This is a genomic window from Oceanispirochaeta sp. M1 (genome assembly GCF_003346715.1).
Classification (GTDB): domain Bacteria; phylum Spirochaetota; class Spirochaetia; order DSM-2461; family DSM-2461; genus Oceanispirochaeta.
Genome location: NZ_QQPQ01000002.1, coordinates 57,672 through 115,342, shown reverse-complemented (window position 1 = coordinate 115,342; position 57,671 = coordinate 57,672). Strand labels below are relative to the sequence as shown.

Genomic DNA, 57,671 nt, shown 5'->3' with positions numbered 1-57,671 from the left:
AGTAAAGAAGACTATGCCATTCTCCCGGGAGAAAATGGTAATGCCTATCTTCCTGATGAAAAAAAGTATGAATTGAATGATCAGAACATATCCCTGTTTCTTGAAAAATCCCTGGCAGCCGTAATAAAAAAACTTTCGGATCAGGGTAAAAAAGAGATCAGAGTAGCCTGGTTAAGTGACGGTCCTTATGGAATTGTGATAAAGGACTAAATGTTATACATTGATGTAATGCCACGGAATCTCTTTAAACAAAAAGATCTAATCTCCCAGGAATTATTATCATATCTCCTTTTTGAAACTCCCAGAACCGAGGACGGTAAACTGCCTTCGGCTTCTGTTTTTGCTGAGAAGTTTAAGGTCTCCATTGTGACAATCAGGGAAATTCTCAAGTCCATGGAGGCTGTGGGTATTCTTACAATGCATCACGGCAGAGGAATCTTTCTGAATCACAGTGACACTATTTTTCAGGAGATGTTAGAAACCCGTATTCTGATCGAGAGTCATTGCGCCGGTCTTGCAGCAGTTAAAATCACAGAGAAGGGGGCAGACTTTCTGAAAGAATATGCCTCTCTTCTTAAAGAAGCTTCGGTTGAAGGGAATATGAACTTATACACCGATGCAGATTTCCTTTTTCATATGAAAATTGCAGAGATCAGTAATAATCTTGTGCTGGAGAGAACTCTGCGAAATATCAGGATCTTTCTCTATGTTCAGCAGAAAAAGACCAACCAGAAACTTCTTGAATCCAGAGAAAAATCTGTATTAGAGCATCAGGAAATCCTAAGCTGTATTCTCAGTGGAGATGCGGCTGCCGCCGAAGCTGCCATGCGTCGTCACCTTGAGATTACAAGGGCACTCTGGAAATAAATCATGTCACAGAAATGTTATAAATGTTTCCGCCCTCTCACAACCTGTTTCTGCCCTCATATCCATCCTGTTGATACGGGTGTAAAGTTTGTAATTCTTATGCACCCCCGGGAAGCCTATAAGCAAAAAACAGGCACAGGCCGTTTGACCTCTCTCAGTCTTATTGATTCTGAGATAATTATAGCTACACAGTTTGATGATAATAAACGGTATAAAGAGCTCCTTGCTTCTGATGACTATTATCCAATGGTTCTCTATCCAGGTGCCGAGGCTATGAATGCGGCAGAGTGTGATTTCTCTCTCAAAGGGAAGGGGCGGAAACTGCTTGTTTTTCTTGTGGATGCCACCTGGATAATGGCCCGAAAGATGGTTTATAAAACACCATCTCTTCAGACCTTACCGCGCCTCTCATTTACGGCTGCCTATACTTCACAATTTCATATCAAGAGGCAGCCTGCCGAATATTGTCTCTCTACAATTGAATCCACCTACTATCTGATTAAGGAATTGCAGGATGCCGGCCTCAGTAAACCCGGAGTTTCGGTTCAGGGCCTGATGGATGTGTTCGCTTTGATGAACAAAATTCAGTTGGATCATAAAAAGAACAGGTCTATTTAATATCCACTTTTCAAACAGCTCATTTAATCTATAAAATATTAGCAATTGCCAATATAGGAAATCTGGAATACAATGGAATATGCATGTTGTCCAAAACAAGATCGATTGATTGTTTATTTTCCAGAGGAGTGTACAAATGAAGGTTCGTTTAACTCAAATTGGCAATTCTATGAGTTTTCAGATACCACAGGCCGCAATGGAGCATTGTGTAAATCATGATGAATGTGAAATGGAAATTAACTCAGATTCAATAACTTTGCGACCTGTAAAAAAAATGGAATCTCATTTAATAAGTAATGATTCTTCCAGTGTGAATGATATTGTGATTAGAGAACTGTTTGAATCTGTTAATTTTTCTATGTGAAGTCATTAATTAAAAAAGGGCTGTACCCGATATTCAGTACAGCCCCTGTTATTGAAGTTTTAAACTTTAATGATTAACGTTTGGCTCCAGACATTGCTTCGTTCAGCAGTGTATAGAAGGGATCAAGTCCGATTGTTGCACCGGAGATTGCGTCGGGCTGACTTACGTCCTGAGACATAATAACTTTGCCTTCAACAGCGTTGGACTGCTCAAACCAGGGAGCGATAGCGCCGGCTTTTTCAACCATTCCATACTCTCCGTCTATAGAAGCCTGAGCTTTGTTTTTTCCGCCGCCTTCAGCAAGGGCATCCCAGCTTACAGAGACGATATAACCGGAAGTTACAGTTACATCAACAAAGTATTTGTATCCATGGTCGAATGCAGCCTGTTCAGCATGGTATGTTCCATCTTTATAAGGACCATATCCCACAGGACCGGCAGCAAGTGCTTCTTTTACCAGACTTACAAAGGGTTTAACCTTGATTGTTGCACCGGAAACGGCGTCTGTATGTCCATCAGCGTCTGACAGGGTAATCGCATTGATATCCTGCTTTTTGATCAGCATCTTTTCAACAGCTTCAGCCTGCTTCCACCAGGGAGCGATGGCGTTACCATGGGCAACCATTCCATATTTATCAGCTCTGGACATTTCATCTTTGGTAATTCCACCATTGATATTAGAACCGTTCCAGGCTACTTCTTTGATCTTTCCGCGTTTAACCACGAGAGTTACATTGTATTTCCATCCGGATCCGGGGAACTCAGTTTCCTGGGCAAAATATACGCCGTCAGCTGGTTTTTCGGCGAATACCGAAGTTGTTGCAATCAGAATCATGGAAAAAATAACTAGTGCTTTCTTCATATAGGGTCTCCTTCGTTGACTGTTTTTATTAACTCAGTCACGTTTTAAAATAAGGATTGAATTATCACTCAATCTAATTAATAGTATTTTACCCTACATTCAAATACGTATCAATAAATAAATATTGAATTATATAGTAAAAATGTAATTAACCAGTTCTGAAACAGAAATTGTATCCGCTTATCTGATTTCTCCCTTGTTCCAGGTTCCACTGCGCTCTTCGCCTGACTGTGCGGGAATATCCAGGATCAGTCCGGGATGGATCAGGTGGGGATTGTTCTCATCAACCAGTTTATCCTTGTTGGCTTCATATAGTTTTTTCCACATCCATGGATCGGAGTAAATAAAGTCATAGCCTGCGATGTTCCACAGGCAGTCTTCTTTACCACTGGGAAGATCTCGTACCACATATCGTGAGGGGAGGGGACCACCACCTTCTCTGGGCATATAGACAATGGCTGAAAGTAAATCGATTCCCTTTAAGGAAGTCTCGTAACTGTCCTCATAACTCTCGCCTCTGAATTCCTGGTATGCCTGTTCGTACAGTTTCTTACCCTCTGCATACTCATCAGGGAAATTTACTGCACCGTTTATATTGGCAGCCGAGTTCAGACTCTTCTCAAATCTTCTCAAGGCACTGTTGGCCTTGTAACGATTCAGCATCATAGCAATCCATTGATCTGATAGGGCTGCATATTCCTGAGACTCTTCTGCAAGGCTTTTTGCTTCCAGATAATCACCTTCATCAAAGGCAATCTCACTCTGTCTTTTTAATTCCAATGATTTTCTGTAATCAGGATTATCTTTGAGGCTCTGGGCAAACACTGAGCTTCCCAAAACTATTAATGTAATAAAGAGGAGAGTCCTTTTAAAATTCATTACTGGTCTCCTTCGGAAGCTTCTTTCTGAGCTTCTTCGGCATTCTTTTCTACATTGGCAATTGCTTCATCCGCAGCCTTCATGGCGGCAAGAGCTTCCTGTTTCTTCTGTTCGGCTTTTTTAGCGGCGCTGCTGTAGCTTTTTTCAGCACTGTTATACTCTTCTACGGCTGCTTCAAAGTCATTACCCGCCATATAGGATTCTGCAGAGGCCATATACTCTTCACCTTCTTCGAAAATCTCTTTAGCAGCTTTAGGGGCTTTAGCTTCAACGGCTTTCTCTCTGGTTGTTTCTGCTGAGGCTTTGGCCGCCGCGGCTGATTCTGAAGTGGCAGCCGGTTTTTCTACGGGGGCAGGGGTGGGTTCTTCCACAGGAGCTTCCGGTGCGGATGCACAGGACATGGGAAGAATTAAAAGGGCTATGAATGCTGCAGGGTAAAGCAACTTTTTGATTTTAGAGTTCATTTTGTCTCCTTGCTGACAAGATTCCATTCTTGCAGCTTTATTTATAGTAAACAGCGAAGATCGTATATAGTTTCGATGTTTACCAACTTAAACCTTTATAAACAGGTTTCCGGTTTTAACCTTCTACCAGTAATATAAATAATTTTTACCAGAATATAACTACTTATATGAGGAAAAACAAAGGTACATTGATGATTTGTTCATGAACTTACTGTGAACTTCACTTGTTAAATCCTTTTTTATGAAATAAAATAATCTATACAATGAAACCAAAAAGAATGGGAAATGAAAGAAAATGATAAATTTAAAACCTGAGCAGCAGTTATCTCTCCTTAATAAGGGCCTAAAAGAGGAACATCTATCCGCCCTTAAATCCTTCACAGAAGATAAGAAACTGATGTCCCTTCTCCCCCGGGAGTCGGAAGAAGTCAATAATCATGTACACACAGCCTATTCTTTCAGTCCTTATTCTCCTGCGGCAACTGTATGGTTTGCCCGTAAAGCCGGATTAAAAGCCGTGGGCAGCATGGATCACGACAGTATCTCTGCGGCGAAGGAAACTCTTGAAGCCGGAAAAATACTGGGAATGGCAACGACCGTGGGATTTGAACTGCGGGTCAACTTTACAGGAACAGCTCTGGAAGGCCGAAAATTTAATAATCCGGACTCAAGCAATATAGTCTATATGACAATCCATGGTGTTCCCGAATCCAGGATCAAGGAAGCTGAAGATTTCTTAAAACCTCTGCAGGATAAGAGAAATCAGAGAAACAGAATACAATGTGAAAAGCTGAACGCCCTGATAGCTCCTTTTGGACTGGAACCCCTTGATTTTGAAGACGATATTGCATCTCTGTCTGAATGGAAAGACGGCGGCAGCATCACTGAGAGGCATATCCTTTATGGATTCTCAATCGCCCTTGTAAAGAAATTCGGAAAGGGAGCAGCCCTTGTTGATTTCCTGGAAAATACCATGGATATATCCTTAAAGGGTAAGATTAGGGAAATTCTGATGGATGAAGGAAACCCTCATTATCTTTATGACCTGCTTGGTATTCTCAAAGGCAATTATCTACCCAGCTTCTTTGTTCAACCTGATGAAGAGGAGTGTCTCTCTGTTTATGATGTAGTTAGTTTTGCAAATAAGATTGGAGGGATTCCCAGTTATGCCTATCTGGGAGATGTGGGAGAAAGCCCTACAGGAGATAAGAAGGCGGAGAAGTTTGAGGATGAATTCCTTGATGAACTGATACCGGAATTGAAGAAGATTGGTTTTAAAGCCATTACCTATATGCCTCCCCGTAATACTCTTGAGCAGCTTCTGCGGGTACAGAAATTCTGCAGTAAGTATGAACTGATGGAAATAAGCGGTGTGGATATTAATTCCTCCAGGCAGAGTTTTAACTGCCCTGAGATTCTACAGCCTGAGTTCTCCCATCTTATCACTGCTACATGGGCTCTTATTGCTCATGAGAAGCTGACTTCTATTAATGAAAAGTGGAGTCTCTTTCATAAGGATAATCCTCTGTCATCCCTGAGTCTCAATGAGCGTATCAGCCGATATGCAGAGTGGGGTGAGAATATGGATCGTTTTCATCCGGAGAAGATTGCCGAACTGGCTGATTTTTCCTAGGCGAATATTTTTGCAATGGGAATGCGCTTCTGTCCTATGAAGGGCTTTCCCTCTTCACATTCAAGAAAATCCTGGTTCAAAGACTTGAGCCGGGTATTCCACTCTTCCATATTAAGGACATCTTCGGGATCAAAGAGATCTTCCATAGTCTCTTCGGTAACTTCTGTAAAGTTCAGGTCGCACCAGCTGATCTGCCATTCAGGTTCATCCTGGTTTGACCGCTGACCTTCAAGGTTATATTCTTCGATCATATAAAGAAGAGGCAGACCGTGGGTCCGGCAGATCAGAGGGCGGAAGGGATAGAGCAGGCAACTGTCATTTACAAGCATTGAGCATCGTCCAGGATCGTTCTTTTCGGGAATATGGACGGGGGCTTCATTCTCTCTTGCCTGGTTTAATGCATACCATTCCAGGGGAAGAACTGAGAGGTCAGTACAGCAGTCGGCGCATCCTTTTCTGCATACCATATATTCATCATACAGCTTATTAAGTCTGTCAGCCTCACCGCTGACTTCCGTCAGCAGTTCGCGGTAAAGAGCTATAATTTTATCTGTATTCAAGAAGCCTCCCTAATCTTTCAGATCAAAGAGACTCCTTATGATCTTGAGATTTTCTCCATTCATTATATCAGAGCCTGAAGCTTCGTACATGCTGTTAATTCTATCCTGATAAAAATCTCGTACCTTATATCGGACAAGTTTCATTGTAGAGTTGATCAGCTGCTCTTTTTCAGAAAATGCCTCTTCTATTACAGCAAAGGTTCCGGGGACCCACTGAGAGGGAATGGTTGAATTGTTTTTAAAGCTGTAAAAAGATTCTTTGATGATTTTCAATACTTCTGTGGCTGTGGAGGCTTTACCGGACTTTATCAGTTTATTGACTTCAGCTTCATCAAGGGTTATCAGAGCAGAAGTAAACTTCATCTGTTCATTGTAGGCCATAATCTGATTTATATATGGGCAGTTATTGAGGATCGCCTCTTCAATGGTTTCGGGGGAGTACTTCTCTCCGTCCGCTGCAATCAGAAGGGCCTTGGCTCTTCCGGTAATTACAAGAAAGTCATCATCATCCAAATAACCCAGGTCTCCGGTCCACAGCCATCCATCCCTGAGGACTTCGCTGCTTGCTTCCACATTTTTATAATAACCCTTCATTACATTTTCACCGCGGATTACCAATTCCCCGGGGACTCCAGGTTCAGCTTCGTTTTCATCATCTTTCATTATTCTTGTTTCAATTGAAGGAAGGACGACTCCGGATGTTCCGAACTTATGTCTCGTTGGAATATTTGAACAGATAACAGGAGTTGCTTCTGTCAGTCCGTATCCCTGATATATGGGAGCTCCGATGGCATTGAAAAATTCCTGCTGTGAAACTTCAAGAAGGGCCCCTCCACCTACACAGAACTGAAGATCACCACCGAAAATACTAAGCACCTTTGGGAAAACCAGTTTCTGTGCCAGGAAGTAATCGAATCCATAGCGGAGGCGGATTGGGAAAGATGCCTTACGGAATCCATCTCTGTGAATCTTTATTCCCGCTGTAACCCCTCTGGTAAAGATGCCGTTGATAAAATTCCCCTTGGCAGCAACACCTGCCTGGATTTTTTTCATAAAGTTTCCAGAAAGTGCCGGTACAGTGAGCAGGAAGTAGGGTTTGGATTCAACCAGGTTGCCGGGAATGTTTCGCAGAATTGCCATTCCGCCGCCCCTGGCATCAACAAAATACAGTGCCAGACCGCGTCTTAATCCAACATAGATACCCACAGTATGGGCAAAGGAGTGATCCAGAGGCAGGATTATAAGAGTTTTTTCCCTTTCAGGAATATAAAATGATTTTACAGCATCGGCGCTGTTGGAATAGTAATTAAGGTGGGTAAGCATTATACCCTTGGGGTTTCCTGTTGTTCCTGATGTATAGCTGATGGTGATAACATCATCTTCTTTGATATCTTCTAGTCTTTTACCAAGCTCCGTAGATACAGCCTCATCGCTGTTTTTACCTTCTGCAATAAAATCTTTATAAAGGATTAAGTCTTTTCCAGGAGTCATACCGGCTTTTTCCGCTCTCTCCATAACATCACCGCCAAAATTACTTAGAACGATGACCAGTGATTTATTGTCCAATGAATCCTGAATATTGAGAATCTTTTCCAGTGAGTTTTCAGATACTATAATTACTGAGGATTCAGAATGATTGAGCCGGAAAGGGATTTCTTCTTGAAGAAGTTTGATGGATAGGGGAACAGCTATACATTGAGCCTTGAGAATACCAAATTCTGAAATGACCCAGTTTCTTCTTCCTTCTGACAGGATGGCAATCTTGTCCTCTTTTTTGATACCCCTTGCGATAAGGGCTTTGGCAAAGAGAGCAGACTCTTCTTCTACGGTTTTAAAAGTTTTAGGAACCCAACCGCTATCTTCTTTCTGTACAACATAGGGATCATTTTGATATTTTACTGCTGCTTCGGACAGCATGTTAATTACGGTTCTCATTTTCGGGCTCCTGTATTATGCGTTATTGACATATTAACAGATAGTGTCTGTATGTCAATAAAGGCAGATCAGGCTTCTTTCAGTACCCTGTAGATTTCCATTAAGGGGAAGAATCCTTTTCATTCTTTTTCTAAGCTGTTTTTATTGAAACTGTTTTTTTACAATTGATTTAAAAAGCTTTGTGAAATATAATCGAAGGCAATACGAAAGCTAAAAGATAGATAAAGGAAAGCAATGTGAATAAGATCAGTATAGCAGCTGCCTGTATAAGGGGACTCAGCTTTGATGGAGAAAAAGGGAAGATCATTTCCTACTTTCCCGAGGCTTATATAGGGAAAGGTGATATTCTTCAGCTTCCTGTTTTACCGGATGAAGAAGATAAAATTATTGATCAGATCAAAGCTGCCTGGTCAGGTCAAAAGATTATTACTCTGGCAGATGGCGGATCATTTATTATTGCAGACTCCTATGATGAGGCACAGTCAGTTTTTGCCGGCAGTCTTTCAGCAGTTCAGAGTGAAAAAAAATCTGAAGGGTTTGTTCCGGCAGTTGCCGACAAGGTTGCCCTGGTCACTGGCGGAGCTCAGGGATTCGGAGAGGGTATGGTGCGCCAGCTATCTGCTGCGGGAGCCTATGTCTTCATCGCAGACATGAATATAGACGGCGCCGAAGCACTTGCCGTCAAGCTGAACAAAGAACAGGGTTCCACCCGGGCATTTGCCTTGAAAGTTAATGTAACAGATGAAGAATCTGTAGAATCCATGATGGATCAGGTTGCCCTTACTACAGGTGGAGTTGATATCTTTATCAGCAATGCGGGAGTGCTCAAGGCGGGAAGTGTTAAGGAAATGGCACTCAAGGATTTTCAATTTGTCACAGACGTTGATTATACAGGTTTCTTTATCTGTACGAAATTCGCCTCCAGGCTGATGGCTGTGCAGAATGCCCCCAGCGGGATGTATTTCAGTGACATCATCGGAATCAGTTCCAAGTCTGGTCTTGAAGGTTCTAATAAGAATGGTGCCTATGCTGGAGCCAAGTTCGGAAGTCTTGGTCTGACTCAGAGTTTTGCACTTGAGCTGGTCACAGACAATATCAAGGTCAATTCAATCTGTCCCGGTAACTTCCTGGATGGACCTCTCTGGTCAGATCCCGATAGAGGACTCTTTGTTCAGTATCTGAACACTGGGAAGGTTCCGGGAGCCAAGACTCTGGCGGATGTACGTAAGTTTTATGAAGACAAGGTTCCCATGAAAAGGGGATGTGAGACTAAGGATGTGGTGAAAGCCATCTATTATATTGTGGATCAGAAGTATGAAACCGGTCAGGCCATTCCCGTTACCGGCGGCCAGGTAATGCTTAACTGATTCGGAAAGAAAAAGAACTATATCACAGGAGAAAACTATGAAAACTAAAGCAGTAAGACTATATGGTAAGAATGATTTGAGATTGGAGGAGTTTGAACTTCCCCAGATTAAGGACGACGAGATTCTGGCGACTGTTATTTCTGACAGTATCTGTATGTCATCATATAAAGCGGCGTCTCAGGGGGCGGATCATAAGAGAGTTCCCGATGATGTGGATCAGAATCCCATTATTATCGGCCATGAATTCTGCGGTGAAATCCTGGAAGTGGGTTCCAAGTGGAGTAAACAGTTCAAGGCCGGGCAGAAGTTTTCAATTCAGCCTGCTCTGAATTACAAGGGTTCTCTGGATGCTCCCGGTTATTCTTTCCAGCATATCGGTGGAGATGCCACACAGGTTATTATTCCCAACGAAGTTATGGAGATGAACTGTCTTCTTCCTTATGAGGGAGAAGCATATTTCATGGGATCACTGAGTGAACCTGTATCCTGTATCGTTGGAACCTATCATGCCATGTACCATATTCCCCAGGGAACCTATATCCATGATATGGGAATCCGTAAAGGTGGAAATCTGGCCATTCTTGCAGGTGTGGGACCCATGGGACTGGGAGCAATCGACTATGCTATTCATGCACCCATCAAACCGGGGCTTCTGGTTGTAACCGATATTGATAATGCACGTCTGGAAAGAGCGGCTTCCATCTATACTGTGGAGGAAGCAGCAAAGAACGGTGTGAAACTTGTCTATAAGAATACTAAAGACAGCAGCGATCCTATTGCGGATCTGATGGCTGAGACCGGGGATGCCGGATATGATGATGTACTTGTTATGGCACCTGTTCGTCCTCTTGTTGAACAGGGAGACAAAATTCTCACTAAAGACGGTTGTCTGAACTTTTTTGCAGGTCCTTCGGATACTGAGTTCAAGGCGGAGCTGAATTTTTATGATGTACACTATGCTTTTCATCACATTGTGGGAACAAGCGGTGGAAATACAGATGATATGAAAGAATCCCTTGAGATGATGGGTGACGGTCGTCTGAATCCTTCAGCCATGATTACACATGTCGGCGGGCTGGATGCGGTTGTAGAGACTACCTTGAATCTGCCCAAAATCCCCGGTGGAAAAAAGCTGATCTATAATCATAAGAAAATGCCCCTTACGGCACTCATTGATTTTGAAGAGAAGGGTAAATCTAATCCCCTCTTTGCAGAGCTGGACAAACTGGTGAAGAAGCATAATGGTTTATGGAATGTAGAAGCAGAGAAATATCTGCTTAGCAATGCCGAAGCTATCTAATTTAAACTGAATCAATTTTAGTCCCCGGAGTGAATTCCGGGGATTTTCTGCTTAATCGGCAGAGATCTTATATATAAAAGAGAGGATATCTGATGAAGAAATATATTGCTGTGGATCTGGGAGCATCCAATGGAAGGGTTATTGTTGGAAACCTTGAAGGCTTTGAGGTTACGAACCGTTTTCCCACCTGGAATATTCGTCTGGGAGACAGTGTGTATTGGGATATCCTTGCTATCTTCAATGAGATAAAGAAGGGAATTAAAGAAGCTGTTAAGCTTTATCCTGAAGATATTGTGAGTATCGGAATTGATACCTGGGGAGTGGATCATGGACTTCTGGATAAGAATGGTGCCCTCATCGGAAATCCATATATGTATAGGGACAGCCGAACGGATACAGCCATGGAAGAAGTATTCAAGGTAGTACCCCGGAAAGAAATTTATGACAGGACAGGTATTCAGTTTAATCAGTTCAATACCCTTTATCAGCTCTGGGCAATGAAACGGGATTCTCCCGAAATTCTGTCTGCAGTAAAGCATTACCTTTCAATTCCTGACCTATTGAATTACTGGCTTACGGGTGTAATGAAAAATGAGTTTACCCATGCCTCCACCACCCAGCTTATGAATCCCCATACGGGAGAGTGGGATACAGAATTGATGGAGAAGCTTGGAATCCCTTCAGATATCTTTGAAGAGATCGTTCCTTCAGGTTCTGTTATCGGAAGCCTGGCTCCTCATGTTGCAGATGAACTGAATGCTCCTGAGTCTATCAGGGTTGTTGCTGTGGGAGCCCATGACACGGCATCCGCTGTTGCTGCGGTTCCTGTGGAAGAGGGAAAAGACAATCTTTTTATCAGTTCCGGGACATGGTCTCTTTTAGGTGTTGAATCAGAGACTCCTGTGATTAATGATAAAACCTTCAGTTATGACCTTACCAATGAAGGAACCGTCAGTGGAACCACACGTCTTTTAAAGAATATTATGGGTATGTGGATTCTTCAGGAATCCAAGGGTTACTGGGATGAATATGAGAAGAAGTACAGCTGGGATGAGTTGTCTGATATGGCAAGGGCAAACGGTCCTGTCGACTGGCATCTTAATCCCAATGATCAGAGCTTTTTTGCTCCTTCATCCATTGATGATCCCATGCCGGAACGCATCAGAAAATTCTGTGTAAAGAACGGCTGGAAGGCTCCCTCTTCTATAGGTGAATTTGTCCGTGGTATTTTTCAGGGACTTGCCGAGACCTATGCGGCTACAATTGATGCTCTGGAAGATATAACATCCAAAAAATATAATGAGCTTTATATCGTGGGCGGCGGCTGCAGGGATACGCTTCTCTGTGAACTGACTGCCGAGATCTCAGGGCGAACTGTATTTGCCGGTCCGGGAGAGGCGACGGCTCTGGGTAATATTATGATTCAGATTCTGGCTTCCGGTGAAATAACATCAATTCAGCAGGGTAGGGATCTGCTGCGTAAGACTCAGGATATTGTTGAATATAAACCTGCCCCTGTTAACTGAGAATCAACGGCATCTGCCGTAAAAATGTGAGGAATTATGCTGAAAGCAGTTTTATTTGATATGGATGGTGTGCTGGCTGACTCGGAGGAGTTTATCTGTGAAGCCGCCATGAAAATGTTTGCTGAAAAAGGTCTTGAAGTGAAGGCTGAGGATTTTCTCCCCTTTGTGGGTGCCGGTGAAAACCGCTATCTGGGGGGTGTTGCCGAAGCCTATGGATTTGAGCTGGGAAGTATAGATGAGGCCAAGGCCAGAACCTATGCCGTATACGGTGAAATCATAAAGGGCCGCCTGAAAGAACTGCCCGGTGCTGCTTCTTTTGTTAAACGCTGCCGCAGAGAGGGATGGAAATGTGCCCTGGCGACCAGTGCAGATCATACAAAGATGGTTTTCACCATGAATGAAATAGGATTATCACTGGATCATTTTGATGCCTGTATCAATGGCCTTGATGTAGAGCATAAAAAACCCTTTCCTGATATTTATCTGGAGGCTGCCCGTATGCTGGGAATAGATATCAAAGACTGTCTAGTTGTGGAAGATGCTGTAAATGGTGTACAGGCCGCCAGGGCTGCCGGAGCCAGATGTCTGGCCCTGACTACAAGTTTTTCAAGAGATGAATTAAGGGGTGCAGATTGGTTCGCAGCGGACCTTTCAGATCTTCCCGAAGAGGCTGTTAAGTGGTAATATCCTGTTTAACTGTATCAATTAATGGGAAAACAATAAACAAATGACGAGCTTCTACTACCCCTTGAAGCCGTCAAAATAAGAGGAAGACACGTGAGTAACGAAGTTATCAACAAGGGAGCGGACAATATCCGTATCCTCTCTGCCGCTATGGTTGAGAAAGCAAAATCAGGTCACCCCGGCGGAGCTATGGGTGGAGCCGATTTCGTCAATGTTCTGTTTTCAGAGTTTATGAATTTTGACCCCAGTGATGGTAAATGGATCAACAGAGACAGATTTTTCCTAGATCCCGGGCATATGAGCCCTATGCTTTATTCCATCCTGTCCTTTTACGGACATTACAGCATGGATGAGCTTTCCAATTTCAGACAGTGGGGATCTCCCACTCCCGGGCATCCCGAAGTAGACTTTTCCCGGGGTGTTGAAAATACATCCGGCCCCCTGGGACAGGGACATACATTTGCAGTCGGTGCCGCCATTGCCGAAAAATTCCTGAAGGATAAATTCGGTGAATGGATGAATCATAAAATCTATACCTTTATCTCTGATGGTGGTGTTCAGGAAGAAATTTCACAGGGTGCTGGTAGAATTGCCGGAAACCTCGGACTGAATAACCTTGTTATGTTCTATGACTCAAATGATGTTCAGCTGTCCACAACAGTTAAAGAAGTAACATCAGAAAATACTGCTCAGAAATACAAGGCCTGGGGTTGGAAAGTCCTGGAAATTGCAGGTAATGATGCTGACGCCATCAGAGGCGCTTTGACTGAAGCCAACAAGCCCGGTGACAAACCGGTTCTTATTATCGGAAAAACCATTATGGGTAAGGGTGCTGTAACAGCAGAAGGTGCCAACTTTGAAGGTGAAGTTTCTACACACGGTCAGCCCCTGAGTGCTGCCGGTGCTTCCTTTGAGAAGACCATCAAAAACCTCGGTGGAGATGCAGAGAATCCCTTTGTTATATTTCCTGAAGTTCAGGAATGGTTGGACGGCGTTATCAAGGCCAAGACAGCCGCTGCTGCTGCCAAAAAGGCAGAACAGGGCGAATGGGCCAAGTCCAACCCCGCTCTTGCTGCCAAACTGGAACAGTTTTACAGCAAGAAACTCCCTGCCATCGACTGGAAAGCCATTGAGCAGAAATCTGGTTCTGCAACCAGAGCAGCATCGGCTTCCGTATTGAGTGTCCTCGCTGAAAACGTGGAAAACATGATTGTTTCTTCCGCCGACCTCAGTAACTCTGATAAGACCGACGGATTCCTGAAGAAGACAAGAGCCATCACAAAAGACGATTTCGGCGGAGCCTTCCTCCAGTCCGGTGTCTGTGAACTTACCATGGCCTCCATCTGTAACGGTCTGGCTCTCCACGGTGGAATCATTCCTGCCTGTGGTACCTTCTTTGTATTCTCTGACTACATCAAGCCCGCACTGAGAACTGCTGCTCTTATGGAACTGCAGGTCATCTATGTCTGGACTCATGATGCATTCCGCGTTGGAGAAGACGGACCTACCCACCAGCCTGTTGAGCATGAAGCTCAGCTGAGACTGATGGAACAGCTTCAGAATCATTCTCATAAAAACTCTACCCTGGTTCTCCGTCCTGCGGATGCCCAGGAAACAACTGTTGCCTGGAAAATGGCCTTGGAAAACAAGGATTCTCCCACGGCGTTGATCTTGTCCAGACAGAATATCACCGAGCTGCCCGCCGCTTCCGGCGACAGAGTCTCCGAAGCCTTCAATGCTGAGAAAGGTGCCTATATCGTTGAGGAAGCAGGGGGAACTCCCGATGTTGTTCTCGTGGCTTCAGGATCTGAAGTATCCACCCTCGTTAGTGGTGCCGCTCTTTTAAGAGAGAAGAAAGGTCTGAAGGTTCAGGTTGTTTCAGCTCCCTCTGAAGGTCTTTTCAGGAACCAGACCGCTGCTTACCAGAGCAAAGTTCTTCCTGCCGGAATTCCTACATTCGGTATGACCGCTGGTCTGCCTGTAACTCTGCAGGGTCTTGTTGGAGCTACGGGAAAAGTCTTTGGTCTGAACAGTTTCGGTTTCAGTGCTCCTGCTGCAGTTCTGGATGAAAAACTGGGTTATACTGCAGAGAATGTTTTTAATCAGGTAATAGATTTTCTCGCTTAATTTTCACATTTGTAAGTAATTAAGAGATATTTTTAGGAGGTCCGGGTTTCCCCGGACCTTTTTTTGTTTTATTCTGTCTACAGTTGTTCAGTTGTTGATGCAATGAGGAGTTCCTATGGCTTATCTTCCCCGTAAAGAAAAGTATGCTTTTTCCACAGCCCTGATGGGCCAGACCATGATTTATAATTTTGTGAATCTATATCTTATGATTTTTTATACAGATGTTCTTGGTATCTCGGCTGCAGCAGCAGGAACTCTTTTTCTGGTGGCTAGAGTCTGGGATGCTGTCAATGACCCTCTTATGGGAGTCGTTGTTGATAAAACCAAGACTCGCCTGGGAAAGTGCCGACCCTATATTCTCTATTGTTCCATACCTATAGCGCTGTTCACAGTCTTGCTTTTTACGAATCCTGATCTGTCTCCTGTAATGAAAATAGTCTATGCCTCAGTAACATATATTCTTTGGGGAATGGCCTATACTGCCGTGGATATTCCTCTATGGACTCTCAGCAGCCGGATGACTGCGGATTCCAATGAGAGAAAATCTCTTATTGCCAGCGGTCGTATATTCAATGTTATAGGATCAGCTCTCCCTGTATTTCTTGTGATTCCCCTTAAAATGCTATTTGGCAGAGGGGATGAAGCCAAAGGCTATTTCTGGGCAATCGTTGCATTTTGTATCGTTGCAGTTCCTCTCCTGCTTCAGGGCTTCTTCGGAACCACTGAACGTGTTATGGAGATGTTGAATAAAAAGGAACACAAGGTAAGAGTGAAGGATATACTGGATTCTCTTTTCAAGAATCAGCCTCTTCTCCTCCTTCTTCTTTCCAGTTTGCTGAGTGTACTGATTAACCTGCCTATAACTGCAGGGATCTTTTATGCAACCTATAATCTTGGGGATGAAGGATATATGGCTCTGTTGGCAGGTACTGTCCTTGTTGCTTCGGGTATAGGCTGCGGTATTGCTCCTGCCCTGGGACGCCGATATACGGGCCGGAGTATTCTTATTGCTACTTCTGCCCTTGCTTCTTTTCTTTTTGTTATAGCTTATTTTGCATGTGCTTCAGGGAACATGGTTCTTATTGTTCTACTGACTTTCATCATTGGTGTTCTTTTAGGAATCCCTCTTGTTCTGAGAACTTCAATGATGGCCGATACCATTGAATATGCCCAGGCCAAAACAGGTGTCCGTAATGAAGGAATCATTTTTGCATCACTGACATTTGTAAGCAAACTTAAAATGGGTGCCGCCAGTTTTTTTGTAGGTATGGTACTTAAATTTTCAGGTTATATTCCCAATATTGAACAGACTCCCGAGGCTCTCAACGGCATTATGCTCACCATGACTCTGCTCCCTGCATTGGGTGCTGCCTTGTCTGTGATCCCAATGCTGTTTTACACATTGACAGATCAGGAGCATAAAAAAATCATTGAGCAGCTTAGCTGATAATCCTTCTGGTCCCGGCAGGACCCGAACTCTCAGCTTTACAGCCCAAAAAGCTGAGATAGATGCGGCATGCCAGTCCTGCCTTCATGTACTTATCAAGTATATACTTTGGTTTTTGATCAATATTAAAATGATCCTTTTATTGGGTTTTCATACTATTTCAGATTATCATTAGTGTGAAAGGTATGTATGAAAATTAAATTGAAACTGGTTTCCCTTATTTTGCTCAACAGTGTAGGTTTTTTATTTGCATTTATTATCTATCTCTCTGTCACAGGATTACTGCGTGATATTGAATGGGAGAAGAAAGAACTTGAGATTTTGTCAGAAAAATCTCAAGCTGTGAGAATCTCAGGTGCTGAAATCTTTATGGATAGACCTCTTGAAGATAGTTGGTACGTCCTGGAAATACAGATGAAAAACCTGGAGATCCATTATGTATATCTGGATCGCCTCTCTATTCTGCCTTTTTTAAATCCTCAGATAGGCAAAGCAATTGGTACAATAGAAAGTCTGGAAACTATTACATTTGAACAATATGCTGTTCTCAGTACAACCTATTCAGATATCAAGACGCTGCTCTCAGATTCTGCTGTATTTGATAATATACTCTTCAGTACTCTCTTCAATGCCCCTTCATTTATAGAAGAAGTAGATTGGGTAAGGCTCAGGTTCCTTGCAGATGAATTCAGGACAAATTATGCTCAGCTGGATTATATTCTGGATAATAGTGTCAGAATCTTGAATGAGGAACTATATCTGATAGAGACTGAAATATCCCATATCAGAAAGGTTGGTCTTCTTGTTACCCTTTTTCTGGCTTTTATCATTATCGGAGTCATGCTTATTATCACACTGAGTCTTTCTCAAAAGATTGCAAGAGATATGGTACAGATAAATTCGTCCCTTTCCCAAATGCTTTTATCCTCAGAAGCAGTTGTAATAGATATAGAGAGAAATGATGAGCTTGGTGATCTGGCTCGGAATATTGAATCCATCTTCAATGAATTGATACTTACCAGGGATCATCTGATTCAGTCTGAAAAAATGGCCTCTCTTGGTGAGCTGGTTGCGGGTATCGCCCATGAAATAAATACTCCTGTAGGTATCGGTGTTACTGCTTCATCCCATATGATTGGGCAGATAGATGAGTTGAATACCTTATTCATAAATGAAAATCTGACTCAGGAGCAGTTTTCCTCCTATCTGAAGAACTTGAAAGACAGCTCTGATATTATGCTCTCCAACATGGAAAAGGCGGCGGGTCTTATAAAGGGATTCAAACAGATTGCAGTGGATCAAAGTTATCAGGAAGCACGGTGTTTCATGGTGCTTGATTATCTGAAGGATCTTAAAAAAAGTCTGAAACCACTTTATACGAAACGTAGAATTAAAATTCGTCTCGAATGTGATGAGACTCTGGAAATTAACAGTATTCCAGGAATGCTGTCACAGATAATAACTAATCTGGTTCAGAATGCAGTTCTTCATGCTTTTTCGGTAAAAGAGGAAGGGAGAATATACATCTCTCTGAAAAAAGGATCCGATGATCTTATTCTCAGCTTTAGAGACACAGGTCATGGGATGACAAAGGAAATAATGGACCGGGTGTTTGATCCTTTTTTTACAACCAGAAGAGGGAGCGGCGGGGGAAGCGGACTGGGACTGCATATTGTCTACAATCTTGTGACTCAGGGGCTTGGCGGAACAATCAGCTGTGACAGTGTTCCCGGTGAAGGAACGGAATTTATTATTCATTTCAGGGAATGCTTAAGACGTATTGATAATTATTAACGATTATCTTCTCGAAAACCGAATGAACCGAATCTGTCAAAGCTGATGAATCAGTTGTTTTTCTTTATTCTGAGCTAGGGATTCAGATATGATATTCGTCTATCATCGCGGATATACTGCGGCCGGCATCCCGCATAAGAGAACGCAGTTCTTTCTTTCTATCTTCGGTGAAACGCAGGGTCGGAACAGTAATACTTATGGCAGCAATAATATCCCCCTCTTTATTGAGGAGCGGGACCGCTATACAGCTTACACCCTCTTCATGTTCTTCATTGTCAAAGGATATCAGGTCTGTACGGATTCTGTTCAGCTCTGCATGAAGCGAATCGGCAGTTCGGATTGTTGTTTCTGTAAAAGGTATCAATTCTATGTCCTGAACAATTCTCTCCAGCTCATCCTTCTCCTGGCCTGCAAGCAGCATCTTTCCAAGACCAGTACAATACAAGGGCGCATGACCTCCTGCCTGGGACTGAACAACAACTCTCAGACTTCTGCTTGATTCCCACTTACTGAGATAACTTATCTCGTTGTTATGGAGTACCGCCAGGTGCATGGTCTCATTTACTTTTTCATATATACCCTGAAGATAGGGGTCTGCCAGACTTTTCAGCCATCCCCAGGCGGAGCCGGAATCGGTGAAACTCTCCATTTTTCGAGATAGACTGTATAAGCCGCTCTCTTCATGGTGGAGTACATAACCTAGCTGCACAAGGGAACCAAGCATTCTGTAAGCACTGCTGCGGTGAATAGCCAGTATTTTTGTTATTGCCGAAGCACGGCTGGGACCGTAAAGGGCCAGAGTTTCCAGCAGCATCATTGTCTTTTCTATGGTTTGGGAGTTTTCCATGGCTCATGTCCCTCTTAATAACTAAAACAGTCTCACTGAGAGAGACGGATGTCTTAATATATTGACTGCTAAAAGAAGAGATGTCTATAGTCATATTAGAAAACAGATAAGAAGGTTTTATGAATACCATATTTAATGATGATTTGAAGAGTAAACTTGCCTCTTCCGGTGTCATCGCAGTAATAACAATAGAAGATGCCGCTCAGGCAGTTCCCCTGGCCAGACTCCTGGTGGATGAAGGAATCACTGCTATGGAGCTCACTCTGCGAACTCCCTGTGCTCTGGATGCCCTTGAAGCTATAACTAAAGAAGTCCCTGAAATGAATGCCGGGGTGGGAACAGTTCTTAAGGCATCACAGCTTGATGATATAATCAGCCGCAAGGCTCTCTTTGCCGTAGCACCCGGATGTAATACCAAAGTAATTGATGCTGCTCTGGAGAGGAAATTCCCATTCGGCCCCGGAATTACGACTGCTTCTGAAATTGAAGCTGCCGTTGAAAAGGGTTGTCGTGTACTTAAATTATTCCCCGCAGAACCTCTGGGAGGAGTCAGTTATCTTAAATCTCTGAACAGCCCTTATGGATTCCTTGATCTCAAATACATTCCCCTGGGCGGCCTGAATGTAAAAAATATGGCTTCCTGGCTGGAGCGTCCTGAAGTTCTGGCAATCGGCGGTTCCTGGATCGCCCCCAATAACATGATCAATAACAAAGACTGGAGCGGAATTGCGGCTAATGCCCGTGAAGCGGCCCGTATCGTTAAAGAAGTAAGAGGCTGATATGAAAGATGTGATTGTATCTTACGGTGAAATAATGGGGAGATTTTCCCCTGATAACAACAGACGTTTCAGACAGACCATGCCCGGTCCTCTGAACGTGACCTTTGCGGGCGCCGAATCCAGTGTGGCCGTCTCTCTTAAACAGCTGGGTGAAAAAACCCGTTATATAACAGCACTCCCCAAGCACAGTATTGCCGATGCCTGCGAAGATTCTGTAAGAAGATTCGGAGTAGACACATCCTATATCCTCAGAACAGATGCCGGACGTCTCGGTCTCTATTTTATGGAGACCGGTGCCAATCAGAGACCCAGCCAGGTCATCTATGATAGAGCAGATTCTTCAGTCTCCGTCACCCCCGGTGATGCCTATGACTGGGAAAATATCTTTGCAGATGCCAAGTGGTTTCACATCAGCGGTATCACCCAGGCTATTTCCAAAGAAGCAGCAGAAGCTTCCATTCTGGCAGTCACCAAGGCTAAAGAAGCGGGAGCTACAGTATCCTGTGACCTGAACTTTCGAAAGAAACTCTGGAACTGGGAACCCGGAACAGCTCCCCGTGATCTTGCTGAAAAAACAGTACGCAGACTTCTCAAATATGTGGATGTGGTTATCGGAAACGAAGAGGATGCCCATGATATTCTGGGGATCAAGGCGGGAGACAGTGACGTCGAAGCCGGAGAACTGGATATTACCCGTTATCCTGATGTTGCAAAACAGATTCAGCAGCAGTTTCCCCATGTAAGCCATATAGCAATTACACTGCGTGAGAGTATTTCTGCAAACCACAATAACTGGGGTGCCATGCTCTATACTTGCAAAGACGGTTCTGCCAACTTTGCACCATTAGACGGTGAGGAATATAAACCTTACCAGATCAAAAATATCGTTGACCGTCTGGGAGGGGGAGACTCCTTTTCTGCCGGTCTGATCTATGGTCTCAGCGGTGAGTTTAAAGACTCTCCCAGGGACGCCCTTGAGTTTGCTGTAGCAGCCTCCTGTCTCTGTCACTCTATAGAGGGAGATTTTAACTACTCTTCCTACGAAGAAGTGATGGCTCTGAAAAATGGTAGTACAACGGGAAGGGTTAAAAGATAAGTCTGATTTTTTCTTTCTTTCCTTCCTCTATAAGAGGAGGGAATGAATATTAATATAAAAAGGCGCAGATAATAACTCTGCGCCATCCTTAAAATGAGCTATGCTCATTGATTTATATGTAACCTTCTAATTTCTGGTGGATCACTCTCATTAGTCATATTCAATTCCTCCTCATCATTGGGATTCTTTTCTCATGAACTTAACTTCATTATAATACCTCCATAGTAGTATTTGCAATGTTTTTCACATAAATTTGTATCTTTTGATCTCTTCCCTATATTCTATCAGTTCCAGGGGTCGTTTTCAGGCTTTTTGATCTGGAGGAATGTCTGGTGACAAAGAGGATGAGTCTTCGTCTCTAGATTGTTTTTTGAAGCAGCAGAGCTGTTTTGTTCGTTGTGTTCCTGCAATAGGAGGAATATAATGAAGAAGATGACAGGCTGGATTAAAGCTACATCCGATATTATGGTAAGGGTTCTTCTTTGAGAGGAGGAAAATATTACCCTTTTGAAGGATGTTTTTGTAAAGTTGCCGCGGCAGCATAGGAGATTTCCCATGGTAAGGCATATTGTTTTGTTTTCATTCAATTATCCTCTGGACAGTAATGAGGTTCAGGAACTTAACAGTAATTTTGATAAATTACCCTCTCTGATTCCCGAGGTTGTAAAATATGCTGCAGGAAGCAATATGAGTCCTGAGAATCTGGAAAAAGGGTATCAGATGTGTTATGTCCTTGATTTCAAGGATGCAAAAGACAGGGATACCTACCTGGTCCACCCCCACCATAAGGCCTTTGTGGAATCTGCAAAGCCTGTATTGAAAGACGTTCTTGTTTTTGATTTTGTACCGGGAGAAGTCTGAATAACCGGTTAGATTCTCAACCTCGGGACCGCCGGTGATGGGATCTTCAGTATGAGCCCAGATTCAAAAGATTCTGTGCTGCGAAGTGCCTATGAAGAACAGTATATTGCAGTTCGAACTGTCTTTGAATATTTAATATAATTTCATTTTATGGCTGTGGAAGTAGATGTATTTTAATTATTTTTTTGTTATAAATATTATTCAATATATATAATATTATTGATGAGGTAGTAAATGAAATTGTCCATCCGTCTCCGATTTTTTATATTTTTTATTCTTGTAGCTTTTTTTGCGTCGGTAGGTACAGGCTCCATTGTATATGTCCAGTATGCAAATAATATTGAAAAGACCATTGAAGAGAAAATGTTGCAGGGAGCTGATTATTTCAAACAGGCTTTTCCAGTTCATGACATAACCCGTCTAAAAAGAGAAGGGGAAATCCAATCTCCCTGGACAGTAAAATTGTTAGAAGATATACAGCTATTCTCAGATACAATGGGTTTTGCTTATATCTATATTATGGAAGAGAGAAATGGTCTCATATACTTTATTGCGGATCCAGGTTTTCTTGAAGAGGATATGTCATATGGTGATCTGTATGAGGATGTAGACCCCGTATTCCTGCAGGCCATAAGAGAACAAAGGCAGATGTTTACTGAGCCCTATACTGATGAATGGGGAACATTTCTGTCTATTCTGACACCGATTACTGAAAATGGTGAAACAATTCTTCTGTCTATTGATATGGATATCTCTAAAGTTCAAAGACTGGAGCGGGCTGCAATGCTCAGTCTGGTGCTGGGAGTTCTTTTGTTTGTGGGTCTTTCAGCCCTTTTAAGTTTTTTCATCGGCAACAGTCTGACAAAACCTATTATTTATCTTTCAGGTCTTGCAGACACTATTGCCGGTGGTGTTCTGAATGCAAATTCCGGAAATGATAAAGTGCAGAAAAGAGGAGATGAGCTGGGTGAGCTGGCTGTATCTCTGGCCAGAATGGTGGAGGTTATTACAGATCTTGTGGGAACTGTAAAAAAGGCCTCTTCCAATGTAGCAGGCAGCGGTCAGAGACTGGAGAATATGTCTTCCCAGCTGAGTGATTCTGCAAATAAACAGGCTTCTGTAGCCGAGGAAGTCTCCAGTTCTATGGAAGAGATGAGTGCCAATATTCAGCAGAATGCCCAGAATGCCAAACAGACAGAAGGAATTGCCGCCAAGGTCTCACAGGATTCCGAGGTGAGCAGTAATGCAGTGATGCGTTCCATTGAAGCAGTGAAAGAGATCTCTGAAAAAATAGGAATTGTTGAAGATATCGCCCGACAGACCAATATGCTTGCACTGAATGCTGCCATAGAAGCAGCCAGAGCCGGAGATTAGGGTAAAGGATTTGCAGTTGTTGCTTCCGAGGTAAGAAAACTGGCCGAGCGGAGTCAGAATGCAGCCTCCGATATCAGTGAACTTTCTACAAACACAATAAAAGCTGCCAGTGAAGCGGGAGATCTTCTGACCGAACTGCTGCCTGATATCCGAAAGACTTCAGAACTGGTTCAGGAAATTTCAGGAGCCAGTTCTGAACAGGATTCCGGGGTGGGACAGATCAACGAGGCCATGATTCAGCTCAGCGATATTACTCAGGTGAGTGCTGCAAACTCTGAAGAGATTGCCCAGACTACACAGCAGATGTCACAGCAGGCTGCTGAGCTGCTTGATACAATATCTTTTTTTACTATTGATGAAGATGAGGACGATCCGACTCTGCTGTCTGATAGAACCTGATAGCCTCTAACAGAAGAACGGGGCATGACTGGAGGTGAACACAGGGGGAGTCCGTTTGAGAATCTCCCTTATTTCCGGGATGCCCTGAAAATCTTTACTCATGAACTCTCTCACCTGTCTTCTTCCAAAACCGAGAGGATGTTTGAAGTCCCTGTATAGACTCAGGTCTCCTTCGTAGAAGGACATGGATAACAGATCATCCAGTTCCCTGCTCATTATGGGCATGCTGAACACAGCTGCATTGATAAAATCTATATACTCTTTCTGTTCCAGGATAAAATCTCTCGTCCTGAGGGCTGCATCCTTGTCTTCCGTGCTTGTCCCGAACATCACATAAACATATGTTCCTATACCTGTCTCTTTAAGATTTCGGAGAATAGTACGAACAGAATCCAGCCGTATCCCTTTCTGAAGCGAATCCAGCACATCCTGATCTCCCGATTCCAGGCCAAGGCAGAGCAGACGACAGCCTGATCCGGCAAGATCCCGGCAGAATGAGGGTGACGTTAATTCTTTGATAAAGTGACTGAAGCTGTACCAGGGTGCTCCCGGAGGATTCCGGATGATGGCTTTCATCAGATCCAGGCTTATTTCACTGTCAGTAATATGGATCATTGCAGGGGAGTGTTTCTCTGTCAGACTGATCAGATTACTGCTGACCAATGATGCCGCTTCCTCTTTGAAGGGGTTGTCCTCCCAGCGTTCATTACAGAATGTGCAGCGTTTCCAGGAGCAGCCGCAGGCGGCGGAATAGGGGAGTATGGGGCCGGGTGAAATATAGGGAAGGCTGTAGAGGGTTCCGGGATCAGCCAGACCTGTTCCTTTCCATTCCAGGCCTCTGAATCGGACGATGCTCTCTTCTCCCGGTCCTGCCTGAACCTCATCCGACAGCTCTGAAAGAAAGCTGCAGTCACCCGGGCCTCTCAGCCAGGATGTGATCAGGCTTCCTCCCAGCTGTATCTTTACCTCCGGCCATGTCCTGCGGATATATCCCATGATGGACATGCCCGTAAGTCCCTGGCTCAGAAAGCCTATGGAAATACCGACATGGGTGAACCTGATCTCTTTTTTCAGCTCTTCCAGTCTTTGTTCAAACCATGGGAAAAAGGGTGATTCCTGGGGATTCTTCCAGGCTCTGATCAGATCCTGACGTTTTAAAGGAGACTGTCCTTCTACCTCTAAATCTGCTGCTGTCAGTCTGTATTTTTCAGAATCCAGGGATGAGGATGCCAGATAGTTCAGATCCCGGACCTGTTTTGTGTAGCGGTCGGGGGAATCATATGCACTCTTTACTGAGCTGTCTCCTGTGAGGCTTGCCAGGATACGCGAACTATTTTTACGGACTCTCTGTGCTCTTTTATCATCAGCATTCCATGCTTCCTGTCTGCCCAGCCAGTGAAAAGCCTCTACGGCTCCGTCAAGAATATATGGTTCGTCCCCGGCGGCACGAAGAGCCCCTGCAAGTTTCAGCAGGGCAACAGGAGGTTCACAGTTTCTGACGGTGGGGGGATTGATAAGCAGCATGGATGACAGTATAGCAAGTCCGGGAGACTCCTGTCTGTAGATATACTTAAAGAGCCATCTCTCCCTTCAGTTCCCTGCTGAGTCTACGCCATTCGGGCAGGTATGAATCCAGTATGGTCTTGAAGCGTTTGTTGTGGCTGGCTTCCAGAAGGTGAGCCAGTTCATGAACGATGACGTATTCCATTATTTCGGGTCTCATGGTTATGAGTTCCAGGTTCAGCCATATCCGGCCTACTCTGGTATTGCATGAACCCCATCGGGAATTCATCTTTTTAATCCGCCACTCCGAGGGTTCTACCTTCATTTCGGCAGCCCAGCTCAGGATTACCGGATCTATGAGTTTCTTCATCTCTTTTCTATACCAGGATTCAATATGTGACCTACGTTCAGCTGCTTCTATGCCTGCTTTCTCTGATATATGTATTTCATCTTCCCTGAGCTTTATGGTTCGCCGCTTTTCTGTTTCTGAGATTCGGAGGGTATAGAGTCTTCCACGGAAGAGTATCTGCTCTCCCTCTTCATAGTTCTGTCGGGCAAGAGGGTGGATACTGTGTATGTTTTTCTGCTGCTCTTTAATCCAATCCCAGCGGGAGAGGACAAACTGTTCGGCTTTTCTGTCGGAATACCAATGGGGGACTGATAACCTTATTTCTCCATGGGGAGGGATCAGCCTCAGACGAAGGCTCTTTATCATCTTTTTCTGAACTCTCACAGGAGAGCCCTGAATATGCAGTATCTTTTCTTCTATAAATGAGAGTCTATGCATAACTTATTATACCTTTTATTTATTATATTTCTTGTACAGCTCTGTAAGTTCTTTATTGATTTCATTTCTCAGGTCTGCCGGTTTCAGAAGTTCTGCATCCTTTCCGAATGAGAGAATCCAGCTTTTTACATCTCTTCTACCTGAAGTTTTCAATTTCAGAACAAGGCTTCCGTCGGTATTCAGTTCAATTTTCTGTCCCGGCTGCCACTCCCTTTCCCTGATATAGGGTGCCGCTTCCTTTGAAAAGTGGATCACCACTGAAACCGGGTCGTTACATGTGAGGGCCCAGGCATTGCTGAGCATCGATTCGGGATCAAATTCAGGCTCTTCACGAAAGGGCCTGTCACTCATACGGATTGATTCAAAACGTTCCAGTGCCATAGTTCTCAGGGCTTGGTCCTCTCTGCGGTAGACAAAACAGTACAGACCGTAATTCCATTCAAAAAAGCAAAGAGGGGCAAATTCAATTTCCTTCTCTTCTTCACCGCCGTCTCTGAAAGAGCGATAGCTTCCCCGGCAGTATTTTTTTTCAAGTGCAGCCTGAAGAAGGGTCTCGTAGATCTTCTCCTTACCCTCCAGATGTTTGTACTGTCCCGGAATATTTATAAAGATATCTTTGAATCTCTGCAGTTCTTCGGCTCCGGAGTTTTCAAGGTAAAATTGCTCCAGCCTGTTACGCAGAGCCGAAATGGTCTGCTTCATCCCTGATTCATACAAGGGTGTCTGTCGTGAGAGAATCTGATACAGAATCATTATCTCGGCGGTATTCAGGGAAAGCCGGGGAACTCTTCCTGATGGTCGGGCACTTACATATTCGGCCATAAGTCCCCAGCTTTTTGTTTTACCATCCAGGGGTGAGTCTACAAGGGGATATCCAAGTTCATCCATGGATTCGAATAGTCTATAGACCGATCTGCGGCTGATGTCCAGTTTCTCCTGGAGTTCTTTGATACTGATACCACCAGGGCGGGACAACAGTTCAAATGCTTTCATAAATTGAATCAGGTTTTTTGCAGCAGCCATATAAAAACTCCCGAATTAATTAAATGCGTGCCATATTGTGACATATTGCGTCTATAGAATGAGGTAGAACAAAGGAAAAATCAAGGCTTCAGCTTTTAGATCCTGTTCACTATAGGAGTATTATTATGAGAAAAATTATGATTCTGGAAGAACAGGATTTCTGTGGAGAACCTGGAGACATGTCAGCCCTGAAAGCAGGAAAGGCAGACTGGGAAAAACAGGTGGATGAAATCTTTCTTATTCAGTCCTATAACACCATTCAGTGTCTGAAATCCCATGATGATTATAAAGGCGTCTGTTCTGTGGCCGATTTTGTAAAATATCTGCTCCCAGAATAGGCTCTGTGTTGACAGCACCTGCCCCAGATCGTAACATAAACATTCTATAATCTGATATCAAGGAAATGATTCTATGAAAAAAATGATACCCCTGCTTATGGTAGTTATGGTCTCCCTTCTCTCCTGCGGTGCAGGAAAACTGGATGAGGGTAGCGTTGCCAGAGTAAATAAAACAGATATTCCCCAGAGCGAGTTTGACGCTGAGGTGGAAGCATTCAAGAAGCAGTATGAGGCACAGGGACAGTTCCTGACAGAAGCTGATCTGGATATGGTCAAACCCCGTCTTCTGGATTCTCTTGTGGTAAAACAGCTGCTCCTGGACAAGGCTGCATCCCTGGATATTGCTTCTGACAGCGAATCAGTGCAGAAACAGATGGATTCTTTTAAACAGCAGTTCCCCTCTGATGAGGAGTTTATCAACAGCCTTGCGACAAACGGATTTACCGAAGAATCTCTGACTCAGGAACTTGAATGGCAGTCTGTTCTGCAGAGTCTCTTCGATCTGGAAGTTGCCGACAAGGTCACATCTTCTGATGAAGATATTCGTAAATTCTATGATGACAATAAAGAGACCTACTTCATGACTCCCGAGTCTGTGAATGCCAGCCATATTCTGATGATGATAGGTGATGAGCAGAGTGAAGAAGACGCACTGCTTAAGATTCAGAAAGCACAGCAGAAGATTGCAGCCGGTATGGACTTCGGTGATGCTGCTGCCACTTACTCTGAAGGTCCCACCAAGGACAGAAGAGGAGATCTGGGAACTATTGCCAGAGGACAGACAGTCCCGGCTTTCGAAGAAGCAGCATTCTCACAGGAAATCGGAGTTGTGGGAGAACCTGTTCTTTCCCAGTTCGGTTATCACCTGATCCTTGTGACAGGAAAGAATGAAGCCTTTGCCACTCCCTTTGAGGATGTCAAAGATATGATTAAACAGCAGCTTGACGAGCAGGCAATCCAGGAAGGAACAATGGCCTATATCGAAGAACTTAGAGAGAGTGCCGATATTGTGCTGCCTGAATGGGCTACTGCCGAAACAGAGGCAGCTGTACAGGCACCCGCTCAATCCTGATTTTTGATCTTTGAATCCTGCATTAGTCCCCTTGTAAGGGCTGCGGGATCATCGGTAGCTTTTGATGGATGAGAACTCTATGCTGATCTGTTTTTCCGAATAGTAGCGGGTCAGGTAGTTTTCAATCATCCCTTTATTGAGAACTTTCTCTTTGAACTTCGGTCCGAAGAGAATTGTTTCCAGCTCCATGTTCAGGGCTTTCATATCCATATCAAGATATGGATAGAAGGCTCCATGGTTGTTTATCCGCCAGCTGGCCTTGTTCAGCAACTTTTCACTGTCATCGTAACAGATCAGCCTGTACTCTGACTCTTCAGCGTAATCGCTGTCCTTGATGAAATAACCCCATCTCTGATAATCTCTGAAATCAAAATTTTTCTGAAGTTCATCAGTTATTCTTGACCGGATACGGCTTAGAGTTGCAGCAATCGCTTCACCGTAGAGTATGCAGCCGAAGCGGAGATATTTGTCATCGCTGATTCCGCTCAGATCCAGTCCGAGACAGACTCCTGTACCGTCTGCTCCGTAGAGTCGCCACTGGTTGAGGTTGTCATAGCGGTCGGTGAGAGAGAAGATAAACCTTTTCGTTATATTATGCAGGCGAATCTCATCCAGTTCGGGGTCCAGCTGCTCCTTGAGGATTGTATTCCCGCTGCTGATCTCAGTTATATCGTTCAGCCCTGCAGGACTGGAGAAACGTATCTTTCCGCTTTTGAGAATCTCCATCAGGGCGGGGAAGGATGTGTAGTGATAAAATGTCTTTGTCTTGTCCCTCATATGGATAAGTTCTTCAAAGATCTGCTGCTCCTGTTTGAGAAAGAATGTCTCTTTCTGCAGATCCAGCTGTACTTCCAGGGAGAGAGAAGGTGGGAGTCCCGGGTGTCCCCGGGATTCAAAAAGTGTATTCAGCTCCCGCTGAAGAATTTCCTGCATATTCATTTCCGGCCCTCCATCTTGTATCTGTAAAAGCGGCTGCTTAATCGGAGAATATGGTACTCCTGTTCCGTCCGCCATCTTTTGAGATGAAAAGTGCTTTATCTGCCTTTGCGATAAAGGAGCTCAGAGTTTCTTCTTTTTTGGGACAGGCAGAGTATAAGCCGGCACTTACAGTTACTTTTTTATTAAATTCAGGATGCTTAATCCCCTGGATTCCGGCTCTTATCCTTTCTAATACATTAAGTGCTTCCGCTTTCTCTGTATCAGGAAATATCATAACGAATTCTTCACCACCGAAGCGGACAAACAGATCTGTGACACGCAGTACCTGTGTGCATAGATCTGCAATTCGCTTGAGTACCAGATCTCCTGTTCCATGTCCATACTCATCATTTATGAGTTTGAATTTATCAATATCAATAATACCAACCGATAAATACGATTTGCTGCGAATTGCAGTTTCATAAAGCAGTCTCCCTTCCAGTTGAAGACGGTGTCTGCTGCCGGCTCCGGTGAGTGCATCTTCCATTGCCATCCTATAGGCACTTTCATGAAAAAGTGAGTTCTCCAGGGCTATGGCAATGTGGTCTCCAATTGTTCCGGCAATTTCCAGATGGTGTTTATTGAATTTTCCCTTTTCCGTATGATCCAAAGCCATAAGTCCCAAAATTTCTCCCCCCGCAATAAGGGGGATGCCGATCCAGGATCGCAGAGTCATATTTTTAACAGGCTGACTGAAACTGGGGAACTCTTTTTCTATATCATTTGTCAGGACAGGGATTCTCTGCTGAAGTGCCTTGGTACTCAGACTTCCTGCGTCTGGAAACTTAAACTTCATGGACTTAATTTTCTCAATATCCTCGAAACCGGAGCCCCCTAATACTTCAAGGTATGAACCCTTTAATAACTGGACAGTGCTTGTCTGGAAGGGAATGATTCTCCGCATCTCCTCGAGTATATTCTGTACTGTTTCATTGATATCCAGGGAGGAACTGAAGGTTGCAGACATCTGTCTCATGAGTTCAAGTTCCCTGGAGCGTTTCTTTTCTTTTTTAATACTGTTCTTAAGTTCTTTCTCAGTCTGTTTCAGTTCGGTAATATCTGTATCAGATCCGACAATTATCAGGGGGGTTCCATCTTCTTTTAATCTCACAACCATACTTGTTGATTTTATAAAGAGATAGGAACCGTCGGACTGTTTCAGACGATATGTTTCATCGAACTGCGATGATTTTCCTTCCCTTTTTCTTGTCAGGCTTTCGCTGACTCTTTTTCTGTCTTCGGGATGGATGTTCTCCAGGAAGCCGTCACTGGTTCTATCTACCTGAAACTTATCTTTTATATCAGTCCAGTAATGACTGGGTAGAGTTTCATCGGTTTCATAATTCGTTATGTAGATACCAATATCGGAGAGAGCTTTGAGAAGTGTTTCATCGGCTATTAATGTTTTGAACGTTTTATTCTGCTTCATAATTATTGAACTCTATATCAATTGTAGTTCATTTTCTGAAAGATTTTTTATGATGAAGCTTCATTCAGTCAGAGGAGTTCTATTCCTACTATCAAATTATAATTTGCATGATTTAATGAAAAATATGTATACTTTTAAATTATGAATGACATAACAAATCTTCCTCTCAAAGAGCGTCCCGTTGATATCTTCTTTATAATCATGTTTGCTCTTTTCACAATCACCTCAGGTATTGCCGATCTCATTCCTACACTGGGAATCGAAATGTCTCCGGACAGCCCCAATTTTATTGCCAGGGCTAACTATGCCTACGCCTATGGAACTGATCCGCTTTTTCTCTTTACTGCGGATCATCCCGTTCCCGTCTGGATGAGGTTTGTGACAGGTCTGTCAGCCTTTGTTTATCCTGTTTTCTACATTCTCTTTATTGTCTCTGCCATTAAGGGATGGAATCGGATACAAGTCCCTGCAGTCATGTATGCCACCAGTATTTCAGTGATTACAGGAGTTGTCGTATTTGGTGTAGAATTTTTCGGGGAGCCCGAATGGAGATGTCAGAATATTCCCAAATTTTTGAGTCTGAATCTGCCCTATGTTCTGATTCCTCTGTTTCTGCTTGTCAGGATGAGAAAAGAGAGCCCCTTTACCAGGAAGTTCTAGCTCTGTCAGTTTCATTGGAATCATAGAATTATCAGTAGATAAAAAAACCGGGCTTCCACAGCCCGGCAATCCCTGTCCACGGTGGACAGGGACATATATATAAACTGCTTAACCTTTGACCTTGATGGCCAGGGGTGCAGGTTTCTCCTTGCGGGGGAGTTCCAGGGTCAGGAGTCCATTTTTCATCTCCGCCTGGATCTTATCGCTCTGCAGGTCTTCGGGAAGAACAAAGCTTCTTTCAAAAACAACCTTGTTTTCATCTTTTTTATTCTCACCTTTCTGAACTGCCTGGATTGTCAGCAGGTTTTCCTTTACCTGAATATCAAGATCCTCTGCGGTAAATCCGGGAAGCTCTGCAGTCAGAACCACACGATTTTCTTCATTTTCAATATGGACTATGGGTTTCCGGGGTGCTGCTTCATCGGCATTGTTAAAATCATTAAACATCTTATCCATTTCTCTCCAGGGATTTACGGTTCCTGCAGAATTTCTTCTAACTACTAAATTGGTCATTGTCTTACCTCACTATTATATTTATTACTTAGGCTTTTACTTTTATTGATCTGGGGGCCGCTTTCTCTTTTCGGGGAAGATCCAGGGTCAATAAGCCATTTTTCATTTCTGCTTCAAAATTGTCTCTATTCAGATCATCAGGAAGAACAAAGCTCTTTTCGAAGATTATTTTTCTCTCTTCTTCAGCTTTTTCACCCTCAATCTCAGCCTTAATCTCTGTGATTCTGAAGGCCTGGACAGTAAGCAGGTTTTCTTTTACCTGAATATCGATGTCTTCAGGGCCGAAACCGGGAAGCTCTGCTGTAAGAGTCACTTTGCTTTCTTCATTGTTGATCTGAACCACGGGCTTACGGGGCTCATCTGAGGCTCTATAGAAGGAATCCCATGCTTTATCAATTTCATTCCAGGGATTTACCTGAGCTCTTCTTCTAACTACCATATTTGTCATATCTGTACCTCCAGATTTTGTTTGCATTTTATACTGACTATAATGCAATGACTGTGCCAACTTTTTTTGAAATACTGTTAAAATGTTTCTGTGTAAGTAAATAAAATATATATTTTTGTCTATGGCCCCATGACCTAATATTATTTTTACTGGATTATGTATCTGAAAGATTGAAACTGTGTCTTTTTGAGACAGAGGGGTCCATTCAATTCTAAGATGGGTCAAAATAACACAGCAGGGTAGTAATGACCCAGTTTTGTACCTGAAATTCTGAGTCAAAGAGAGTCAATATGTCTAAAATGGGATCTTGTTCAGTATTACAACAATTAGTGGGAAAATGTCACATTGCCGGTGAACAGAAGCTGTTTTACCATGAACTATGATCCAAAAGGAGGATTGATATGATGAAAAAAGCTCTACTAGTTTCTTTGCTCATTATGAGTCTGGCTCTCCCGCTCTTTGCTTCGGGTGCTCAGGAGGCAACCGGGCCCGTAACTATTACATTCTGGACCCATGAAGACCCCAACAGAACTGCTCTGGAAGACCGCTATATAGCTGAATTTCAGGCTGCAAATCCTGATGTCACAATCGAAAGAGTGACCAACTCCAGTAAGAAAATGCCCGAACTTCTCTTAACGGCCTTTGCTGCCAATGAAGGCCCTCATATCTTCAATACTCAGATTGAGGATGGATATGCCTATATTGCCAACGGCCGTGTGGCTCCAGTTAATCTGGGTGCTGCCGGATTTAAATCCGTCAAAGACCTTAAGGCTTCTTATGTTGACGGTGTTCTGGATGCTGTATCAGAAGATAACAATGTATACGGACTTCCTCTTGAGCTGACAAACTGGGCTCCCTATCTGAATAAACAGATTTTCCGAGATGCCGGTCTTGATCCCGAAAAAGACTATCCCAAAACCTGGGAAGATATGGTAGCCGTTTCTCAGAAGATCGTTTCCAGAGAAGGTGAGATAATCACTCGCCGTGGATTTGACTTCCGCTATCCCTATTATCTGGTGTCCATGGTTCCCATGGTTGAACAGCTTGGTGGGAAATTAGTCAGTGATGACGGTAAAACTGCCATCGTTGGTGATGAAGCATGGCTTAAATTTCTGCAGTTTATGGCTGACTGGGGACCCAATGGTCTGAATCTGGGATCTCCCACCTATAAGAATGGACGTAAGCTCTTTAATTCCAACAATAATGATATGGGTATGGCCATGAGCGGTCTGTATCAGGCTGGACGTATCAGAGCCGATAACCCCGATTTCTACAACAGTGGTGACTGGATGGTAATTCCCTTTCCCCAGTTTGAAGATGCTGTAGAAGATGTCGCATCTGCCTACTATGGTCACTTCTATATGGTTAACAGCCAGAAAGCCGATCGTGAGCAGAAAGTGGCCTGGGAATTTATCACTTACATGCTTTCCCACTCTGAAGAATACCTGACAGAAGTCGGTCTGATTCAGCCCACTAAAGCGCTGATGTCTTCAGAAACCTTTGCCAATATCCCCTATGCTGATGTATTTGCAGCCGATATGGCCAAAGGAAACATCGTGTATTACGCTGAAAACAGTGCCAAGATTCAGGAATTGATCAAAGAAGCAGTTGAGGGTGTTATGCTCAGCGGCATCGCTCCTGAAAAGGCCCTGGCTTCACTAAAAGTAAAAGCACAGGAAGTACTTGATCAGGAGTAGAATCTGATCGGAATTTAATAAAACATTTTGAGGCGGCCAAATCCGGTAACACGGTTTTTGACCGCCTCTTATTTAAAGGCCCTTAGGTCTAATTAAATAATCACCAAGGTTCTAAATGAATCTTGGTAGTATTAAGCCCTTAGGTCTAATTAAATAATCACCAAGGTTCTAAACGAACCTTGGTAGTGAAAAGGAACCATAATGAAAAAGCCCTATGGTGGAATCGAACGGAAACTGTCCCGCTGGGGCTGGATCTTTATTACACCTTCTCTGCTGTTTTTCTCAATTTTCAGCTTCTACCCGATTCTGAATGCAGCGTACACAAGTTTTTTCAGAAAGAAGATTCTTTCTCTTAAACCTCCTACATTTATAGGATTGAAAAATTACTCTTACCTGCTGCAGTCCAGTGATTTCTGGAATTCCATCCGGGCTACATTTGTCTTTACGGTGGGTACCTTCATACCCCTTGTTGTATTCAGTCTGCTTTTAGCTGTACTGATTCTCTCAGTCAGAAAAGGGCAGAAATATCTGCAGCTGGCCTATTACGCACCGGCGGTTCTCTCTTCTGTTGTGGCAGCCGTGATCTGGCTCTCCATCTTTGATCCAAGAGGGATCGGAAATCAGTGGGTCAATTTCTTCATGAATACACCTGGAATCGATCATAAGTGGCTTGCGAGTTCCTTTATGGTTCAGTTTTCTACAATACTGGTCTATTTCTGGAAGTACATAGGATACTTTGTGGTCATATTTATTGCAGGGCTTTCAGCAATTCCCGGATCTCTATATGAAGCTGCCCGGATAGACGGTGCAAGTAACTGGCAGAGCTTCTGGCGGATTACTTTTCCGTTGTTGAAACCAACAGTTGTTCTGGTTTCAGTCATGTCCATGCTTCAGTGTCTTAAGACTTTCAGTACCCAGTATCTTTTTGTTCAGGCCGGTTCTCCCCAGGCTCCCATCAATGTAATTACCCTGAACATCTTTAACACGGGAATTCGGGATCATCATATAGGTCGTTCCAGCGCCATGAGCATCATTCTTTTCCTTATTATGCTCTTTTTTACCTGGTTCCAGTTCAAGACCTCAAAAGCCGACGACGTGACTTATTAGGCACTCAGACAAAGATTTGTATTAGAAAAAGGAAATCGACCATGAGTACAATTGCGATTCAACCAAGAACATCCAGAATGATCTCTCCGGTGACCATTCTTATATATTTAATACTTCTGGGAGCATTGATCTTCACACTGATCCCCATAGTTTTTATGTTCAGTGCCTCCATGATGCCAAGCAAGGATATCCTGAAGATGCCCTTCCGCTGGATTCCCAGGGGATTCCACTGGCAGAATTTTGCCAAAGCTGTAGCAGGAAATGATGGAAGCTATATCTTTATCCGGAACTTCATGAACTCGATGATTGTTTCGGGCATAGTAACACTGACGACAGTTATTCTATCTGCCATAACCGGATATGGTCTTGCAAAGTTCCGATTCAAAGGAAGAAATTTTGTCTTCCTGGCTATTATGGCAACCATGATGATTCCCTTCGAAGCCATAATGATCCCTCTGTATATGGTTGCCACCAAGTTCCATCTGCAGAACTCGTATGGTGGATTGACACTCCCGTTTCTAGTTAATGCATTCGGGGTTTTTATGATGCGTCAGTATCTCCTTCCATTTCCTGATGAGTTTCTTGATGCCACCAGGATTGACGGTGCCGGAGAGTTAGGTATTTTCTGGTATGTCGTTCTTCCAAACTGTGCGCCGGCTATTGCGACCCTTTCCATTTTAACCTTCAGGAGTCAGTGGGATAATCTGCTCTGGCCTCTGCTGATTGCTCAAAGTGAAAAGATGAAAACTCTGCCTCTTTATATCGTTAAGTTCTCTGCAGAGAAATATACCAATGAGGGAGCCATGATGGCTGTGGCTGTTCTTGCCAGTATTCCTATGCTGATCCTGTTCTTTACCATGAGCAAATATTTTGTTTCCGGTTCTGCTGTATTCAATTCAAGAAAGGGGTAACCACCTGGTTTATGATTAAATTATTTATTTTTGATATGGGGGGTGTAGTTGCCCGTGATTTTGATATTCTCCCCGAGGCAGCAGCCCTTCTGGGACTGAGTGAAGAGGCTATGCTGGATTATATCCGGGAGGATATTGAAGGGCTTATGAATGGTTCTGTTTCCTCTGTAGAATTCTGGAAGCGCTTTACAGATAGAAGCGCTGTGGTGGTAGATGGGAATCCGCTTATTGATCTATTCAATCCCCGTCTGGACAATGCCACCATCAGTCTTATTCTCAGCATAAAAAAATTCTGTCCCGCAGTCTGTGGTACTAATACAATTGCAGAGCACTATAATCACCACAAAGGCAGGGGAGATTATGCTGTCTTTGACCGGGTCTATGCATCCCATCTGATGGGTATTGCGAAACCGAGATCTGAGTTTTTTCAATGGATACTGGATAAGGAGTCTGTCAGACCGGAAGAAGTTGTTTTCTGTGATGATATGGATGTAAATGTTGAGAGCGCCAGGGCCCTGGGAATGAATTCATTTCTTTTCAGGGATGCCGAAACCTTTACTCATGAGTTTTCTAAATCCGGTCTCAACATTCAGTAGTTTCAGATTTTTTCTCTTATACTGCCGTTTCTGAACTGACCCGGTGTGACTCCCATATAACGGCGGAAGAGCTGGGTGAAATAACCATGATCCCTGAACCCCGTCTGATGAGCGATCGCACTGATTTTCAGTGAGCGTTCCTGTAGCAGTTTCAAGGCTTTTCTTAGCCTGTAGCAGGTAAGATATTCAAGAAATGTATATGAGGTTTTCTCTTTGAACAGTCGGGATAGATAGCTTTGGGTTATGCCCAGCTTCTCAGCTACATCGGGCAGACCTATATCCCGATGGAAATTTTCCCGGATATATTCCACCGAAAGTCTTATATATTCATCCTTACTGTCTCCGGCCGCTGCAGGTCCGTACTCCTGGAACTGGAACAGGTGGCTTTTTTCAATAAGACTGCTATTGTACTGAACCTGCTGCTGTTCTGCAGCGGTGGTTATTTCTGATGCAATCCTTTTGATCAGTGCATGAAATTCATCATCATCAATTGGCTTTAAGAGATAGTCAATGACTCCCAGACGCATGGCCTGTCTGGCGTATTCAAAATCAGAGTGACCTGTCAGGAGTATGGCTGACGGTTTATCACTTCCCAATATTCTATCCAGTTCCTCCAGCATGGAAAGGCCGTTCATTCCAGGCATCCTGATATCGGTGATAACCAGCTGAGGGTGAATCTTCCGGATCAGTTCCAGACCGTCGGAGCCGTTCTCCGCCTCACCTATAAGAGTACAGCCCAGCTCCTGCCAGGGGGTAGTGAGTGCAATTTCACGGCGTAGATATTCTTCATCTTCTACAAGAACAACGGTGATCATCTGTCTTCCTTTCTTTCCAGGGGGATTGTCACAACCACTCTGGTTTCTTCTCCGAGAGTACTGCTGATATTGAGTCCCCCTGATTCTCCGTAGAGGAGCATCAGTCTTCTATGAACATTATTCAAACCCACACCGTGAGAGCCCGAGTGGTCACCGGGTAACCAGGGAGTATTCATTCCAAGCCCGTTATCCCTGATTTCTATATTCAGCTTTCCTTCCTTTTCGGAGGCCTCAACCGAAACTTTGCCGGCTTTTGTTTTCTGTTCCAGACCGTGGATTACAGCATTCTCGACGATGGGCTGAAGTATCAGTTTCGGTAGATTCTGATTTAAAAGATTTTCAGGGGCTGTGACAGAATAACTGAGTCTCTGACCGAATCGTATTTTCTGAATGGCAAGATAGCTTTCAAGGAGTTCCAGGCTTTCCGCCAGCGAAACCATTTCCCTGTCGTTGTCTATTGTGTTGCGAAGAAGTTTCCCAAGCTGAGTGACTATGGTTGTGATCTGTTCAACTCCCTCAAGCTTTGCAATGGATTTTATCGTATTCAGGGTATTGTAGAGGAAGTGGGGATTGATCTGGGCCTGCAGGGCTTTACGCTCTGCAATTCTCAGTTGTTCCTGCTCTTCCTTTGTTTCGACCATCAGGTTTTCAATACGTCCGGTCATTACATTAAAGCGTTTAAATAGAAGTCCTATTTCATCGTGTCGGTCCAGGGGAATTCTGACACTGAGATCTCCCTCTTCTACTTTTCCCATTGCCAGTGTCAGGCTATGTACCGGTTTTGAGATGGATCTTGAAACCAGTAAGGCCAGGAATACCGCCAGGATTGTACAGAAAAGAAGCATCCAGAGAGTAATTCTGACCAGGTAATCCAGATTGGAAAGGATCACTTTTATGGGTACCGTTCCGGCAATCTGAAAAGGCTGGATGGCGAGAGGAGTATGAATAATCATTCTTTCATCTGCCGTATACTCTCCTCCCGCATCCGTCTGAATCCCAGAGAGAAAGGGAAGACGGCTGAAGTCTCCGTCATTTTCACTGTGCCGTAAATCACTGACAATGTTGTTTTTTGGGTCTACTATAAGGAGCTGGGAAAACACATCGTGATTCTTGTCTTCACTCAGGGACGCTATATGGGCCTTATTTACATCAAGCAGAACAAATCCGATTATATTGCCGCTTTTGTCACGGATTGCACGGCATATAGTCAGGAAAACAGGATCACCTCTTCCTGTTATATAGCTGTTGAATACGGCCCATGTTTTTTCGGGCTGGGATCGGGCCAGAGCAAAGACTCCTCCTGCGGCATCGGAGTCCGTATCGGAGTCCGCATCGAGATAAGAGCTGGGAACCTGTTGAGAAGAGAGAGATGGAAAACCGGTCATACTGATAATATGAATTGATGCATGATCTATATGACCACTGAGGGCTGTGTATATTTTCTTATAGAGGTTCAGTCTTTTAACACGGGGCGGATTTCTGTCCTGCAGGATGGCATTTATGATCTCTTCATCCAGACTGAGGGCATAAACCCTGTGTCTGTACTCCTCAAAAAGACTATCAAGATCACCACTTATCCCTCTGATGGCAATCTGTGCCTGCTGTTTATAGGAACCCTTCATTATTCCATCGGAGAGGAGGGCAAAAGAGCTGCTCAGGAGTGCAACAGGAATTATCCCTGTTAGCAGAAAGGCCAGGAACAGTTTGTATATATAGCGGAATCTGCGCAGCAAAAGAGGCCTCCGTGGATCAGTTATGCAATTATACCATCCCTTTTTTATATAGAGACTGAAATAATTATTGTTGCATAAGGGAATGATTTCAGCCGGACAGATGTTCTTTCGTTTTTATAATTTCCCCAACCTGTGTTAATATTAAAGTATATGAATATTGTAAGCATCACTATTGATACTCTGATTATAAAATGTGAAAAAGGCCGGAATCTTTTGACAGTTGCCAGAGAGAACGGTTTTGATATCCCTTCCCTCTGTTTTATGGAGCATCTGCTTCCTTCGGGAGCCTGCCGCTTGTGTGTTGTCCGTATTGATGGAATGAGGGGGCTGAAGAGTGCCTGTACCCTGGGTGCCGAAGAGGGCATGGTCATCACAGCCTTTGATGACGAAATTGAAAAAATACGTCGGACGACTCTGGAGCTGATTCTGGCGGATCATGATCTGGACTGCTCAGTCTGTCATCAGAACGGAGAATGCACCCTGCAGGATCTGTCCTATCGTTATCAGATAGGTGTGGAACAGAATCGTGAATTTAATCCAATCTATGAACGACAGGTTCCACCGGTGGATAATACATCTCCTGTTCTTGAATATGATCCGGGGAAGTGTATCCGTTGCGGGATTTGTGTACAGGCCTGCTCTTTCCTGCAGGGTAAGGGTGTTCTGGACTTTGTGGAACGGGGGATGGAAGCCTATCCCTCTCCTGAATATATGAGCTGGAAAGAATCAAGCTGTGACGGATGCGGGGAGTGTGTACAGAACTGTCCTACAGCTGCCCTGACAGAAAAACCTGTAAACGGCCGTTACAGGATTATCGATATAGACCGGAAGATCAGAACAACATGCGGCTACTGCGGTGTGGGATGCCAGATGGATCTCTGGATCAAAGACAACAAGGTTGTCAGAGTCAGAGGTGCCGGTCCTGATGTTCTGCCCAACCGGGGACGCCTCTGTGTTAAGGGGCGCTTTGGTTATGAATTTCTTAACAGCCCTGAACGTCTGACGACTCCCCTTATTAAAGAGAACGGTGAGTTCCGGGAAGCCTCCTGGGATGAGGCTCTGGATCTAACGGCCCGGAAGCTCTCAGGCATACGCGATCAATATGGATCTGATGCTCTGACGGGGCTTGCCTCCGCCCGTTGTACCAACGAAGAGAACTATGTTTTTCAGAAATTAATGAGAGCTGCCCTCGGAACCAATTCTGTCGATCACTGTGCCAGGCTCTGTCATGCTCCCACGGTGGCCGGTCTTGTCCGGGCCTTCGGTTCGGGAGCCATGACAAATCCTATTGAGGATCTGGCAGGATCAGACTGTATTCTTGTCACGGGGACCAATGTTTCCGAGACCCACCCCGTGACGGCCACCTATATCAGGAACGCCAGGGACAGGGGAGCAAAGATTATCGTTATTGATCCCCGGAAAATTGACCTGGTGCACGGATCTTATCTCTGGTTACGTCAGCGATCCGGGACCGATGTGGCCTGGATCAACGGTCTGATGCATATCATCCTGGAAGAAGGACTGGCGGACAGAGATTTTATAGAGAGCCGAACTGAGAATTTTGACGCCCTGGAAGAGGCTGTCAAATCATTTACTCCCGAGAAAGTTGAAGAAATATCCGGAATCCCTGCTGATAAATTGCGAGAGGCTGCCAGGGCTTTTGCCACTGCCGACAAAGCTTCTATTGTTTTTGCCATGGGGATCACCCAACATGTGACCGGTACAGACAATGTTCTTTCTCTGGCCAATCTGGCCATGCTCTGCGGGCAGATCGGCCGTCCTTCGACGGGGGTGAATCCCCTACGAGGTCAGAACAATGTACAGGGTGCCTGTGACCTTGGAGGCCTGCCCAATGTCTATACGGGCTATCAGAAAGTAGAAGACCCTGAGGTCCGTGCAAAGTTTGAAAAGGCATGGGCTGTGGATCATCTGCCCGAAAAAAACGGACTTACCGTTGTAGAGATGATGAACGCCGCAGGAAAGGGTGATGTGAAGGGGATGCTGATTATGGGTGAGAATCCCATGCTTTCTGATCCTAATCTGAACCATGTGGAAGAGTCCCTGAAGAAGCTGGACTTTCTGGCAATTCAGGATATATTCAGGACCGAAACTACCCGTTTGGCGGATGTAGTTTTCCCGGCAGCCGCCTATGCGGAGAAAGACGGTACCTTTACCAATTCAGGCCGTCGACCTTTGAGAGTCCGCAAGGCTGTGAATGCTCCGGGTGAGTCCCGGGAGGACTGGAGAATTCTCACCGAGCTTTCTACAAGAATGGGCTATCCCATGGAGTACAGGGATGCTTCCGAAATTATGGATGAGATCGCCTCGGTCACTCCCATCTACGGCGGTATATCCTATAAGCGTCTTGAAGAAGAGAATCTGCAGTGGCCCTGTCCAGATGCAGCACATCCTGGAACGTCCTATCTGCATAAGGATAAGTTCTCACGGGGGAAGGGCCGTTTTCATCCTGTGGACTTTATACCACCCGCCGAGCGGCCTGATAAGGAATACCCCTTTGTACTTTCCACAGGACGTATGCTGTTCCATTACCACACCGCAACTATGACAAGACGTTCCACTGCTCTGAACTCCTTTGCGGCAGAGGCTTATGCCGAGATCCACCGGGATGACTTGAAGGCTCTCGGGATAGAAGACGGAACCATGTTGAGAGTCACAAGCAGAAGAGGTGAGATCACAGTCCCTGCCAAAGAGAGCGAGAGAGTGGCCCCGGGAGTCATATTTATTCCCTTCCATTTTCATGAATCTCCGGCCAACAGGCTTACAAACGATGCCCTGGACCCTATATCAAAGATTCCTGAACTCAAGGTTGCCGCCTGCCGTGTTGAAGCCGCAGGAGAATCCTTATGACAGATCTGAAACAACAGGCTCAGGGACATGTCACTGCAGGTATTCTGACTGGTGGCGGAAGCCGCCGTTTCGGCAGAGATAAGGCCTTCTATCCCTGGAAGGGGAGGACCCTGGTGGAGTGGACTATCCGCGGAGCCGGGCACATGACCGATGATATCTATCTGCTTGTGAAAGAGCGGCAGCATATGGACAGTCCTCTCAGGGGTATCAAGATTCTGGAGGATCACTTTGAGGTCCCCACACCCCTGAACGGGATACACTCGATCATACCTCATGTGAAGGAGTGGCTTCTGCTTCTGGCCTGTGACATCCCCTTTTTTGATGAACAGATTCTGAATCTCCTCTGGGAATATAGAAGTATGGATAAGGCTACTGTTATCAGGGCGGATGACAGATATCATCCCTTTCTGGGACTCTATCCTGTTTCCGTTCTGAGCTGCTGGGATGAGGCATTTGCAGCCGGTGAGTATCATCTTCAGAGAATTGTAGAACGAATGCCCCGGGTTATTCTGGAAGAGGATCTCCTGGAGTCCAGAGGCATAGACCGATTGAGTTTTGCCAATATCAACAGCCCCGCCGATCTGGAAAGGCTGCCTCTGTGAGTTCCGGGAATATTTCCAGAGATGTCCCCATAATCCGTTATGAAAACGGAGCTGTCGAATCGAGGATGGACCGGGTAATCTCTGAGGAGTGGCTGAAGGTTAATCTGAAGGGCAGCCTGTTCAGCGAAATGCCTGTGACCCCGAGGGATCTGCCTGATTTAGTGACGGGTCTTCTCTTTGGAGAGGGGCTTATTCATCCAGGAGTTGTTCCGTCAATAAGGTTCAAGGGGGATGAGTGCTTTGTGGAGATTCCGGATCTAGAGCCACCCGCAGGCTTATCAGATCCAGAAGAACTCAAAGCATTTTCTGATGATCCGGATCGCTGGACCCCGGAAGATCTTTTCACTCTCATGGATGCCTTTCAGAAACTTCCATCTGTCTATCATGAAACCGGCGGAGCCCATATGGCCGCCTTTGCCGTCGATGGTATTGTTCACTGGGCCGATGATATAAGCCGGAGAAATGCGGTGGACAAGGTTCTGGGGAAAGGGTTCCGGGAAGGCTGTGATTTCTCAAAAGGAATAATCCTCAGCTCCGGTAGAATCTCTTCAGATATGATTCTCAGAATGGTGAGAACAGGAATCCCTGTTATCGCCTCTATTTCAGCACCTTCGGACAAGGCTGTTGAACTGGCTGTTAAATATAATGTGACCGTCTGTGCTTTTGTCCGGGGACGGCGTTTTAATGTCTATTCAGGAGCTGACAGGCTTATACTGTAAAAACCTGTGTTGTCCATCCTTTATCGAAGGAATATATTATCAGAAAATCTTCCAGGAACAATTCCCTGACAGAAATGATAAGGGTCCCCTTGAAATTGCTTTTCAGGTATTCGATGGCAGGGGAAAACCCCTTGTCCTTCAGTTCTAAAGCCCCCGCTTCATCTATGAATATATGGCTGCAGTCCAGAGCGTCTTTGTATGAGTCATAGCTGTTGTCAAATGCATCTTGAAAAAATGTATATCGCATGCCCATTTTGAAACAGCGCTCTTCCTGTCCTGCCCAGTCTTCTTCAATACAGCTTGCCAGCAGCATCTCTTCTCCTGACCTGAGATTCTTAAGAACTATTCTGGATTTATTATTATCCTTATTGAGAACAGATATATAGCCGCCTATCCGGTTATTATCCTCAACATGAAATTGTCTGTAGAGATTCCATAGCGCTGTGGTCTTCCCACGGTCTCTATCGGCTGTTACAAGTATCAGTTTACTCATCGGTTTCACTCTCGCTTATGGGGCTTATGGTCATGGGGTTCCGGAATCGCAGAAAGAGGGCTCCAATAAAGAGAGTGTTTACAACTGCAGCGGCAGCAAACAAATTCCATACGGGGCTTCCCGATGCCAGATTTCCAACATAGCTGTGTAGCTTCAGACTTATAGTATACTTCTCTTCACTGTTTAAAAAAAGAAGGGGTGCCTGAAACCCGTTCCATCCGGAGATGAATGCCAGCATTACTGTCGTCAGAAGAGGCGGGAGTGACAGGGGCAGCAGAATCCTGAAGCTGTATTTCAGTTCTCCCATACCCTCAATCCGGGCAAGATCTCTGTAGGAGGAGGGGAGGTTCCCCAGGTATGCCGTCAGTATAAAGAGGGCTATGGGTATGGAGTGATAAAGATAGATCAGTATCAGTGGAATATAGCTGTCCAGCAGATTCATCCCTCTGAAAAGCCGGTAGAGGGGAATCAGTGAGTGCATTCCTCCGGCCATTCCCATGAGTTGAATAATTGCCAGAAAAGCCAGTGTTCTCTTCTTTCCGGCCTTATCCAGATATACTGCCCCGGGAAACACAACAAACGGGAGGAGTACTGCAGTCATTCCTGCTAATACAAATGTATTGGCGAAGTACTTGAGTATCCCCTCTTCTGTAAAGATTGTGATGAAGTTTTTAAGACTGGCCATGGGGGGGATGAAAGAGTCTATATAACAGGCGCTGATTCCTGACAGGCTCATCCAGATCAGCATATAGAGAATCACTGCACTGAGAAGATTGAAGATATACATGCTGATTCCCGATGCAGCCTTCACTCCTTTGACCGGGATAATTGTTCTGAAGCTTCGGATTTCTCCCTTTGCAGATGAACTTTCCTGAAAACTGAAAAGCAGGGCCAGCAGGGGGATTATTATTCCGGGATGGAACCCTGCCAGAACGCCTTCTGTACTTACAAAGAACAGAACAGATGTAAGATGAACAGGGAGCAGAATCTTCAAGAGACGGTCTCTTTTGAGTATGGCGGCAATCATATATCCGGCTGCCAGTGACCAGAGCATCGGCCTTCCTCCGGGGAGTAGAGCCAGAGCGGATAGAATCAGGAGTATCCTCAAAGGTTTTTTCTTTCGGATCAGAATCCAGAGGGACATAATAAAGAGTACGAGGACAGCCATAATCACTGCATAGGCTGCATTGATTCCCCAGTCGTTATGCTGCAGGAATATTTCATACAGAAAGACACCTAAGGTCGTGGTGGCTCCAATGATATGCCTGTCAGTGATTCCGCTGATCAGAGGAGGGCCGCCGGATGTCAGCATAAATACAAGAGTAAATTCCTTGAAGGCCTTGATAAAGTTCAGTACGGCCATGGCCAGAAGTGATTCTTTGATTTCCGGAATATAGATGGATCTGGCAATCTCGGCATCCCCCGCACCATCCAGTGCGGCAGCTTCAATTACAGAGCGGCTCACCTTCCTCATATGTCCGGCAAAAACAAAGGTGGTAACAGGAATACTCATCCAGAGACTGACCAGTAGGGCTCCAAGAAAACCGGCGGCAGGATCAAGCATCAGATTGATTTGTATTCCCGTCAATTTGCTGATAATGGATTCGCCTCCGCTGCCATGGAGGAACGCTCTCCATAGGGGAACCGCAATATAGACAGGGATGCCCCAGGGAATCAGCAGCATAGGGTATAAGAATGATCTGCCCGGTTTGAGGAGTCTCAGTGCAAGGAGAAAAGAGAAAAACAGACTGAGGCTAACATTGAGAAAGGCCCAGATTACGGTAATATTCAGACTGAAGGGAAAGGCCGCATCTCCCAGGATGGTCCTGAAATTCTCCAGACCTGCAAAACTGCGTTCTCCGTAATTATCATGAAAGAAGCTGTCTTTCAAAGCGGTCGCAAAGGGTGCTGCACCGATTAGAATAATCAGGAAAAGGATAGGGAGGATGAGTAATCTGTTTTCCAGTGCGGTCTCTTTTTTTATTTTCATCATGGTAAAAAGAAAGGGGCCGGATAACCAGCCCCCGCTTTTATTCTAATACACCTACTTAATAAATAAGGGTAATTTTTTCTACATTTCTGACAGCTTTTATTCCATCGGGAACCAGGGCTGCGTCTTTGTCCCATACCAGTCTGAGAGGCCAGTCGCTATCATCAAGAAGAGAATCATCGTCTCCGGTATACATGGCGATAATAACATCGTCATTTCCTTCAATCTGAGCATTGTCCAGGGTTACTGAGAAGCCATCACCCGCTGCAATTTCAACAGCCTTGTATCCGGTAGGACGTTCCAGGAGTCTCCAGAGAGATATTCCCATATACTCGATATCCTGATCTTTTTTCTGGTAGTAGTAGGTAACCTTGTTTTTATTTACAGACACACCGCTCTGCATGGTCTGACGGTCAAAAACTTCTGTCAGATCTTTCTGTACAATAGTCAGACCGAAGTCTTTAAAGGGTTCACCCTCTGTTACGATCTTCTTGATCATTCGTGCAGATACATGGCCGGTAATATTGGGGTTCTGTGGACCTACTTTTACCAGACGTATATAGCCGGGATCTTCGGGCATGTACTCACCATTTTCTTTAAATGCCAGAATCCAGTCTCCATCGGTCTGATCCAGGAGCATGTCTCCCCCGTAACTCATTTCATAACCATCCATGGCAATAATCTTGATGGCGGACTCGACTGTTACGTCCATTGATTTTGAAAGCAGGGGAATCAGTTTGACTCCACCGTAAATCCCATCAGTCGTATTACCGTAGCTGTTAGTGAAACTGCCTTTGTCTTCTACGTAAATATCCATGGCTTCCAGGTCGGCAATAGTGTAGGAAGATATATTGTTATTGATATCTAATATAAAATCAAAGCTGTTCTGTGTAAGATCAACAGCTGCCAGGCTGAGTTCAATGCTAACCAGATTACGTACCCATGCCTTGCCTGTAAGATTACCGGCAATCTGGGGAGATACGGTTTCGCCGTCTATACTGTCCACCAGTAGGACTTCTTCAGAAGAGGCATCGGCGCTGTTGAAGCTGGCACTGTATCCGTCTGCGGCAGTCAGTGTTATGTCATAGCCTTCTTTCCAGAGATCTTCCTGGAATTCATAGGGCATGCCGCCTGAGGGATCATCAACCATAGCGACAATATCCTTCAGGAGTATTCCACTGTAGAGCTTTGTTTCACCCTTTTTTTCAAGGCTCATCTCAACAGAGCTTCCATCTTCAGCTTCCTTCCAGGAGCTGAGCTGGCTCTGCCACAACTCATCGTTGCGTACTCCCATCAGTTCAATTCTCCAGCCCTCTCCTGCGGGAGTCGCAGAGGAAATATCATCCACTTCTGCCACAGCAGCTTCACTGTTCCCCCCATTTTCTGCGGCTACGGGATTGCCTTCAGTTGCGCATCCTATGGTGAACAGCAGGAATGCCGTCAGCACCAGATACAATAATTTTTTCATCTCAAACTCCTTTATAAAACCAATTAATTTTTTATTGAATTGTTCATCAGGGTCTGTCCCTTCTCCAGAGTCTGGTGTACCGACAACTGGCCTGAGAGTGCGAACCTGAGAAGTTTCCACATATTATTCTTATAGATGCTGTATATCTGCTGTGGAGGGACCACGGTTCCTCTTACTACAGTTGATTTAAGAAGGGAGAGATATCCGTATGATATTCCCGGGATATCCAGTACATCAACTCTGGCCGGAAGTTTTGCTAATGCAGGACAGAATCTTTGCTGTACTCCCGCACCGATCATATGCTGCAGAAATCGGCGGGCCAGAATGGGATGTTTAGTCTGCCGGGTCATACAGAAGGACTTGAAATCCAGTAGAGGAGAGAGAGGAATCCCTGTCATCTGATTTATAGGGTAGGGGAGAACTCCGAACTCCAGCCCCAGAGACTCGAAGTAGGGGACAGCATAAGAGCCGCTCATTATCATTCCTACTTTCCCTGCAATAAACAGGGCATCCATGGCATCTCTTTCAAGGGGGCTCAAAAGTTTTTCTTCCTTTAAGTCGAGGATATAATTCAATGCCTCTTCTGTCGCTTTATCATTGACTGTGATTATTCCCTTAGAATCTATAAGCTCCCCTTTTCCAAAGGAAACCTGAAAGGGAATCAGCCAGTTGGAGGAGTAGGCATTCCAGGCCAGAGGATGAATCTTGTTATTCCTCTCTCTTATCTGCCGGGCTGCCAGCTCCATATCATTTAATGTCCAGTCGGGAGAGGGTACTGAATCAAGCAGATTCCTGTTGTAATAGATCAGCTGTGTATCAAAGTAGAACGGGAGGGCCCATAGTTTGTTGTTGAGAGTAAAGGCTTCAGTACCCTGTATGATAAGATCTGGAGTTTTTATATATCCAAGGTTCTGAACAGCCCTGGCTGAAACCAGTTTTTCTACGGCACTGGATTGGATCATCACAAGGTCAGGTACATCTCCTCTGGCCCTTACAACTGAATGTAGTTTCGAATCGGGACTGGGAACTTCTACTGCCTTGATACTGATGTTGTGGTGGTCTGCAAAGTTTTCAATTTCATCTTTGAGAGCATCAACACCTTCCCAGGACAGCCAGACCTCCAATTCATCAGATTCCATGGCTGTTCCCTTGAAATTCAGCTGAGTCAGGTCATGATAAATCCTGTCTTTGAATATCAGACTGAGGCCTGATGAATTATCTTCACTTACCAGTAGGGCCTCGGCCCAGTATTCACCCAGGTCATCATTTTTTAAAAGATTTTTTGATCCGGCGTTGCGGATATCCATCTCATATACTTCCTCCATAAGAGGCAGTGTTTCGAGAAGTGAGCAGCCTTTATAATAAAGGCCGTCGAATGAGTATGTTGATTTTCTCAGGTACTCTGAGTCCATAAGCCTCAGAATGTCTGATGTCCTATAGCTGTACTCCTCTGAAAAGAGAAGGACCGGTATAAGGATTATCAGAAGGATAATTCCTGCACGTTTCAATGTATTTCCTTTCCAAACACGGGAGGCTGTTCTGTTTCCGGAACAACCCTGCGGGCAAAGACTCATGGATCGTGCCTGGAAAAGGCAGAATCTGTAGAGGCAGAACCTCGGAAATTAGTTAATAGCTGTTATTCTATTGCGCCGCAACCTTCGGGTCAAGATCCCATAAAGGTTCCGGCGTGTTTATCAGAAACAGATGATTACTTTTTGATCTTTAGAACCAGTTTTTTCACCTCTCCGGCAGTCCTGCCTCTGATGCTGCAGCCCGGCATATGAGAATCCTCGGGGTAGAACACTGCAAAGTCTTTGACATCAAGTTCACACTCAGTAAAAGATGTATGAGAGTAGAGTTCAACATCTGTATCTGGATTATATTCTGTTGTAACTGTTAAATAATCAGGAGTGGTGTAGCCCATCATTTCGGAACCGGAGATCATATACTGAATATCAATATAGTTTCTGTGTGCTTCAAACTGCTTTTCATTGACAGCCTTAGTTGTGTAGCCCTGAACCAGAGCGAAGATATTGTCTCCGTCTATTTCATAGCGGCCGAGTTCCATGGATTTCAGATCTGATTCCCGGATGAAATCAAAGGCTTTTTTAAAGCTCTTGTGGAGTACTTCGTATTTTGCCGCATTGGCGATTGTATCTAATATCATTACAATTCCTTCTGTTCCCGGGAATTTGGTTTCTCGGGGAGTTCATCACCCCTGGAGAGAATCTCTCCAGAGTTGATAGTTTAACTTACTATAGCTTGTACTGAACTGTGAATATATAGGGTCCCATAATTAGATGTGGATAAACATTCCCGGCATTTCACTGCCTACAGGATTTATCTCTTTAGCTGTTTCAGGAGTTAAAAGCATCTTCCCATTGATTATGACCCTTTTTATTCCTTCTGGTGGAAGAGGAATCCCATTCTCATCTTCCCTGTCGCTGATGGTTTTCTCATTTAATACAACCAGATCGGCATAGTATCCTTTTCTGATATATCCCCGCTTTGGTATTCCCAGTCTTTCCGCAGTGGCTCCGGTCATCTTTCTAATGCTCTCTTCGATACTTTGAATATTGTGCTCCCGGCTCAGTTTGAGGATGCGGGGGATAGAGCCGTAGATTGCAGGGTTATTTATACCCTCTCTTTCCATCCATGCATCAGTCTGATAATGGACTTGAGGGTGGGCGATCATCCTTTTTAAAATCTCGGGATTGGAATATCGCTCCATCAGGACGGCGGCAGTACCGTTACTCAGACGGACAAGATCGCAGAGAGTCTTAAAGCTGCTCTGTCCAAGGTTCCGGGCAATTTCTGATAGATACAATCCATTATATTTTTTCCATTCGGGATATACGGTATTTGTTACTCTGATCTGCTCAAATCCAAAGCCTAGAACAAGCTCCATTGCCTTTATTTCCACCCAGAGTCTCTTCAAGGCTGACTTACTTTCCACATTCTTATTAAGGTCTGCCAGAAACCATTCAGGGAGGATTACATTTATTCTGCTGGCACCTAGTGAATAGCCATAGGTATCAAAGTGGATATCCACCCCTCTGACTTTGGCATCCTCCAGAAGCTTGAATGCCTTATCCGCACTTTTCCAGCTCTGTGAGCCTACAAAGATCAGATGAGAGAACTGGAGGCGGACTCCAGTCTCTTCAGCCAGTTCGATCATATCCTGAATTGCCAGAATATGGTGGGGAGTTCCGAAGGGTTTCATAGGATAGGTTCCGGAAACAGCAGAGGCTGCTCTCGGGTGTACCGCAAGTACCTTATTATGGGATTTTACCAGCTCTGCTACGGCTTTCAGCTCTTTTTTGTCGGCAAAAATACCGGGTTCATATTGGAGACCCAGGGAAATCCCGCAGGCTCCCTGCTTCAGACTCTCATCCAGAAGACTCAGAAGCTGCTTCAGTTCTGCATCTGTCAGGGGATTCGCATCGTAGCCTCTGATGGAGGTTCTTGTGGTTCCATGACCTACATAAGAGAGGATATTCATGGGGCTGCCGTTCTCTTTGATATGTTCTTTATAACCTGCTGCATTCTGCCAGCTGAGTTTTGCCCGGCCTGAACGGAAGATATTATCACTCAGAAGTTCTCTATAGGGATGGGATACGGGGAAACCGAAAGTACTGAAACCGCAGTTTCCACCTACTGCAGTTGTGATTCCCTGCTGAAGAAAGGGCATCATCAATTCCCTGCTTCCTTCGTTTCCGGCAAACCAGTCAAGGTGGGAATGAATGTCTATAAACCCAGGCGCCACAATATGGTCCTCACAGTCTATCTGAGGAAGACCGTCATCAGGAGTCTCCTCCTGTATTCTGATAATTTTTTCATCTTCAATTAGAATATTACCCTCTTTGGCGGTAGATCCTGTTCCGTCGATGATACGACCGTTTGTGAGCCAGTAGCTTTTCATTTTTATTTTCCTTTTTTAAAACTGAGGCATGAATATTTTTCCCTATGCTTCCATAGTTCCAAAATATAATAACATGGTTTGAGTGATAACTCATTCAAATTTATTTCATCCATAACGGCAAGAGAATTTGTTTCAAATATTGCTCTCCATAAGCTCCTGTTCTCCGGCACTTTCATGGATCAATAGTTAACAGAGTTAAAATATTGTAATAATTGTTGCCAAATGCATACTTGTATGGTAGTGTGTTTGTATATTATATCAAAGGAGAACTTTGTGAAGAAAAATCTTATTATTCTTGTAGTTCTGTCTCTTCTACTGAGCGGCAACATTTTTGCCGGCGGTCAGCAGGAAGGCGGAGACGCGTCTATGGCTCAAGCCACTAAATTATTTATTGCCGGTACCAGCGGTAAGGAAGACACACAGTCCATGGGTCATTTTGACTATGCAGAAAGATTGAATGCAACTGGAGCTTTTGCTGCAGAAGTTAAGATCAACGCTGTAATGGGTGAAACTGATGATGTTACCGAACAGGCTATTCAGGGTGTTCCTGTAATCAATGCTACCGACCCCGGTCGTCTGGCTGCCTATGTTCCCGAATTCGGTCTGGTTCAGATGCCTTATCTGCTCCCCGATTACACCTACCTGAACAAAATCAGAGATACCAAGCTTTATGCTAAATGGGACAAAGATTTCCAGGAAAAAGGTCTGAAACTGGTTACTGTTAACGGTTATTCCGGTGTTAGAAGCTGGGTAACAGACTTTCCTGTAACAACACCTGCTGATCTTAAGGGTGTTAAAATCAGAACTATCGGTTCCGATCTTTTCGTAAACTCTGTAAATGCAATGGGTGCTATCGCTACTGCTCTACCCTGGGCTGAGACATATCAGGGAATGGAACAGGGTGTTGTAGACGGATGTGAAGCTCAGATCCCCGGTATCTACTCCATGAGATTCTATGAAATTAAATCTTATGTAAGTCTTTCCGAGCACTTTACTCTGATTGCCTCAATGGTAACCGGTACTAAGTTTTTCGACGGACTTTCTGCTGAAAACCAGACAATCCTTCTGGATACAGCTTTTGATGCTTACAAAGACAACCAGGAAGTTGTTGTTTCCAAGTCCAAAGATTATATCAAGGAAATGGAAGCTGCGGGTGTTACTTTTCTCGAAATTGACAAGACTCCCTTTGTAGACGCTGTACAGTCTGTATACGTAGACATGGGATTCTCTGAACTGAAAGACGATCTCTACGCAGAGCTTGGACTTTAATTCACAGTCAAATTAACCATTAATTAAAATAAGCCGGCAGCTTGTCCGAAAGTATGAACTGCCGGCTATTTTTTATAACCCGAGTATTGAGGAATAGATGAGAAAGATATACGAGATCTATTGTAAAATACAGGAAATGATTGTGGGGACAGTATTTGTTTCAATCGTTATCCTGATTTTTTCAGCCGCTTTTTTCAGACAGTTTGATAAACCCATTGTCTGGGCGGATGATATTGCCAAGTTTCTTTTTTCCTGGGCCGCTTTTCTTGGCGCAGATGTTGCCATGAGACATTCCCGCCTTGTCGGTGTGGATCTGCTTGTGAAAAAGTTCAATCCTAAAATCGGTAAAATTGTACAGTTATTTGTATTTTTAATAATTATTGCATTGCTTTCGGCCTTTGTTATTTATGGTACTAAACTGAGCATAGAGAGTGTGGACAGAAGTTTTCAGACCCTGTCGAATTTCAGTTATTCCATAGTTACAGCATCCCTGCCGGTGTCTTCTCTGATGATGATTCTGACAGCCTGTATCAAGATTGCCAAAATAGGCATCAACTTTAAGGATGATGAATATAATGTTCTTCGCGATATTCCCGGGGATGAAGCTCCCGTTAAAAGCTGTTGCTAGGAGTTAAAACGAAATGACATTACTTGTAATTACTTTTTTCTTTTTATTGGCTATTAATATGCCCATCGGTTTTACCATTGGTATCTCCGGAGCGGTCTTTTTTCTCACCAGTGATATGATCCCCTTTTCCATTACGGTTCAGAGGGTTGTTGCACAGACCCAGTCCATCGCTTTTCTGGCGGTTCCCTTCTTTATCTTTGCAGGAAACCTGATGAATAAGACCGGAATCACCTCTCGTCTTCTCCGCTTTTCTTCTCTTCTCACAAGAAGAATGGCCGGTGGTATGGCTCAGGTGAATGTTGTACTCAGTACCATGATGGGCGGTGTATCAGGGTCGGCTGTAGCAGATGCTTCCATGCAGGCCCGTATTCTCGGTCATAACATGGTAAAGAAGGGGTATCCAAGAGGATATACTGCAGGAATCACCTGTCTCTCCTCCCTGATTACAGCTACCATTCCACCAAGTCTGGGCCTGATCCTTTATGGATTTGTCGGAGAGGTCTCTATCGGTAAACTTTTTATTGCCGGTATTGTTCCCGGATTTCTAATGATGGTATTCCTGATGGCTACAGTAAGCATTACTGCCAATAAGCATAAATATGATATGCCCGATCTGAGTGTGGAAAAAATCACATTTAAAGAAGTCTGGGTAGATCTTAAAGACTCAATCTGGGCTCTTATGTTTCCAGTCATTCTAATCGTTGGAATCCGTTTTGGATTGTTTACACCTTCTGAAGCAGGGGCCTTTGCAGTTGTATATGCCCTGTTTGTAGGTAAATTCATCTATAAGGAACTGACCTGGGATAAATTCAGGGCTGCCTTGAAGGATTCCTTTATTGATAACGGTGCAATCATCCTGATTATTGCCCTCTCCGGTATCTTCGGTTATGCCCTCTCTCTTGAGAATGTCCCCGGACAGATCGGATCACTCCTTGTGGGAATCACCAGTCATCCTCAGATTATGCTGATCATCATTGTCCTCTTCCTGGCTGTTGCCGGTATGTTTATTGACAGTAATGTAAGCGTTCTGCTTTTGACTCCTATTTTTCTTCCTGTTGTGAAGGACCTGGGGGTTGATCCCGTACATTTCGGAATCCTGATGATGACCATTGTTACAATGGGCTGCATGACTCCTCCTGTGGGAACTGCGCTGTATACGGTATGTCAGATACTGGATGCTCCGCTTGAAGATTTTGTTAAAGAAACCATGCCTTTCTATCTGGCCGTAATCTTTCTGGTTATCGTGCTGATATTCATCCCCGATGTGGTTATGTTTCTGCCGAATTTGATTTACTGATAAGGATAAGATAAGTTTATGAAAATGAGCCTCAGATGGTTTGGGAAAGGACATGACAGTGTTTCCCTGGAACAGATACGTCAAATTCCAGGAGTTGGCGGAGTTATCCCTACTCTTTACAACACAGTTCCCGGAGATGAGTGGAATCTGGAAGATATACAGAGTCTGAAGAAAGATGTGGAAGATGCGGGTCTGAAGATCTATGGTATTGAAAGCGTTAATGTTTCAGATGAGATCAAGGTAGGTCATCCCAAGCGTGACCAGCATATTGAAAACTATATTGCCACATTAAAGAAACTCTCAGCCGAGGGAATCAATATGGTCTGCTATAATTTTATGCCCGTATTTGACTGGACCCGCTCTGAGCTGGCCAAACCCAGACCCGACGGTTCTACGGTTCTGGCCTATAATCAGGAAAAAGTAGACCTCATTCATCCCAAAGAGATGTTTGACCATATTGATGGTGATTCTAACGGCTTTGTTATGCCCGGTTGGGAACCCGAGAGAATGGGAAAGGTTGAAGAACTGTTTCATCTCTATGAAAGTACAGACAATGAACAACTCTTTCAGAATCTGAAATACTTTCTGGATGCCATAATTCCTACCTGTGAAAAGTACGGTGTAAAGATGGCCATCCATATTGATGATCCCGTGTGGAGCGTATACAACCTTCCCCGTATTATCAAAAACAAGATGGATCTGCAGCGTCTGATTACAGAGGTTCCCTCCGAGTATAACGGAATAACTCTCTGTACCGGATCTCTCAGCTCCAAGCCTGATAATGATATTCCCGATATTATCCGTTCTCTGAAGGGCAGAATCCACTTTGCTCATATGAGAAATACAAAACATACAGCTCCCGGAATTTTTGAAGAGTCGGCACACCTTTCCTCAGACGGTTCTCTGGATATGTATGAAATAATGAAAGCTTTTGTGGAAATTGGTTTTGACGGACCTATTCGTCCCGACCATGGTCGTGCTATCTGGGGTGAAATTGCCATGCCGGGTTACGGCCTGTACGACAGAGCCCTGGGTGCCCAGTATCTACTGGGACTGATGGAAGCCGTTAAAAAGTCTCAGTAAGAAAACAGAGGGATAGGAATAATGCTGAAAGTCATGATAGTTGGAGCCGGAGCAATTGCACCGGCACATATAGAGGGATTTCTCAGTTTTCCTGAGAGAGTGGAAATAACTCATATCTCTAATCCCACTGTTGCCAAGGCGGCCGCTCTTATTGACAAATACGGATTGAACGCTGAAGCATCCTCCTTATTTGATGAGCAGCTGGATGCCGTGGATATTGTCTCTATCTGTTCTCCTCCCTCCACACACCGGGACCTTGCGGTCAAGGCACTGGAGGCGGGAAAACATGTCCTTCTGGAAAAACCCATGGCCATGAGTCTGGGTGAATGTGATCAGATACTGTCTGCGGCGGAGAAGGGGAATGCCCTGATCTCTGTTGTTGCTCAGAGCCGTTTTATCTCCTCCATCTCCAATACTATGAAAATAATCCACAAGGGTGATTACGGAAAGCTTCTGTTTTCACAGATCAACTCATTCTGGTGGAGAGGGCAGAGCTATTATGACCTCTACTGGCGGGGTCTCTGGGAGAGTGAAGGGGGCGGATGTACGCTGAATCATGCGGTTCACCATATAGATCTTCTTCTCTGGGCCAAAGGTCTCCCTGTGGAAGTTAATTCCTTTCTGACAAATCTGAATCATCAGAATTCGGAAGAGGAAGATCTCTCCCTGAGTATTTTAAAATATGCAGACGGAACCATGTCTCAGATCAATGCCTCTCTGATTCATCATGGAGAAGAGCAGAAACTGGACTTCCAGATGGAAAAAGCCTCTGTTTCTATACCCTTTGCTGTTAAAGCAAGCACTCCGCGTTCCAATGGATTTCCCATGGATGATGAAGAGACAATCAATAAGTTAAGTGATGAATATAAGAATCTGCCTGATCTGAAGTTTGAACACCATGCAGGACAGGTCGGGAACTTTCTCGATGCCATAGAAAAGGGTACTCCTCTTGCTGTAAGCGGCAAAGATGGCCGAAACTCCATTGAACTTATTTCGGCTGTCTATAAATCCGCCTTTACCGGATCAGGAGTCATACTCCCCCTGAAGAAAGATGATCCCTATTATTCCTTCCCCTCGAGAGTGGAGGATGCCACGCGTTTTCATAAAAAAACGAAGTCCGTAAAAGGGTTTGATGACTCTACCATCACTGACTTCAAAGGGAGATTCTAAATATGTCAAAAATTGTAGAGAAGCAGATTGATAAACTGACAGTACGTGTCTTTGAAGATAGAAAAGCCATGGGGTATGCGGTTGTCAGGGATGTAACAGAGTGCATTCTTGAACTCCTGAAGACTCGTGATCATATCAATATGATGTTTGCCGCGGCTCCCTCACAGCAGGAAGTCCTGGACGGCCTTAAAGAAGCTGATCTTATTCCCTGGGACAGGGTGAATGCCTTTCATATGGATGAATATATCGGACTCTCTGCCGATGCACCCCAGGGATTCGGTAATTTTCTCAAGGCTGGAATTTTTGCCCATGTCCCCTTTAAGAATGTCTTTTATATGGATGGTCAGGGAGATGCTGAGGCTGAATGTGTCAGATATACGGATCTTCTGAAAGAGAATCCCCTGGACATCTGCCTTAATGGAATAGGTGAGAACGGGCATCTTGCCTTCAACGACCCTCCTGTGGCGGATTTTAAAGATCCTGAATCTGTCAAAGTTGTTCAGCTGGATCAGATCTGCCGGCAGCAGCAGGTGAATGACGGCTGCTTTGCCACTATGGATGATGTCCCAAAGACAGCATTGACTGTCACCATTCCCGAATTGATCCGTCCGGAATATATATTCTGTACGGTTCCGGGAATCCTTAAGGCTCCCGCTGTGGAAGCAGCACTGACCGGGCCCATTGCCGTGAGCTGTCCCGCCTCGGCTTTAAGAACAGTAAAATCGAATATGTATCTGGATAAAGACAGCGGCGTTTGTCTCACTAAGGA

General features: G+C 44.5%; 52 protein-coding genes, 1 pseudogene and 1 riboswitch (2 of these 54 cut by a window edge). Of the genes and pseudogenes, 32 read left to right on the top strand and 21 right to left on the bottom strand.

All coding sequences use genetic code 11. The annotated features are described in order from the left end of the window. The 4 genes from larA to DV872_RS01705 all read left to right on the top strand — a co-directional run. Nucleotides 1–210, top strand: the 3' portion of a protein-coding gene (larA, locus tag DV872_RS01720) for a nickel-dependent lactate racemase (protein ID WP_114628110.1). The gene continues 1,170 nt to the left of window position 1, outside the view; only the last 210 of its 1,380 coding nucleotides appear in the window; its start codon lies beyond the left edge, outside the window; its stop codon occupies nucleotides 208–210. An 18-nt stretch (nucleotides 211–228) separates the two neighbouring features. Next, entirely contained in the window at nucleotides 229–867 is a 639-nt protein-coding gene (locus DV872_RS01715) for a FadR/GntR family transcriptional regulator (protein ID WP_158546779.1), read from the top strand. Nucleotides 868–870: 3 nt separating this feature from the next. Beyond that, on the top strand, nucleotides 871–1,485 hold the full coding sequence (locus DV872_RS01710; protein WP_114628108.1) for a tRNA-uridine aminocarboxypropyltransferase: 615 nt from the start codon (nucleotides 871–873) through the stop codon (nucleotides 1,483–1,485). A gap of 136 nt (nucleotides 1,486–1,621) precedes the next feature. Further along, nucleotides 1,622–1,849: a hypothetical protein gene (locus tag DV872_RS01705; RefSeq protein ID WP_114628107.1), complete on the top strand. Its 228-nt coding sequence runs from the start codon at nucleotides 1,622–1,624 to the stop codon at nucleotides 1,847–1,849. Between the two features lie 73 nt (nucleotides 1,850–1,922). Here the strand turns inward: DV872_RS01705 and DV872_RS01700 are convergent, their stop codons facing one another. From DV872_RS01700 to DV872_RS01690, 3 genes are all read right to left on the bottom strand, one after another. Then, complete coding sequence (locus tag DV872_RS01700; protein ID WP_114628106.1) at nucleotides 1,923–2,711, bottom strand: FMN-binding protein; 789 nt, start codon at nucleotides 2,709–2,711, stop codon at nucleotides 1,923–1,925. A gap of 180 nt (nucleotides 2,712–2,891) precedes the next feature. Then, a complete protein-coding gene (locus tag DV872_RS01695; protein WP_114628105.1) occupies nucleotides 2,892–3,590 on the bottom strand; it encodes a LysM peptidoglycan-binding domain-containing protein in 699 nt (232 codons plus the stop codon). Next, nucleotides 3,590–4,054 carry a hypothetical protein gene (locus DV872_RS01690; RefSeq protein ID WP_114628104.1) on the bottom strand — a complete coding sequence of 155 codons (465 nt, stop codon included), beginning with the start codon at nucleotides 4,052–4,054 and terminating at the stop codon, nucleotides 3,590–3,592. The genes DV872_RS01695 and DV872_RS01690 overlap by 1 nt, the downstream gene beginning before the upstream one ends. A 295-nt stretch (nucleotides 4,055–4,349) precedes the next feature. Here DV872_RS01690 and DV872_RS01685 point away from each other — a divergent pair, with 295 nt between their 5' ends. Then, a complete protein-coding gene (locus DV872_RS01685) occupies nucleotides 4,350–5,687 on the top strand; it encodes a PHP domain-containing protein (protein WP_114628103.1) in 1,338 nt (445 codons plus the stop codon). Here the strand turns inward: DV872_RS01685 and DV872_RS01680 are convergent. Both DV872_RS01680 and DV872_RS01675 read right to left on the bottom strand, forming a co-directional pair. After that, nucleotides 5,684–6,247, bottom strand: coding sequence for a YkgJ family cysteine cluster protein (locus DV872_RS01680; RefSeq protein WP_114628102.1), 564 nt, complete (start codon nucleotides 6,245–6,247; stop codon nucleotides 5,684–5,686). The genes DV872_RS01685 and DV872_RS01680 overlap by 4 nt on opposite strands. A 9-nt stretch (nucleotides 6,248–6,256) precedes the next feature. Next, nucleotides 6,257–8,182: a long-chain fatty acid--CoA ligase gene (locus tag DV872_RS01675; protein ID WP_114628101.1), complete on the bottom strand. Its 1,926-nt coding sequence runs from the start codon at nucleotides 8,180–8,182 to the stop codon at nucleotides 6,257–6,259. Between the two features lie 236 nt (nucleotides 8,183–8,418). On the opposite strand from DV872_RS01675, the gene DV872_RS01670 reads away from it, so the two are divergent. The 7 genes from DV872_RS01670 to DV872_RS01635 all read left to right on the top strand — a co-directional run bounded on the left by DV872_RS01670 (nucleotide 8,419) and on the right by DV872_RS01635 (nucleotide 18,427). Continuing rightward, complete coding sequence (locus DV872_RS01670; RefSeq protein ID WP_233516404.1) at nucleotides 8,419–9,549, top strand: SDR family NAD(P)-dependent oxidoreductase; 1,131 nt, start codon at nucleotides 8,419–8,421, stop codon at nucleotides 9,547–9,549. A gap of 37 nt (nucleotides 9,550–9,586) precedes the next feature. Then, nucleotides 9,587–10,849: a zinc-binding dehydrogenase gene (locus DV872_RS01665; protein WP_114628099.1), complete on the top strand. Its 1,263-nt coding sequence runs from the start codon at nucleotides 9,587–9,589 to the stop codon at nucleotides 10,847–10,849. Between the two features lie 92 nt (nucleotides 10,850–10,941). Then, on the top strand, nucleotides 10,942–12,375 hold the full coding sequence (locus DV872_RS01660) for a rhamnulokinase family protein (protein WP_114628098.1): 1,434 nt from the start codon (nucleotides 10,942–10,944) through the stop codon (nucleotides 12,373–12,375). Nucleotides 12,376–12,411: 36 nt separating this feature from the next. After that, the gene (locus DV872_RS01655; RefSeq protein WP_114628097.1) at nucleotides 12,412–13,059 is read left to right on the top strand and encodes an HAD family phosphatase; all 648 of its coding nucleotides are present in this window, start codon (nucleotides 12,412–12,414) and stop codon (nucleotides 13,057–13,059) included. Nucleotides 13,060–13,152: 93 nt separating this feature from the next. Beyond that, on the top strand, nucleotides 13,153–15,186 hold the full coding sequence (locus DV872_RS01650; RefSeq protein ID WP_114628096.1) for a transketolase: 2,034 nt from the start codon (nucleotides 13,153–13,155) through the stop codon (nucleotides 15,184–15,186). A 115-nt stretch (nucleotides 15,187–15,301) separates the two neighbouring features. Continuing rightward, nucleotides 15,302–16,633: an MFS transporter gene (locus DV872_RS01645; RefSeq protein ID WP_114628095.1), complete on the top strand. Its 1,332-nt coding sequence runs from the start codon at nucleotides 15,302–15,304 to the stop codon at nucleotides 16,631–16,633. A 189-nt stretch (nucleotides 16,634–16,822) separates the two neighbouring features. Next, nucleotides 16,823–18,427, top strand: a complete 1,605-nt coding sequence (locus DV872_RS01635) for a sensor histidine kinase (protein WP_114628093.1) — start codon at nucleotides 16,823–16,825, stop codon at nucleotides 18,425–18,427. A gap of 82 nt (nucleotides 18,428–18,509) precedes the next feature. On the opposite strand, the gene DV872_RS01630 is transcribed toward DV872_RS01635, so the two are convergent. Beyond that, on the bottom strand, nucleotides 18,510–19,274 hold the full coding sequence (locus DV872_RS01630) for an IclR family transcriptional regulator (RefSeq protein ID WP_114628092.1): 765 nt from the start codon (nucleotides 19,272–19,274) through the stop codon (nucleotides 18,510–18,512). A 119-nt stretch (nucleotides 19,275–19,393) separates the two neighbouring features. On the opposite strand from DV872_RS01630, the gene DV872_RS01625 reads away from it, so the two are divergent. From DV872_RS01625 to DV872_RS27210, 4 genes and pseudogenes are all read left to right on the top strand, one after another. Then, nucleotides 19,394–20,053: a bifunctional 4-hydroxy-2-oxoglutarate aldolase/2-dehydro-3-deoxy-phosphogluconate aldolase gene (locus DV872_RS01625; protein WP_114628091.1), complete on the top strand. Its 660-nt coding sequence runs from the start codon at nucleotides 19,394–19,396 to the stop codon at nucleotides 20,051–20,053. A 1-nt stretch (nucleotide 20,054) separates the two neighbouring features. Then, entirely contained in the window at nucleotides 20,055–21,149 is a 1,095-nt protein-coding gene (locus DV872_RS01620) for a sugar kinase (protein ID WP_114628090.1), read from the top strand. Nucleotides 21,150–21,704: 555 nt separating this feature from the next. Continuing rightward, nucleotides 21,705–22,010, top strand: coding sequence for a Dabb family protein (locus DV872_RS01610; protein WP_114628088.1), 306 nt, complete (start codon nucleotides 21,705–21,707; stop codon nucleotides 22,008–22,010). Between the two features lie 234 nt (nucleotides 22,011–22,244). Further along, a pseudogene (locus DV872_RS27210) lies at nucleotides 22,245–23,783 on the top strand (methyl-accepting chemotaxis protein). Nucleotides 23,784–23,789: 6 nt separating this feature from the next. Here the strand turns inward: DV872_RS27210 and DV872_RS01595 are convergent. Genes DV872_RS01595 through DV872_RS01585 form a run of 3 tightly spaced genes read right to left on the bottom strand, consistent with a single transcriptional unit; the run spans nucleotide 23,790 to nucleotide 27,096 of the window. Then, on the bottom strand, nucleotides 23,790–25,307 hold the full coding sequence (locus DV872_RS01595) for a radical SAM protein (RefSeq protein WP_114628085.1): 1,518 nt from the start codon (nucleotides 25,305–25,307) through the stop codon (nucleotides 23,790–23,792). 46 nt (nucleotides 25,308–25,353) lie between these two features. Then, on the bottom strand, nucleotides 25,354–26,073 hold the full coding sequence (locus tag DV872_RS01590; protein ID WP_114628084.1) for a M48 family metallopeptidase: 720 nt from the start codon (nucleotides 26,071–26,073) through the stop codon (nucleotides 25,354–25,356). Between the two features lie 15 nt (nucleotides 26,074–26,088). Next, on the bottom strand, nucleotides 26,089–27,096 hold the full coding sequence (locus DV872_RS01585; protein WP_114628083.1) for a YafY family protein: 1,008 nt from the start codon (nucleotides 27,094–27,096) through the stop codon (nucleotides 26,089–26,091). Nucleotides 27,097–27,221: 125 nt separating this feature from the next. Between DV872_RS01585 and DV872_RS01580 the strand changes: the two genes are divergently transcribed. Both DV872_RS01580 and DV872_RS01575 read left to right on the top strand, forming a co-directional pair. Beyond that, entirely contained in the window at nucleotides 27,222–27,434 is a 213-nt protein-coding gene (locus tag DV872_RS01580; RefSeq protein WP_114628082.1) for a hypothetical protein, read from the top strand. Between the two features lie 73 nt (nucleotides 27,435–27,507). Then, nucleotides 27,508–28,506 carry a peptidylprolyl isomerase gene (locus tag DV872_RS01575; RefSeq protein WP_114628081.1) on the top strand — a complete coding sequence of 333 codons (999 nt, stop codon included), beginning with the start codon at nucleotides 27,508–27,510 and terminating at the stop codon, nucleotides 28,504–28,506. Nucleotides 28,507–28,554: 48 nt separating this feature from the next. On the opposite strand, the gene DV872_RS01570 is transcribed toward DV872_RS01575, so the two are convergent. Then, nucleotides 28,555–29,445 (bottom strand): DUF2971 domain-containing protein, encoded by an 891-nt coding sequence (locus DV872_RS01570; RefSeq protein WP_158546778.1) that lies wholly within the window; start codon nucleotides 29,443–29,445, stop codon nucleotides 28,555–28,557. Between the two features lie 37 nt (nucleotides 29,446–29,482). Then, complete coding sequence (locus tag DV872_RS01565; RefSeq protein ID WP_114628079.1) at nucleotides 29,483–30,913, bottom strand: sensor domain-containing diguanylate cyclase; 1,431 nt, start codon at nucleotides 30,911–30,913, stop codon at nucleotides 29,483–29,485. 141 nt (nucleotides 30,914–31,054) lie between these two features. Here DV872_RS01565 and DV872_RS01560 point away from each other — a divergent pair, with 141 nt between their 5' ends. Continuing rightward, nucleotides 31,055–31,573 (top strand): emopamil-binding family protein, encoded by a 519-nt coding sequence (locus tag DV872_RS01560; RefSeq protein WP_114628078.1) that lies wholly within the window; start codon nucleotides 31,055–31,057, stop codon nucleotides 31,571–31,573. 108 nt (nucleotides 31,574–31,681) lie between these two features. Here the strand turns inward: DV872_RS01560 and DV872_RS01555 are convergent, their stop codons facing one another. Together DV872_RS01555 and DV872_RS01550 are read right to left on the bottom strand one after the other, a co-directional pair. After that, a complete protein-coding gene (locus DV872_RS01555) occupies nucleotides 31,682–32,086 on the bottom strand; it encodes an Hsp20/alpha crystallin family protein (RefSeq protein WP_114628077.1) in 405 nt (134 codons plus the stop codon). A 28-nt stretch (nucleotides 32,087–32,114) separates the two neighbouring features. Continuing rightward, entirely contained in the window at nucleotides 32,115–32,534 is a 420-nt protein-coding gene (locus DV872_RS01550; RefSeq protein ID WP_158546777.1) for an Hsp20/alpha crystallin family protein, read from the bottom strand. A 401-nt stretch (nucleotides 32,535–32,935) separates the two neighbouring features. Here DV872_RS01550 and DV872_RS01545 point away from each other — a divergent pair, with 401 nt between their 5' ends. The 4 genes from DV872_RS01545 (at nucleotide 32,936) to DV872_RS01530 (ending at nucleotide 36,845) form a co-directional block, all read left to right on the top strand. Then, nucleotides 32,936–34,231: an ABC transporter substrate-binding protein gene (locus DV872_RS01545; protein WP_114628075.1), complete on the top strand. Its 1,296-nt coding sequence runs from the start codon at nucleotides 32,936–32,938 to the stop codon at nucleotides 34,229–34,231. Between the two features lie 201 nt (nucleotides 34,232–34,432). Next, the gene (locus DV872_RS01540; RefSeq protein WP_114628074.1) at nucleotides 34,433–35,338 is read left to right on the top strand and encodes a carbohydrate ABC transporter permease; all 906 of its coding nucleotides are present in this window, start codon (nucleotides 34,433–34,435) and stop codon (nucleotides 35,336–35,338) included. 41 nt (nucleotides 35,339–35,379) lie between these two features. After that, nucleotides 35,380–36,249 (top strand): carbohydrate ABC transporter permease, encoded by an 870-nt coding sequence (locus tag DV872_RS01535; RefSeq protein ID WP_114628073.1) that lies wholly within the window; start codon nucleotides 35,380–35,382, stop codon nucleotides 36,247–36,249. Between the two features lie 11 nt (nucleotides 36,250–36,260). Beyond that, nucleotides 36,261–36,845, top strand: coding sequence for an HAD-IA family hydrolase (locus DV872_RS01530; protein WP_114628072.1), 585 nt, complete (start codon nucleotides 36,261–36,263; stop codon nucleotides 36,843–36,845). Between the two features lie 2 nt (nucleotides 36,846–36,847). Here DV872_RS01530 and DV872_RS01525 read toward each other — a convergent pair whose 3' ends face one another. Together DV872_RS01525 and DV872_RS01520 are read right to left on the bottom strand one after the other, a co-directional pair. Continuing rightward, entirely contained in the window at nucleotides 36,848–37,660 is an 813-nt protein-coding gene (locus DV872_RS01525; RefSeq protein ID WP_114628071.1) for a helix-turn-helix domain-containing protein, read from the bottom strand. Beyond that, nucleotides 37,657–39,393 (bottom strand): sensor histidine kinase, encoded by a 1,737-nt coding sequence (locus tag DV872_RS01520; RefSeq protein WP_114628070.1) that lies wholly within the window; start codon nucleotides 39,391–39,393, stop codon nucleotides 37,657–37,659. The genes DV872_RS01525 and DV872_RS01520 overlap by 4 nt, the downstream gene beginning before the upstream one ends. A gap of 150 nt (nucleotides 39,394–39,543) precedes the next feature. On the opposite strand from DV872_RS01520, the gene fdhF reads away from it, so the two are divergent. Genes fdhF through DV872_RS01505 form a run of 3 tightly spaced genes read left to right on the top strand, consistent with a single transcriptional unit; the run spans nucleotide 39,544 to nucleotide 43,582 of the window. Next, nucleotides 39,544–42,261 carry a formate dehydrogenase subunit alpha gene (gene fdhF, locus DV872_RS01515; RefSeq protein ID WP_114628069.1) on the top strand — a complete coding sequence of 906 codons (2,718 nt, stop codon included), beginning with the start codon at nucleotides 39,544–39,546 and terminating at the stop codon, nucleotides 42,259–42,261. Then, nucleotides 42,258–42,863, top strand: coding sequence for a molybdenum cofactor guanylyltransferase (locus tag DV872_RS01510; protein ID WP_114628068.1), 606 nt, complete (start codon nucleotides 42,258–42,260; stop codon nucleotides 42,861–42,863). The genes fdhF and DV872_RS01510 overlap by 4 nt, the downstream gene beginning before the upstream one ends. Then, nucleotides 42,860–43,582, top strand: coding sequence for a formate dehydrogenase accessory sulfurtransferase FdhD (locus DV872_RS01505; RefSeq protein WP_114628067.1), 723 nt, complete (start codon nucleotides 42,860–42,862; stop codon nucleotides 43,580–43,582). The genes DV872_RS01510 and DV872_RS01505 overlap by 4 nt, the downstream gene beginning before the upstream one ends. Here the strand turns inward: DV872_RS01505 and DV872_RS01500 are convergent. From DV872_RS01500 to DV872_RS01475, 6 genes are all read right to left on the bottom strand, one after another. Further along, nucleotides 43,572–44,075 (bottom strand): nucleoside-triphosphatase, encoded by a 504-nt coding sequence (locus tag DV872_RS01500; protein ID WP_114628066.1) that lies wholly within the window; start codon nucleotides 44,073–44,075, stop codon nucleotides 43,572–43,574. The genes DV872_RS01505 and DV872_RS01500 overlap by 11 nt on opposite strands. Next, nucleotides 44,068–46,065, bottom strand: a complete 1,998-nt coding sequence (locus DV872_RS01495; RefSeq protein ID WP_158546776.1) for an ABC transporter permease subunit — start codon at nucleotides 46,063–46,065, stop codon at nucleotides 44,068–44,070. The genes DV872_RS01500 and DV872_RS01495 overlap by 8 nt, the downstream gene beginning before the upstream one ends. Before the next feature lie 58 nt (nucleotides 46,066–46,123). After that, a complete protein-coding gene (locus DV872_RS01490) occupies nucleotides 46,124–47,533 on the bottom strand; it encodes a hypothetical protein (RefSeq protein ID WP_114628064.1) in 1,410 nt (469 codons plus the stop codon). A 23-nt stretch (nucleotides 47,534–47,556) separates the two neighbouring features. After that, nucleotides 47,557–49,041, bottom strand: a complete 1,485-nt coding sequence (locus DV872_RS01485; RefSeq protein ID WP_114628063.1) for an extracellular solute-binding protein — start codon at nucleotides 49,039–49,041, stop codon at nucleotides 47,557–47,559. Beyond that, nucleotides 49,031–49,166: riboswitch (molybdenum cofactor riboswitch) on the bottom strand. Its footprint overlaps the gene before it by 11 nt. Before the next feature lie 75 nt (nucleotides 49,167–49,241). Further along, nucleotides 49,242–49,700: a YhcH/YjgK/YiaL family protein gene (locus DV872_RS01480; RefSeq protein WP_114628062.1), complete on the bottom strand. Its 459-nt coding sequence runs from the start codon at nucleotides 49,698–49,700 to the stop codon at nucleotides 49,242–49,244. A gap of 129 nt (nucleotides 49,701–49,829) precedes the next feature. Continuing rightward, nucleotides 49,830–51,455 (bottom strand): amidohydrolase family protein, encoded by a 1,626-nt coding sequence (locus DV872_RS01475; protein WP_114628061.1) that lies wholly within the window; start codon nucleotides 51,453–51,455, stop codon nucleotides 49,830–49,832. 273 nt (nucleotides 51,456–51,728) lie between these two features. Here DV872_RS01475 and dctP point away from each other — a divergent pair, with 273 nt between their 5' ends. The 6 genes from dctP to DV872_RS01445 form a co-directional block, all read left to right on the top strand. Next, nucleotides 51,729–52,724, top strand: a complete 996-nt coding sequence (gene dctP / locus DV872_RS01470) for a TRAP transporter substrate-binding protein DctP (protein ID WP_158546775.1) — start codon at nucleotides 51,729–51,731, stop codon at nucleotides 52,722–52,724. Nucleotides 52,725–52,821: 97 nt separating this feature from the next. Then, complete coding sequence (locus DV872_RS01465) at nucleotides 52,822–53,352, top strand: TRAP transporter small permease (RefSeq protein ID WP_114628059.1); 531 nt, start codon at nucleotides 52,822–52,824, stop codon at nucleotides 53,350–53,352. Between the two features lie 13 nt (nucleotides 53,353–53,365). Beyond that, nucleotides 53,366–54,649 carry a TRAP transporter large permease gene (locus tag DV872_RS01460; RefSeq protein ID WP_114628058.1) on the top strand — a complete coding sequence of 428 codons (1,284 nt, stop codon included), beginning with the start codon at nucleotides 53,366–53,368 and terminating at the stop codon, nucleotides 54,647–54,649. A gap of 18 nt (nucleotides 54,650–54,667) precedes the next feature. Then, the gene (locus tag DV872_RS01455; RefSeq protein ID WP_114628057.1) at nucleotides 54,668–55,732 is read left to right on the top strand and encodes a mannonate dehydratase; all 1,065 of its coding nucleotides are present in this window, start codon (nucleotides 54,668–54,670) and stop codon (nucleotides 55,730–55,732) included. 21 nt (nucleotides 55,733–55,753) lie between these two features. Beyond that, the gene (locus DV872_RS01450) at nucleotides 55,754–56,902 is read left to right on the top strand and encodes a Gfo/Idh/MocA family protein (protein WP_114628056.1); all 1,149 of its coding nucleotides are present in this window, start codon (nucleotides 55,754–55,756) and stop codon (nucleotides 56,900–56,902) included. Between the two features lie 2 nt (nucleotides 56,903–56,904). Further along, on the top strand, nucleotides 56,905–57,671 hold the 5' portion of the coding sequence (locus DV872_RS01445) for a glucosamine-6-phosphate deaminase (RefSeq protein WP_114628055.1). It continues 10 nt past the right edge of the window; only the first 767 of its 777 coding nucleotides appear in the window; the start codon lies at nucleotides 56,905–56,907; the stop codon falls past the right edge of the window.

Coding starts and splice junctions, on each gene's coding strand:
- DV872_RS01705 (WP_114628107.1), top strand. CDS start 1,622: ATGAAGGTTCGTTTAACTCAAATTGGCAATTCTATGAGTTTTCAGATA.
- DV872_RS01550 (WP_158546777.1), bottom strand. CDS start 32,534: ATGACAAATATGGTAGTTAGAAGAAGAGCTCAGGTAAATCCCTGGAAT.
- DV872_RS01710 (WP_114628108.1), top strand. CDS start 871: ATGTCACAGAAATGTTATAAATGTTTCCGCCCTCTCACAACCTGTTTC.
- DV872_RS01560 (WP_114628078.1), top strand. CDS start 31,055: ATGAATGACATAACAAATCTTCCTCTCAAAGAGCGTCCCGTTGATATC.
- fdhF (WP_114628069.1), top strand. CDS start 39,544: ATGAATATTGTAAGCATCACTATTGATACTCTGATTATAAAATGTGAA.
- DV872_RS01675 (WP_114628101.1), bottom strand. CDS start 8,182: ATGAGAACCGTAATTAACATGCTGTCCGAAGCAGCAGTAAAATATCAA.
- DV872_RS01535 (WP_114628073.1), top strand. CDS start 35,380: ATGAGTACAATTGCGATTCAACCAAGAACATCCAGAATGATCTCTCCG.
- DV872_RS01585 (WP_114628083.1), bottom strand. CDS start 27,096: ATGGCTGCTGCAAAAAACCTGATTCAATTTATGAAAGCATTTGAACTG.
- DV872_RS01690 (WP_114628104.1), bottom strand. CDS start 4,054: ATGAACTCTAAAATCAAAAAGTTGCTTTACCCTGCAGCATTCATAGCC.
- DV872_RS01655 (WP_114628097.1), top strand. CDS start 12,412: ATGCTGAAAGCAGTTTTATTTGATATGGATGGTGTGCTGGCTGACTCG.
- DV872_RS01580 (WP_114628082.1), top strand. CDS start 27,222: ATGAGAAAAATTATGATTCTGGAAGAACAGGATTTCTGTGGAGAACCT.
- DV872_RS01695 (WP_114628105.1), bottom strand. CDS start 3,590: ATGAATTTTAAAAGGACTCTCCTCTTTATTACATTAATAGTTTTGGGA.
- DV872_RS01475 (WP_114628061.1), bottom strand. CDS start 51,455: ATGAAAAGCTACTGGCTCACAAACGGTCGTATCATCGACGGAACAGGA.
- DV872_RS01635 (WP_114628093.1), top strand. CDS start 16,823: ATGAAAATTAAATTGAAACTGGTTTCCCTTATTTTGCTCAACAGTGTA.
- DV872_RS01685 (WP_114628103.1), top strand. CDS start 4,350: ATGATAAATTTAAAACCTGAGCAGCAGTTATCTCTCCTTAATAAGGGC.
- DV872_RS01450 (WP_114628056.1), top strand. CDS start 55,754: ATGCTGAAAGTCATGATAGTTGGAGCCGGAGCAATTGCACCGGCACAT.
- DV872_RS01595 (WP_114628085.1), bottom strand. CDS start 25,307: ATGCTGCTTATCAATCCCCCCACCGTCAGAAACTGTGAACCTCCTGTT.
- DV872_RS01510 (WP_114628068.1), top strand. CDS start 42,258: ATGACAGATCTGAAACAACAGGCTCAGGGACATGTCACTGCAGGTATT.
- DV872_RS01495 (WP_158546776.1), bottom strand. CDS start 46,065: ATGAAAATAAAAAAAGAGACCGCACTGGAAAACAGATTACTCATCCTC.
- DV872_RS01555 (WP_114628077.1), bottom strand. CDS start 32,086: ATGACCAATTTAGTAGTTAGAAGAAATTCTGCAGGAACCGTAAATCCC.
- DV872_RS01540 (WP_114628074.1), top strand. CDS start 34,433: ATGAAAAAGCCCTATGGTGGAATCGAACGGAAACTGTCCCGCTGGGGC.
- DV872_RS01465 (WP_114628059.1), top strand. CDS start 52,822: ATGAGAAAGATATACGAGATCTATTGTAAAATACAGGAAATGATTGTG.
- DV872_RS01460 (WP_114628058.1), top strand. CDS start 53,366: ATGACATTACTTGTAATTACTTTTTTCTTTTTATTGGCTATTAATATG.
- DV872_RS01480 (WP_114628062.1), bottom strand. CDS start 49,700: ATGATATTAGATACAATCGCCAATGCGGCAAAATACGAAGTACTCCAC.
- DV872_RS01530 (WP_114628072.1), top strand. CDS start 36,261: ATGATTAAATTATTTATTTTTGATATGGGGGGTGTAGTTGCCCGTGAT.
- DV872_RS01665 (WP_114628099.1), top strand. CDS start 9,587: ATGAAAACTAAAGCAGTAAGACTATATGGTAAGAATGATTTGAGATTG.
- DV872_RS01525 (WP_114628071.1), bottom strand. CDS start 37,660: ATGATCACCGTTGTTCTTGTAGAAGATGAAGAATATCTACGCCGTGAA.
- DV872_RS01490 (WP_114628064.1), bottom strand. CDS start 47,533: ATGAAAAAATTATTGTATCTGGTGCTGACGGCATTCCTGCTGTTCACC.
- DV872_RS01620 (WP_114628090.1), top strand. CDS start 20,055: ATGAAAGATGTGATTGTATCTTACGGTGAAATAATGGGGAGATTTTCC.
- DV872_RS01645 (WP_114628095.1), top strand. CDS start 15,302: ATGGCTTATCTTCCCCGTAAAGAAAAGTATGCTTTTTCCACAGCCCTG.
- DV872_RS01625 (WP_114628091.1), top strand. CDS start 19,394: ATGAATACCATATTTAATGATGATTTGAAGAGTAAACTTGCCTCTTCC.
- DV872_RS01700 (WP_114628106.1), bottom strand. CDS start 2,711: ATGAAGAAAGCACTAGTTATTTTTTCCATGATTCTGATTGCAACAACT.
- DV872_RS01575 (WP_114628081.1), top strand. CDS start 27,508: ATGAAAAAAATGATACCCCTGCTTATGGTAGTTATGGTCTCCCTTCTC.
- DV872_RS01500 (WP_114628066.1), bottom strand. CDS start 44,075: ATGAGTAAACTGATACTTGTAACAGCCGATAGAGACCGTGGGAAGACC.
- DV872_RS01715 (WP_158546779.1), top strand. CDS start 229: ATGCCACGGAATCTCTTTAAACAAAAAGATCTAATCTCCCAGGAATTA.
- DV872_RS01590 (WP_114628084.1), bottom strand. CDS start 26,073: ATGCATAGACTCTCATTTATAGAAGAAAAGATACTGCATATTCAGGGC.
- DV872_RS01610 (WP_114628088.1), top strand. CDS start 21,705: ATGGTAAGGCATATTGTTTTGTTTTCATTCAATTATCCTCTGGACAGT.
- DV872_RS01455 (WP_114628057.1), top strand. CDS start 54,668: ATGAAAATGAGCCTCAGATGGTTTGGGAAAGGACATGACAGTGTTTCC.
- DV872_RS01660 (WP_114628098.1), top strand. CDS start 10,942: ATGAAGAAATATATTGCTGTGGATCTGGGAGCATCCAATGGAAGGGTT.
- DV872_RS01570 (WP_158546778.1), bottom strand. CDS start 29,445: ATGAATATGCAGGAAATTCTTCAGCGGGAGCTGAATACACTTTTTGAA.
- DV872_RS01565 (WP_114628079.1), bottom strand. CDS start 30,913: ATGAAGCAGAATAAAACGTTCAAAACATTAATAGCCGATGAAACACTT.
- DV872_RS01545 (WP_114628075.1), top strand. CDS start 32,936: ATGATGAAAAAAGCTCTACTAGTTTCTTTGCTCATTATGAGTCTGGCT.
- DV872_RS01630 (WP_114628092.1), bottom strand. CDS start 19,274: ATGGAAAACTCCCAAACCATAGAAAAGACAATGATGCTGCTGGAAACT.